The 56,042-nt window shown below is 62.6% G+C and carries 56 protein-coding genes; 14 read left to right on the forward strand and 42 right to left on the reverse strand.

The window, feature by feature from the left end; genetic code table 11:
- Positions 1-161: 161 nt before the first annotated feature.
- Genes ACX80E_RS07105 through ACX80E_RS07130 form a run of 6 tightly spaced genes read right to left on the reverse strand, consistent with a single transcriptional unit; the run spans position 162 to position 4,251 of the window.
- Positions 162-608 carry a hypothetical protein gene (locus tag ACX80E_RS07105; RefSeq protein WP_459301213.1) on the reverse strand — a complete coding sequence of 149 codons (447 nt, stop codon included), beginning with the start codon at positions 606-608 and terminating at the stop codon, positions 162-164.
- Between the two features lie 19 nt (positions 609-627).
- On the reverse strand, positions 628-1,386 hold the full coding sequence (gene dapB / locus ACX80E_RS07110; protein WP_459301214.1) for a 4-hydroxy-tetrahydrodipicolinate reductase: 759 nt from the start codon (positions 1,384-1,386) through the stop codon (positions 628-630).
- A gap of 10 nt (positions 1,387-1,396) precedes the next feature.
- The gene (locus ACX80E_RS07115) at positions 1,397-1,876 is read right to left on the reverse strand and encodes a molybdenum cofactor biosynthesis protein MoaE (RefSeq protein WP_459301215.1); all 480 of its coding nucleotides are present in this window, start codon (positions 1,874-1,876) and stop codon (positions 1,397-1,399) included.
- Positions 1,866-2,366 (reverse strand): MogA/MoaB family molybdenum cofactor biosynthesis protein, encoded by a 501-nt coding sequence (locus tag ACX80E_RS07120; RefSeq protein ID WP_459301216.1) that lies wholly within the window; start codon positions 2,364-2,366, stop codon positions 1,866-1,868. The genes ACX80E_RS07115 and ACX80E_RS07120 overlap by 11 nt, the downstream gene beginning before the upstream one ends.
- On the reverse strand, positions 2,363-2,920 hold the full coding sequence (moaC, locus tag ACX80E_RS07125) for a cyclic pyranopterin monophosphate synthase MoaC (RefSeq protein ID WP_459301217.1): 558 nt from the start codon (positions 2,918-2,920) through the stop codon (positions 2,363-2,365). The genes ACX80E_RS07120 and moaC overlap by 4 nt, the downstream gene beginning before the upstream one ends.
- A complete protein-coding gene (locus ACX80E_RS07130; RefSeq protein WP_459301219.1) occupies positions 2,908-4,251 on the reverse strand; it encodes a molybdopterin molybdotransferase MoeA in 1,344 nt (447 codons plus the stop codon). Before ACX80E_RS07130 ends, moaC begins: the two co-directional genes overlap by 13 nt.
- 347 nt (positions 4,252-4,598) lie before the next feature.
- Here ACX80E_RS07130 and moaA point away from each other — a divergent pair, with 347 nt between their 5' ends.
- Together moaA and ACX80E_RS07140 are read left to right on the forward strand one after the other, a co-directional pair.
- The gene (gene moaA, locus ACX80E_RS07135) at positions 4,599-5,687 is read left to right on the forward strand and encodes a GTP 3',8-cyclase MoaA (protein WP_459301311.1); all 1,089 of its coding nucleotides are present in this window, start codon (positions 4,599-4,601) and stop codon (positions 5,685-5,687) included.
- Positions 5,684-5,971 carry a MoaD/ThiS family protein gene (locus ACX80E_RS07140; RefSeq protein ID WP_459301220.1) on the forward strand — a complete coding sequence of 96 codons (288 nt, stop codon included), beginning with the start codon at positions 5,684-5,686 and terminating at the stop codon, positions 5,969-5,971. The genes moaA and ACX80E_RS07140 overlap by 4 nt, the downstream gene beginning before the upstream one ends.
- A gap of 275 nt (positions 5,972-6,246) precedes the next feature.
- Here the strand turns inward: ACX80E_RS07140 and ACX80E_RS07145 are convergent, their stop codons facing one another.
- The 8 genes from ACX80E_RS07145 to truB form a co-directional block, all read right to left on the reverse strand.
- Positions 6,247-7,605 carry a M16 family metallopeptidase gene (locus tag ACX80E_RS07145; RefSeq protein WP_459301221.1) on the reverse strand — a complete coding sequence of 453 codons (1,359 nt, stop codon included), beginning with the start codon at positions 7,603-7,605 and terminating at the stop codon, positions 6,247-6,249.
- 3 nt (positions 7,606-7,608) lie between these two features.
- Positions 7,609-9,849 carry a polyribonucleotide nucleotidyltransferase gene (locus ACX80E_RS07150; RefSeq protein ID WP_459301222.1) on the reverse strand — a complete coding sequence of 747 codons (2,241 nt, stop codon included), beginning with the start codon at positions 9,847-9,849 and terminating at the stop codon, positions 7,609-7,611.
- Positions 9,850-10,141: 292 nt separating this feature from the next.
- Positions 10,142-10,411 (reverse strand): 30S ribosomal protein S15, encoded by a 270-nt coding sequence (rpsO, locus tag ACX80E_RS07155; protein WP_459301223.1) that lies wholly within the window; start codon positions 10,409-10,411, stop codon positions 10,142-10,144.
- A 161-nt stretch (positions 10,412-10,572) separates the two neighbouring features.
- Complete coding sequence (locus ACX80E_RS07160) at positions 10,573-11,520, reverse strand: bifunctional riboflavin kinase/FAD synthetase (RefSeq protein WP_459301225.1); 948 nt, start codon at positions 11,518-11,520, stop codon at positions 10,573-10,575.
- A 71-nt stretch (positions 11,521-11,591) separates the two neighbouring features.
- Positions 11,592-12,812, reverse strand: coding sequence for a GNAT family N-acetyltransferase (locus ACX80E_RS07165; protein WP_459301227.1), 1,221 nt, complete (start codon positions 12,810-12,812; stop codon positions 11,592-11,594).
- Entirely contained in the window at positions 12,809-13,234 is a 426-nt protein-coding gene (locus ACX80E_RS07170; protein ID WP_459301228.1) for a hypothetical protein, read from the reverse strand. Before ACX80E_RS07170 ends, ACX80E_RS07165 begins: the two co-directional genes overlap by 4 nt.
- Entirely contained in the window at positions 13,231-13,647 is a 417-nt protein-coding gene (locus tag ACX80E_RS07175) for a hypothetical protein (RefSeq protein ID WP_459301229.1), read from the reverse strand. Before ACX80E_RS07175 ends, ACX80E_RS07170 begins: the two co-directional genes overlap by 4 nt.
- Entirely contained in the window at positions 13,644-14,645 is a 1,002-nt protein-coding gene (gene truB, locus ACX80E_RS07180; protein ID WP_459301230.1) for a tRNA pseudouridine(55) synthase TruB, read from the reverse strand. The genes ACX80E_RS07175 and truB overlap by 4 nt, the downstream gene beginning before the upstream one ends.
- A gap of 123 nt (positions 14,646-14,768) precedes the next feature.
- Between truB and ACX80E_RS07185 the strand changes: the two genes are divergently transcribed.
- The 4 genes from ACX80E_RS07185 to ACX80E_RS07200 all read left to right on the forward strand — a co-directional run bounded on the left by ACX80E_RS07185 (position 14,769) and on the right by ACX80E_RS07200 (position 17,771).
- Positions 14,769-15,539 (forward strand): hypothetical protein, encoded by a 771-nt coding sequence (locus tag ACX80E_RS07185; RefSeq protein WP_459301231.1) that lies wholly within the window; start codon positions 14,769-14,771, stop codon positions 15,537-15,539.
- Between the two features lie 70 nt (positions 15,540-15,609).
- Positions 15,610-16,029 (forward strand): WXG100 family type VII secretion target, encoded by a 420-nt coding sequence (locus tag ACX80E_RS07190; protein ID WP_459301233.1) that lies wholly within the window; start codon positions 15,610-15,612, stop codon positions 16,027-16,029.
- A 39-nt stretch (positions 16,030-16,068) separates the two neighbouring features.
- Entirely contained in the window at positions 16,069-17,109 is a 1,041-nt protein-coding gene (locus ACX80E_RS07195; protein WP_459301234.1) for a hypothetical protein, read from the forward strand.
- The gene (locus tag ACX80E_RS07200; protein WP_459301235.1) at positions 17,106-17,771 is read left to right on the forward strand and encodes a hypothetical protein; all 666 of its coding nucleotides are present in this window, start codon (positions 17,106-17,108) and stop codon (positions 17,769-17,771) included. The genes ACX80E_RS07195 and ACX80E_RS07200 overlap by 4 nt, the downstream gene beginning before the upstream one ends.
- 574 nt (positions 17,772-18,345) lie before the next feature.
- Here ACX80E_RS07200 and rbfA read toward each other — a convergent pair.
- The 5 genes from rbfA to ACX80E_RS07225 all read right to left on the reverse strand — a co-directional run bounded on the left by rbfA (position 18,346) and on the right by ACX80E_RS07225 (position 24,123).
- The gene (gene rbfA, locus ACX80E_RS07205) at positions 18,346-18,783 is read right to left on the reverse strand and encodes a 30S ribosome-binding factor RbfA (RefSeq protein WP_459301237.1); all 438 of its coding nucleotides are present in this window, start codon (positions 18,781-18,783) and stop codon (positions 18,346-18,348) included.
- 168 nt (positions 18,784-18,951) lie between these two features.
- Positions 18,952-21,921, reverse strand: coding sequence for a translation initiation factor IF-2 (infB, locus tag ACX80E_RS07210; protein WP_459301239.1), 2,970 nt, complete (start codon positions 21,919-21,921; stop codon positions 18,952-18,954).
- Positions 21,922-22,109: 188 nt separating this feature from the next.
- A complete protein-coding gene (locus ACX80E_RS07215) occupies positions 22,110-22,418 on the reverse strand; it encodes a YlxR family protein (RefSeq protein ID WP_459301312.1) in 309 nt (102 codons plus the stop codon).
- A gap of 101 nt (positions 22,419-22,519) precedes the next feature.
- The gene (gene nusA, locus ACX80E_RS07220) at positions 22,520-23,491 is read right to left on the reverse strand and encodes a transcription termination factor NusA (RefSeq protein WP_459301241.1); all 972 of its coding nucleotides are present in this window, start codon (positions 23,489-23,491) and stop codon (positions 22,520-22,522) included.
- A 2-nt stretch (positions 23,492-23,493) separates the two neighbouring features.
- Entirely contained in the window at positions 23,494-24,123 is a 630-nt protein-coding gene (locus ACX80E_RS07225) for a ribosome maturation factor RimP (RefSeq protein WP_459301243.1), read from the reverse strand.
- A 169-nt stretch (positions 24,124-24,292) separates the two neighbouring features.
- Between ACX80E_RS07225 and ACX80E_RS07230 the strand changes: the two genes are divergently transcribed.
- Both ACX80E_RS07230 and ACX80E_RS07235 read left to right on the forward strand, forming a co-directional pair.
- Positions 24,293-26,029, forward strand: a complete 1,737-nt coding sequence (locus ACX80E_RS07230; RefSeq protein WP_459301244.1) for a DUF4439 domain-containing protein — start codon at positions 24,293-24,295, stop codon at positions 26,027-26,029.
- 121 nt (positions 26,030-26,150) lie between these two features.
- A complete protein-coding gene (locus ACX80E_RS07235; protein WP_459301246.1) occupies positions 26,151-27,137 on the forward strand; it encodes an aminoglycoside phosphotransferase family protein in 987 nt (328 codons plus the stop codon).
- A gap of 9 nt (positions 27,138-27,146) precedes the next feature.
- Here the strand turns inward: ACX80E_RS07235 and ACX80E_RS07240 are convergent, their stop codons facing one another.
- Entirely contained in the window at positions 27,147-27,947 is an 801-nt protein-coding gene (locus tag ACX80E_RS07240; protein WP_459301247.1) for a sulfite exporter TauE/SafE family protein, read from the reverse strand.
- A 144-nt stretch (positions 27,948-28,091) separates the two neighbouring features.
- The gene (locus ACX80E_RS07245) at positions 28,092-29,885 is read right to left on the reverse strand and encodes a proline--tRNA ligase (RefSeq protein WP_459301248.1); all 1,794 of its coding nucleotides are present in this window, start codon (positions 29,883-29,885) and stop codon (positions 28,092-28,094) included.
- 224 nt (positions 29,886-30,109) lie between these two features.
- Between ACX80E_RS07245 and ACX80E_RS07250 the strand changes: the two genes are divergently transcribed.
- From ACX80E_RS07250 to ACX80E_RS07260, 3 genes are all read left to right on the forward strand, one after another.
- Entirely contained in the window at positions 30,110-30,907 is a 798-nt protein-coding gene (locus ACX80E_RS07250; RefSeq protein WP_459301249.1) for an ABC transporter ATP-binding protein, read from the forward strand.
- A complete protein-coding gene (locus ACX80E_RS07255) occupies positions 30,904-31,659 on the forward strand; it encodes an ABC transporter permease (RefSeq protein WP_459301250.1) in 756 nt (251 codons plus the stop codon). The genes ACX80E_RS07250 and ACX80E_RS07255 overlap by 4 nt, the downstream gene beginning before the upstream one ends.
- Positions 31,660-31,746: 87 nt before the next feature.
- Positions 31,747-32,019 (forward strand): hypothetical protein, encoded by a 273-nt coding sequence (locus ACX80E_RS07260; protein ID WP_459301251.1) that lies wholly within the window; start codon positions 31,747-31,749, stop codon positions 32,017-32,019.
- A 19-nt stretch (positions 32,020-32,038) separates the two neighbouring features.
- On the opposite strand, the gene ACX80E_RS07265 is transcribed toward ACX80E_RS07260, so the two are convergent.
- The 10 genes from ACX80E_RS07265 to ACX80E_RS07310 all read right to left on the reverse strand — a co-directional run bounded on the left by ACX80E_RS07265 (position 32,039) and on the right by ACX80E_RS07310 (position 41,772).
- The gene (locus ACX80E_RS07265) at positions 32,039-32,572 is read right to left on the reverse strand and encodes a PadR family transcriptional regulator (protein ID WP_459301252.1); all 534 of its coding nucleotides are present in this window, start codon (positions 32,570-32,572) and stop codon (positions 32,039-32,041) included.
- Between the two features lie 9 nt (positions 32,573-32,581).
- A complete protein-coding gene (locus tag ACX80E_RS07270) occupies positions 32,582-34,609 on the reverse strand; it encodes an oxidoreductase (RefSeq protein ID WP_459301253.1) in 2,028 nt (675 codons plus the stop codon).
- 207 nt (positions 34,610-34,816) lie between these two features.
- Positions 34,817-35,578 (reverse strand): GNAT family N-acetyltransferase, encoded by a 762-nt coding sequence (locus ACX80E_RS07275; RefSeq protein ID WP_459301254.1) that lies wholly within the window; start codon positions 35,576-35,578, stop codon positions 34,817-34,819.
- A gap of 88 nt (positions 35,579-35,666) precedes the next feature.
- Positions 35,667-36,833: a flavodoxin-dependent (E)-4-hydroxy-3-methylbut-2-enyl-diphosphate synthase gene (gene ispG / locus ACX80E_RS07280; protein WP_459301255.1), complete on the reverse strand. Its 1,167-nt coding sequence runs from the start codon at positions 36,831-36,833 to the stop codon at positions 35,667-35,669.
- A 128-nt stretch (positions 36,834-36,961) separates the two neighbouring features.
- On the reverse strand, positions 36,962-37,255 hold the full coding sequence (locus ACX80E_RS07285) for a YciI family protein (RefSeq protein WP_459301256.1): 294 nt from the start codon (positions 37,253-37,255) through the stop codon (positions 36,962-36,964).
- Between the two features lie 9 nt (positions 37,256-37,264).
- Positions 37,265-37,726 carry a hypothetical protein gene (locus tag ACX80E_RS07290; RefSeq protein ID WP_459301257.1) on the reverse strand — a complete coding sequence of 154 codons (462 nt, stop codon included), beginning with the start codon at positions 37,724-37,726 and terminating at the stop codon, positions 37,265-37,267.
- A 61-nt stretch (positions 37,727-37,787) separates the two neighbouring features.
- Positions 37,788-38,414 carry a MarR family transcriptional regulator gene (locus ACX80E_RS07295; protein ID WP_459301258.1) on the reverse strand — a complete coding sequence of 209 codons (627 nt, stop codon included), beginning with the start codon at positions 38,412-38,414 and terminating at the stop codon, positions 37,788-37,790.
- Positions 38,415-38,499: 85 nt separating this feature from the next.
- Entirely contained in the window at positions 38,500-39,831 is a 1,332-nt protein-coding gene (locus ACX80E_RS07300) for a M50 family metallopeptidase (protein WP_459301313.1), read from the reverse strand.
- A 23-nt stretch (positions 39,832-39,854) separates the two neighbouring features.
- Complete coding sequence (gene dxr, locus ACX80E_RS07305) at positions 39,855-41,069, reverse strand: 1-deoxy-D-xylulose-5-phosphate reductoisomerase (RefSeq protein WP_459301259.1); 1,215 nt, start codon at positions 41,067-41,069, stop codon at positions 39,855-39,857.
- A 193-nt stretch (positions 41,070-41,262) separates the two neighbouring features.
- Complete coding sequence (locus tag ACX80E_RS07310; protein WP_459301260.1) at positions 41,263-41,772, reverse strand: MarR family winged helix-turn-helix transcriptional regulator; 510 nt, start codon at positions 41,770-41,772, stop codon at positions 41,263-41,265.
- A 131-nt stretch (positions 41,773-41,903) separates the two neighbouring features.
- On the opposite strand from ACX80E_RS07310, the gene ACX80E_RS07315 reads away from it, so the two are divergent.
- A complete protein-coding gene (locus ACX80E_RS07315; protein ID WP_459301261.1) occupies positions 41,904-42,479 on the forward strand; it encodes an NADPH-dependent FMN reductase in 576 nt (191 codons plus the stop codon).
- Positions 42,480-42,622: 143 nt separating this feature from the next.
- On the opposite strand, the gene ACX80E_RS07320 is transcribed toward ACX80E_RS07315, so the two are convergent.
- Genes ACX80E_RS07320 through ACX80E_RS07350 form a run of 7 tightly spaced genes read right to left on the reverse strand, consistent with a single transcriptional unit; the run spans position 42,623 to position 50,341 of the window.
- Positions 42,623-43,432: an HpcH/HpaI aldolase/citrate lyase family protein gene (locus tag ACX80E_RS07320; RefSeq protein ID WP_459301314.1), complete on the reverse strand. Its 810-nt coding sequence runs from the start codon at positions 43,430-43,432 to the stop codon at positions 42,623-42,625.
- Between the two features lie 38 nt (positions 43,433-43,470).
- Positions 43,471-44,001, reverse strand: coding sequence for a MaoC family dehydratase (locus ACX80E_RS07325; protein WP_459301262.1), 531 nt, complete (start codon positions 43,999-44,001; stop codon positions 43,471-43,473).
- Positions 43,998-44,651 carry a CoA transferase subunit B gene (locus ACX80E_RS07330; protein ID WP_459301263.1) on the reverse strand — a complete coding sequence of 218 codons (654 nt, stop codon included), beginning with the start codon at positions 44,649-44,651 and terminating at the stop codon, positions 43,998-44,000. Before ACX80E_RS07330 ends, ACX80E_RS07325 begins: the two co-directional genes overlap by 4 nt.
- Positions 44,652-44,653: 2 nt before the next feature.
- Positions 44,654-45,427: a CoA transferase subunit A gene (locus ACX80E_RS07335; RefSeq protein ID WP_459301264.1), complete on the reverse strand. Its 774-nt coding sequence runs from the start codon at positions 45,425-45,427 to the stop codon at positions 44,654-44,656.
- A gap of 46 nt (positions 45,428-45,473) precedes the next feature.
- Positions 45,474-46,637, reverse strand: a complete 1,164-nt coding sequence (locus ACX80E_RS07340) for an acyl-CoA dehydrogenase family protein (protein ID WP_459301265.1) — start codon at positions 46,635-46,637, stop codon at positions 45,474-45,476.
- Position 46,638: 1 nt separating this feature from the next.
- Positions 46,639-48,726: an acetyl/propionyl/methylcrotonyl-CoA carboxylase subunit alpha gene (locus ACX80E_RS07345; protein WP_459301266.1), complete on the reverse strand. Its 2,088-nt coding sequence runs from the start codon at positions 48,724-48,726 to the stop codon at positions 46,639-46,641.
- 7 nt (positions 48,727-48,733) lie between these two features.
- Positions 48,734-50,341: a carboxyl transferase domain-containing protein gene (locus tag ACX80E_RS07350; protein WP_459301267.1), complete on the reverse strand. Its 1,608-nt coding sequence runs from the start codon at positions 50,339-50,341 to the stop codon at positions 48,734-48,736.
- A 93-nt stretch (positions 50,342-50,434) separates the two neighbouring features.
- Here ACX80E_RS07350 and ACX80E_RS07355 point away from each other — a divergent pair, with 93 nt between their 5' ends.
- A complete protein-coding gene (locus ACX80E_RS07355) occupies positions 50,435-51,043 on the forward strand; it encodes an SACE_7040 family transcriptional regulator (RefSeq protein WP_459301268.1) in 609 nt (202 codons plus the stop codon).
- Between the two features lie 243 nt (positions 51,044-51,286).
- On the opposite strand, the gene ACX80E_RS07360 is transcribed toward ACX80E_RS07355, so the two are convergent.
- The 4 genes from ACX80E_RS07360 to pdhA form a co-directional block, all read right to left on the reverse strand.
- Positions 51,287-51,655: an SPW repeat protein gene (locus ACX80E_RS07360; protein ID WP_459301269.1), complete on the reverse strand. Its 369-nt coding sequence runs from the start codon at positions 51,653-51,655 to the stop codon at positions 51,287-51,289.
- 107 nt (positions 51,656-51,762) lie between these two features.
- Positions 51,763-53,136, reverse strand: coding sequence for a dihydrolipoamide acetyltransferase family protein (locus ACX80E_RS07365; protein WP_459301270.1), 1,374 nt, complete (start codon positions 53,134-53,136; stop codon positions 51,763-51,765).
- A 2-nt stretch (positions 53,137-53,138) separates the two neighbouring features.
- Positions 53,139-54,149, reverse strand: a complete 1,011-nt coding sequence (locus ACX80E_RS07370) for an alpha-ketoacid dehydrogenase subunit beta (protein WP_459301271.1) — start codon at positions 54,147-54,149, stop codon at positions 53,139-53,141.
- On the reverse strand, positions 54,146-55,288 hold the full coding sequence (gene pdhA / locus ACX80E_RS07375) for a pyruvate dehydrogenase (acetyl-transferring) E1 component subunit alpha (protein ID WP_459301272.1): 1,143 nt from the start codon (positions 55,286-55,288) through the stop codon (positions 54,146-54,148). The genes ACX80E_RS07370 and pdhA overlap by 4 nt, the downstream gene beginning before the upstream one ends.
- Positions 55,289-55,476: 188 nt before the next feature.
- On the opposite strand from pdhA, the gene ACX80E_RS07380 reads away from it, so the two are divergent.
- Entirely contained in the window at positions 55,477-55,947 is a 471-nt protein-coding gene (locus tag ACX80E_RS07380; protein ID WP_459301273.1) for an Lrp/AsnC family transcriptional regulator, read from the forward strand.
- The last annotated feature ends 95 nt before the right edge of the window (positions 55,948-56,042 follow it).

Consider the following 56,042-nt stretch of genomic DNA (forward strand, 5'->3'; position numbering starts at 1 on the left):
TCTTCCGGCGATGACATTTTCTCTAAAAAAGCTTCATTAATTGATGAAGACTCCATCGGTATCGCAACTCCAAAAGGTATGGAGTGTTGCAACGATCCCTGTAACTCGCCGCAAAAACGCCCGGAAAGGCGCTTTCAGCGTCCAACAACTGCGACACAGATTTAGGGGCGCTGGCGGAACAGGACGATGGCATCACGCATGGCCCTGCGGGCGCGCTTCCTGTCCCCGGCGGCGTCGTAGGCGCAGGACAACCGGAACCAGGAACGCCAATCCTCCGGCGCGGCCTCCGCTTCGGCCTTGTACTTTTCAAACTCGATATCGGCAGCCTCGCGGACAATTCGACCGCCGGGGGTGCGTGGCAGGTTGTCCTCCGGCAGGCCACCCTCGCCTTCGAGGACGTTGGCCATCTGCTCGGTCGTGGCACCAAACCTGATTTCGCTGATCAGCGCCCAAGCCGCAACGAAGGGGATGACAAAGTAGGAGACGCCCAACAGTTTAGCTATCCAGTCAGGGTCGCCCAGGAGCAGGACAGCCCGTTGCATCATGATCACCAGGTAGAAGACCAGCAAAAGACAAATGAGGCCGACCCAGATTTTTGTTTTCGACACTTTCAGCGCAGCCACAGTCCTAGCCGTCCAAATCCAGGTAGCCGTCAAGGCCCACCGTCAGGCCCGGCCGCGTTCCCACGGTGCGCACGCCCAGCAGCACACCGGGCATGAAGGATTCATGGTTGAACGAGTCATGGCGAATGGTCAACGCTTCGCCGTGGCTGCCCAAAAGGACTTCCTGGTGGGCCACCAGGCCGGCCAGGCGCACGCTGTGCACGGGGATGCCGTCGATCGAGGCCCCGCGGGCGCCGTCGAGCTCGGTCTCTGTGGCATCCGGAGCGTCCGGGACGCCGGCAGCCGCCCGGGCCGCCGCCACGAGCTGGGCTGTGCGCAGGGCAGTTCCGGAGGGTGCATCCACCTTGCGGGGGTGGTGCAGCTCAACAATCTCCACGGAGTCGAAGTAGCGGGCAGCCTGGGCGGCGAAGCGCGTTGCCAGAACCGAGCCGATGGCAAAGTTGGGGGCAATCAACACACCAGTTTCGGGTTGTTTGGCGAGAATTGCCTCCAGCGCGGCCAGCCGGGCCGCGTCCCAGCCGGTGGTTCCCACCACAGCATGGATGCCGTGCTCCACGGCGAAGTGGACGTTGGCTTCGGTGGAGTCAGGGACTGTCAGGTCAACGACCACCTGTGCGCCGCGTTCCAGGAGCACCTCCAGGGAGTCGGCACGGCCCAGGGCCGCCACCAATTCCATGTCCGGCGCAGCACCGATGGCCGCCACGGCGGCCATTCCCATTCGTCCCTTGGCACCGAGCACGGCCACCTTCAGCATTTCACTCATGGGTTTAAGCCTACTGGTTTTCTGGCGGGCTCTGCTCCGGCACGTTTGCTGCCCCCACCCATTCCACCGAACCGTCGCTATAGAACTGTTCCTTCCAAATGGGCACCTCGGCCTTGATCCGCTCCACCAGCGCAGAACACAGCTCAAACGCCTCGGCCCGGTGCGATGAGGCAACGGCACACACCAGCGCCGGTTCACCGATTTCCAGTGCACCCACCCGGTGTGCCACCCAGATCCGCACGGGGTGCCCGTCGGGGTCCGCCGTGGACTGCGCCAGGGAGGTGACCACCCCGTTCAGCACGCCCAGGGCGAGCGGGTGGGCACTGTAGCTCAGGCGCACGACGTCCTTGCCGCCGTCGTGGTTGCGCACTACACCGCTGAAGCTGACCACAGCCCCTGCCGTGTCAGATTCCACGGCCGCGATGGCCGCGTCGACGGAGATGGCGTCGGCGCTCAGCAGGGCGGCAACGACCTCGACATTAGTGGCCATGGTGTCCGCTCACTTGTTCGCACAGGTGTTTGATGATGGGGTCCAGCACTGCTAGCCCGTCCATGACGCCGGCCGGCGAACCGGGCAGGTTCACGATCAGCACGGACCCGGCAAGCCCGGCATGGCCCCGGCTCAGGGCCGCCAGGGGTGTTTTGGCCCGTCCGGCGGCGCGGATGGCCTCCATGATCCCGGGAATCTCTCGATCCAGCAGCGGAAGCGTCATTTCAGGTGTTTGGTCGTCGTGGCTGAGCCCCGTGCCGCCGCTCGTCAGCACGACGGCGGGATGTTGCGTCAGCACGGCCCGCAGCGCGGCTCCCACGGGTGCGCCGTCGGGCACCACCACGGGCGCCGTGGCAGTAAAACCGTGCTCGCTCAACCAGTCGGCGATGATGGGCCCGGTTTGGTCGGGGTAGACGCCCAGAGCGGCCCGGGTCGAGGCGATGATGACCGCGGCTGTGCCCAAGGACGTGCCTGGTTCGCAGGCGCTCACGCGGTGTCCTGGCGCTCAGTTGTTGTGTTCGGGGCGGGATTGGCTGGCTGTTGGCTGGCTTGCTCCGTCACCCAGTCACCGCTCTTGCCGCCGCTTTTGGCCAGTACCTGGATGTTGGAGATGACAGCGTGCTTGTCCACCGCCTTGATCATGTCGTACACGCTCAAGGCGGCGACGGAGACGGCCGTCAGGGCCTCCATCTCCACACCTGTCACACCCCGGGTCTTGACGGTAGCCAGCACTGTCACCGTAGTTTCGCCGAGTTCAAAGTCCACCGTGACGTTGGAGATGGGTAGTGGGTGGCACAGAGGGATGAGCTCGGGCGTCTTTTTAGCTCCCATGATGCCCGCCACCCGGGCCACCGCCAGCGCGTCTCCCTTGGCGAGTTCGCCGGAGCCTAGCAGGCGCATCACCTCGGCCGTGGTGGTTACCGTGCCGGTGGCTGTGGCCTCGCGGGTGGTCACAGTCTTGGCGGACACATCCACCATGTGGGCTGTGCCGTCCTGGCGTAGATGAGTGAGGGCTGGCACGGGAGAATTAGTCACAACAGCCATACTTCCACCTTTGCCCCGGCTTGTAATTCCGTGACACCGGCCGGAATGTGAATCAAGGCGTCGGCCTGTGCCAGGGATCCCAACAAGTGTGAGGACTCACCCCCCACTTCACGCACCGACGGTGCCGACTCGAATTCCGGGCCGGAGTACACTCCACGCCGAATCTGGTGCTTTCCCGGCGGGGAACTGAGGGAGTGCTCAAGGGCGGCAACAACGCGTTGCCGCGGTGCCGGGGCACCCACCAACGTGAACAAGGCGGGGCGCAGGAACAGTTCAAAGGACACAAACGCGCTGACCGGGTTGCCCGGGAAGCCCAGGAACGGCACGCCCCTATACGTCCCCACCGCTTGGGGGCCGCCGGGTTGCAAACCCACCGAAACGAACTCCACGGCGCCGGGCGCGGCGCCGGACTCGGGGCCGGCCTCGGGGCCGGCCTCGGCGCTAGGTGCGGCCGGTCCGCCCAACGCCTGCCGCACCACTTCAAAGGCGCCGGCACTAATCCCGCCCACCGAAATGACCAGGTCGTAGCGCGGGCCCCGCGTCTGATCGCCACCGACGTGGGCGTCCAACAACCGTAGGAGCGCCTGCGGGTCATCCCTGACAATGACGGCTTTGACCACCTCCACGGAGGCTTCGCCCAGACTGGCCCGCAGGAGTGTTTCATTGGCATCAAAGATCATGCCCGGAGGCAGTGCCTCGGGGTTGCCTGTGGGCGCCACAATTTCGTCCCCGGTGGTCAGCAACAGAATTTTCACCCGGCGTTTCAGTGGCAGGGCGGTGAACCCCAAGGCGGCCGCCAAGCCCAAATGCGCCGCGTTCAGCAAGGTGCCCGCAGGTATGACGACGCTGCCTCGGCGAACATCGCTGCCCCGGGCCCTGACAAAAGTGCCGACAGCCGGGACGGGCACGGCCACCTCCTGGCCTTCGGCCATGAACACGGCTGGCACGGCCTTTTCCACCGGCACTACAGCGTTGGCACCGTCGGGCAGCATGGCCCCTGTCATGATGGGGGCTGCCGCACCAGCCGCCAGCGCCGTCGGGACAACGCCGGCCGGGATGGTGGCAGCTACATGAAACGTGGTTGATTCGGCCGAATCAGCCACTACCGGTTGACTAGCGTCCACCCGGATGGCGTATCCATCCATCTGTGAATTGGCAAAAGGTGGCAGGTCCACGGGAGCCACCAGATCAATGGCGAGCACACGCCCCAGCCCCGCCAACAACGGTTCCTGGGAACCGCCGTCGTCCATCACCGAGCCAGGCACATCAGCCCACCCCCGGCGCAACGTCTCCACGACGACCCTCTGGTGTTCGGCGACTGGTCTGCGCATTATTTCCTCCCGGGAGGCACCGTGCGGCGCCCGTTTTCCTCAATCCTAGGTGATCACCGACCACGAAACTGAAGGCCCGGGCGGGGAGGCATCCTGCCGGCGGCCCGACACCAACAGCCCACGATGAACAAGCACCGGCCGGACCGCTTGCGGCATTCACGGCCTCAGGCCTGGCCGTCCGCTGGCACCGACATCGGGAAGTGACTCGATGAAGCCCGCCGCGGCCGCCCCGCACGGTTCGTGGAGCAGAATCGGGACAATGCGGGCCTTCGCCGGGCCGTTCGGGGTCCATGGAGCCAATAATGGCGTAGCGTTGAGTCATGGACACAGAACGCGTTGCACTGGGCATGCCAGAGGTCCGCCCGACCCCCACGGGCTCGGGCCAACCGCGTCCGGGCAGTGCGGCAACGGCCCTGCTGGATCAATTCGGCCGCGTCGCCACGGACATGCGCTTGTCGCTGACCGACAAATGCAACCTCCGCTGCACCTACTGCATGCCCGAAGCCGGTTTGGCATGGCTGAAGAAGGAGAAGCTACTCACCGCGGCGGAGATCGTGCGGCTGGTGGGTCTTGGTGTCAACCGCCTGGGTGTGCGCGAGCTGCGGCTGACCGGAGGCGAGCCGCTGGTGCGTGCCGATCTGGTGGAGATTATCGCCGCCCTGCGGGTGAACCATCCGGAGCTGCCCATTTCCCTGACCACCAATGGCGTGGGGTTGGCGAAAAAAGCACAGGCCCTGGCCGACGCCGGGCTGACCCGGCTCAACGTTTCCATGGACACCCTGCACCACGACGCATTCCTGCAACTAACCCGCAGGCCCTTCCTGGATCAGGTGTTGGCCGGGATTGCGGCGGCCGCCGCGGCCGGCCTGGCCCCCGTCAAAATCAACGCTGTCCTGCTGCGCGGCATCAATGACGGCCACGCCGGGGAACTCTTGCAGTGGAGCCTTGAGGGTGGCTACGAGCTCCGTTTCATTGAACAAATGCCGCTCGACGCCGATCACGGCTGGACTCGCGACGGCATGATCACCGCCGCCGAGATTCGTGAGCTCCTAGCCGGCAGCTTTGACCTCTCCCCGGACCGGCGCTCTCGCGACGGCGCACCCGCCGAACGCTTCGAGGTCAGGCACCGCGGCTCCGCGAAACTGTTGGGCACTGTGGGTATCATCGCCTCCGTCACCGAACCGTTTTGCGCCGACTGCCGCCGCACCCGCATCACCGCCGAAGGCAAGGTCATGAGCTGTTTGTTCTCCCGTACGGAGGTGGACTTGCTGGACTTGTTGCGGGCCGGGGATTCCGCGTCCGACGACGACGCCGTCGCCGCCCGCTGGCAGGACGCCATGTGGGCCAAACCCAAGGCGCACGGCATGGGCCACCCCGGATTGGGTGACGCAGACTTTGTCCAGCCCGACCGCAGCATGAGCGCCATTGGAGGATGAGTTTGAACGTACGCTTTTTTGCCGCAGCCGCGGCCGCCACGGGGGTCGAGGAGCAAGAGGTTGACCTGGCCGCACCGGCCGGCTCGAAACCCATTACGTTAGCCGATTTGTCGGAGCTGCTGGTGTCGAGCTTCCCTGTGTCAGCCTCGGGGAGCACTCCCCCACTGGCGGAACTGTTGACCCGGTGCAGCTATCTCCTCAACGAGGTAGCCACCGGTGACTTGGGCACGGAACTGTCCGCCAACGATGTGGTGGATGTACTCCCGCCGTTCGCCGGAGGCTAGTCCCTACCCACAACTCATACGCCAATAGGGTGAGCGCGTTTCCTGAGCAGCCCGTAGCCATCTGGGGTGGGCTGGGCTTCGTTGTGGAGACCTGCGGGATGGGTGGCAGCTTATGTCCAGCGTGGCGCCAGCGGCCAAGCTGCGCGTCTCCGGCTGCCTGCGGCGCGCACAAGCCCCGGCGCCTGGCTCCCATACGCATCTGACCCGCAGAAAACGCCGAAAATCCTCGATTTCGAGGACATTTTCGGCGTTTTCTGCGGGTCAGCTGGAAAGGACTACAGGCCGAAGGTCTCAGTTTCCTCGAACGGGCCAACCACTGTGATGGTGCGCGGAGCGGCAGCCAGTTCGCGGGCCAAGTCCTGGACTTCGGCGGCCGTGACCTTGCGGATGCGGTCAAGGGACTCATCGATGTCCATGAATTCGCCCGTGACAATTTCGGCGCGGCCCAGGCGGGACATGCGTGATCCGCTGTCCTCCAGGGCAAGCACGATGCCGCCGGAGAGTTGCCCCAGGGCCTTCTTCAGCTCGGCGTCGCTCACGCCGTCGGCAGCCAGCTTCTCCAGCTCGGCGCTCAGCAGGCCAATTACCTGGCCCACCTTGGCCGGCGAGCAGCCCGCGTACATGCCAAAGTAGCCGGTGTCAGCATAGGAAGAGGCGAAGGAATAGGTGGAGTACACCAGTCCACGCTTCTCGCGGATTTCCTGGAACAGGCGCGAGGACATGCCGCCGCCCAGAACAGAATTGAGCACGCTCATCACATAACGGCGTGAATCGGTGGCCCGCAGCGACGGGCAACCCAAAATGATGTTGGCCTGTTCCACCGCCCGGTTGACCACGTGCAGTCCGGCAGTGCCGGAAACGGCCACCACATCGCTGGAACGGCGAGGGGCCGGGGCAACACCTTCATCCAAGGACCAACCAGCTGTGCGCAGCGCGTCCAGGACCTGGGCGCAGACGCTCTCATGGTCAAGACCGCCGGCTGCAGTAATGACAAGAGTCTCCGGGCGGTAATGCTTTTGGTAGTGCTCCCACACGGATTCCCGCGGGACTGCCTTAATGGCTTCAGGGGTACCGCCGATGGGGCGTCCGAGGGCGTGGCCGCCCAGGACAGCTGCCACAAATTGTTCGTGCGCAACGTCTGTGGGGTCATCGCCATCCATGGCGATTTCCTCCAAAATGACGTCGCGTTCCTGCTCCAACTCGGCCGGATCGATCACGGCTGAGGTGACCATGTCTGCGATCACGTCGATGGCCATGGGCAGGTCGGAGTCAAGCACTCGTGCGTAGTAGCAGGTGCTTTCCTTGGCCGTGGCCGCGTTGGATTCGCCGCCCACCTCATCAAAGGCGGAAGCAATTTCCAGCGCTGTCCGGCGCTTGGTTCCCTTGAACAGTAAATGTTCCAAGAAATGGGTTGAGCCGTGTTGGCCCTCGGATTCATCCCGAGAGCCAACACCAACCCAGAACCCGATTGTCGCACTACGCTGCCCGGGCATGGCCTCGGTCAGTACCCGCACACCACCGGGCAGGACGGAACGGCGCACTACTGCGCCTCCTGCGGTGCCCGAGATCAGTGTGGATTCCTCGGAGGCCAGGCCATCGGCTGCGCTTGTTAGCGGCAAAAGGGTTATTGTCATGAATTACTCAGCAGCGCCTTCAGTAACGGCCTCTTCGGAAGCGTTCTCTTCATCGGCAACAACCGGTGAGAGTGACAGCTTTCCGCGGTCGTCGATCTTGGTGATTTCAACCTGGATCTTCTGACCCACGGCAACAACATCATCAACGTTGTCCACGCGCTTGCCACTGGCCAGCTTGCGGAGCTCGGAGATGTGCAGCAGACCGTCCTTGCCCGGCGTGAGCGAAATGAACGCGCCAAACGTGGTGGTCTTAACAACTGTGCCCAGGTAACGCTCGCCAATCTCAGGAATCTGAGGGTTGGCAATGGCGTTGATCGCTGAACGAGCGGCGTCAGCTGACGGACCGTTCGTTGCACCGATGTAAACCGTGCCGTCATCTTCAATGGAGATGTCAGCGCCGGTGTCTTCCTGGATCTGGTTGATCATCTTGCCCTTCGGGCCAATGACCTCACCGATCTTATCCACGGGGATCTTCACGGCGATGACGCGGGGTGCGAACTCGGAGAGCTCATCCGGCACGTCAATGGCGCTGGTCAGAACGCTGAGGATGTGCAGGCGGGCTTCGCGGGCCTGCTTCAGTGCGGCAGCCAATACGGAGGCCGGGATGCCGTCAAGCTTGGTGTCCAGCTGGATGGCTGTGACGAACTCTGCGGTACCGGCAACCTTGAAGTCCATGTCGCCGAAGGCATCTTCGGCGCCGAGGATGTCAGTCAGGGCAGCGTAACGGGTCTGGCCGTCAACCTGGTCGGAGACCAAGCCCATGGCGATACCTGCAACGGGAGCCTTCAACGGCACGCCAGCGTTGAGCAGCGACAGGGTCGATGCACAAACGGAGCCCATGGAGGTGGAGCCGTTGGAGCTCAGTGCCTCGGAGACCTGGCGGATGGCGTAGGGGAATTCCTCACGCGTCGGCAGAACGGGCACGAGTGCACGCTCAGCCAAGGCACCGTGACCGATTTCGCGGCGCTTGGGCGAACCCACGCGGCCGGTTTCACCGGTGGAGTACGGTGGGAAGTTGTAGTTGTGCATGTAGCGCTTGCGCGTTACCGGGCTTAACGAGTCAATCTGCTGTTCCATCTTCAACATGTTCAGCGTGGTGACACCCAGGATCTGGGTCTCGCCGCGTTCGAAGATGGCCGAACCGTGCACGCGGGGCAGAACTTCAACCTCGGCTGTGAGCTGGCGGATGTCCGTCAGGCCACGGCCGTCGATGCGGATCTGCTCGGTGAGGATGCGCTGGCGGATGACGTGCTTGGTCACGGAACGGAAAGCTGCTGAGAGCTCCTTTTCGCGGCCTGCAAAGTCGGACGCCAAGGCGGCAACAGTCTCATCCTTCAAAGCGTCGGAGGCGTTGTCGCGCTCCTGCTTGTCGGAGATGGAGAACACGGCTGCCAGCTTGGTGGCTGCAGCGGATTCGACGGCGGCGTAGGCGTCATCCTGGTAGTCAAGGAAGACCGGGAATTCAACTGTGGGCTTGGCTGCGCGTGCGGCCAAGTCTGCCTGAGCGTCACAGAGTGCCTTGATGAACGGCTTTGCAGCCTCCAAGCCCTCGGAAACAACCTCTTCGGTGGGGGCCTGGTGGCCCTGTTCCTTGATGAGCTTCCAGGAGTTGTCGGTCGCTTCGGCTTCAACCATCATGATGGCAACGTCGTCGCCAGCAACCTTGCCGGCAACAACCATGTTGAACACGGCGTTTTCCAGTTCGGAGTGCTTCGGGAAAGCAACCCACTGGGGTCCCTTGCCGTCATCGATCAAGGCAACACGAACGCCACCGATGGGGCCGGAGAACGGCAGACCGGAGAGCTGTGTTGACATGGAGGAAGCGTTGATGGCTACCACGTCGTAGAGAACGTCCGGGTTGATGGCCAGAACCGTGACAACGATCTGAACTTCGTTGCGCAGACCCTTCACGAAGGCCGGGCGCAGCGGGCGGTCCATCAAACGACAAGCCAGGATGGCTTCGGTTGAGGGGCGGCCTTCGCGGCGGAAGAAGCTGCCCGGGATGCGGCCGGCGGCGTACATGCGCTCTTCCACATCAACTGTCAGCGGGAAGAAGTCGAAGCCTTCACGGGGGTGCTTGCCAGCCGTGGTGGCGGACAGCATCACTGTGTCTTCGTCAATGTAAACCATTGCTGCGCCGGCGGCTTGCTGGGCAAGGCGTCCGGTTTCGAAGCGGATAACGCGCTTGCCGTAACGGCCGTTGTCAATAACGGCTTCTGCGTACTGAATCTCGGGACCCTCCATAGAGAGTCACCTCCATTTCTGTGTAGGTGTTGTAAACACTTACGCCAAGAAACCAACCGGTACCATCCCAGACACTCCACCGGGTAAAGCTGTGAAGGGCTGTACAACACCCGGTCTTCGATCGAGGCCCACGGGCGTGCAGCCAATAGTTGCTGCGTCCCGGAGGCCACTACCGAGGACCGCGAATGCGCGGCGTCCGGTTGGTAACTTGTGTAAGTTTTGTGCAACCGCGGTCACGGTCAACACTGTGATAGGCGGCCTCCCAGTGCGGGAGGCCGCCTATCAGCTCATGCTAGCGACGCAGGCCGAGGCGCTCAATGAGCGTACGGTAGCGGGCGATGTCGGTGTCCTTGAGGTAACCCAGCAGGCGACGACGACGACCAACCAGGCCCATGAGGCCGCGGCGGGTGTGGTGATCGTGCTTGTGCATCTTCAGGTGCTCGGTCAGGTCGGAGATGCGTCGTGAGAGCATCGCTACCTGAACTTCGGGCGAACCGGTGTCGCCTTCGCTTGTTGCGAAAGCCTGCATGATTTCTTGCTTTACAGCGGCGTCTAATGCCACAAGTAACTCCTTGAATGTGCCGTGAACATGTTGATCTGTGCCGTAGCCAAATTTCTTCGCCAAACACAGTTGAATCCAGCCACCACGGACTGCAGCCGGACTCTATGCCTTAGTTTAGTGCAGAAGTCACAGTTAGTCGAAGCGAAGTGAGCAATGGCTCTTTAGTGTTCTCGGAGGATTTCCCGGCTGTCCAGCACATCCTGATGCATCTGCTCGATCAGTGCTTCAGGACCCGTGTAGGCCACCATGCCGCGAAGGCGCCGCACGAATTCCACCACCACATGCTGGCCGTAAAGGTCAAAGGCTTCAACAGGTTCCTGTGGCCGGTCCAGGACGTAGGCTTCGACCTGCCGGCTGACACCTGCAAAGGTGGGGTTGGAGCCAACAGAGATCGCCGCCGGCCAGCGGTGCTTCGCGGCGTCGATCAACCACCCGGCGTAGACGCCGTCGGCGGGGATGATCCCGCAGGCATCCGGTGACAGGTTTGCGGTGGGGAAACCCAACTCGCGCCCGCGCGCAGCCCCGTGCACCACTTCCCCGCTCATGGTGTGGCGGCGGCCCAGCACGTGTGCGGCCGTATCAACGGCACCCTTGCTCAATGCCTCGCGCACCCAGGTGGAGGACCAGCGGCGGTCGTGGCCTTCGTCATTGACCACCACGACGTCGAACCCCAGTTCGGCGCCAAGGCTCACCATGGTGCTCAGGTCCCCGGTGTTGCCCCGGCCGAAGCGGACATCATGGCCCACCACCACCGCACAAGCCCCCAAGGCGTCAACAAACACGCTCTTGACGAACTCCTCCGGGCTCTGCTGGGCGAATTCCAGGCTGTAGGGCATGACCAAGACCCCGTCAAGGCCCAGCACCACCATGGCAGCCATTTTGTCGGCCAGGCCCATGATCTGTGCTGGTGCCGATTCGGGCCGGTGGATCAGGGCCGGATGAGGGTCAAAGGTCAGCGCGACTGAACGGGCGTTGCGTGCGGCAGCCTCGGCACGGACCTGCGCCAGGACCTCCTGATGCCCGCGGTGCAGCCCATCAAAGTTCCCCAGGGTGACCACGCAGGGGCCAAAGTCCCGGGGAACCTCATGTAATGAGTTCCAAATCTGCACTACTTTTCCTCATCCACTAAGTTCTTGATCAAGCTGATGCTCATGTTCACAGTCCTCATACCGTTTCAAGATTACCTGCTGCCAGGCTCAGGACCGGTCCAGGGATGTACGGGTGTTCGGGGATCGTTGGCGGCCAGCGAAAGCACCCAACGGTCAGCGGGCGTGCCGCGGTCGTTGTAATCCCCGCGAATCTCGCCCTCAAAGGTGAACCCAAGTTTCCAGGCCAGTTTCCGGCTGCCCCAGTTGGGTGCCAAGGCGTGCCAGTGCACGTAGCTGAGGTTGAGCTGGTTAAACGCGTAGTCCAGCAGCACCCGCACGGCCGCTTCGGCAGCGCCGGTGCCGCGGGCGTGGGGGCCAAAGTTAATGCCAACGCTGGCCGCGCCCGGGTTTTTGCACTGCAAATCTACGACGCCAAGGAGGCGGTCGGTGGCCGGCTCCGCCACGGCGAAGGTCAAGGTCTCCCCTGTGTGCCAGCCCCGGCGGGTGAGGGTTTTGATGTAGTACTCGGCGTGCTCCAGGGTGTAGTCCAGCGGAACTGTGGTCCACCGGACAGCCTCGTCGTTGATGCAGTTTTCTACCAACTGTTGCGCGTCACTCATGGTCAGCGCGCGCAGCACCACAGCATTGTCGCGCAGCGTGGGCACCACCTCCGCGACGTCCAATCCTGCCTGCCCTAGCGCCCCTTGGTCCCGGGTCAGGAATTGCTCACGGCGCTGGCTAAAAATCAAACCATCAGCGACCTGCGCGTCTTTGTGCCCATAGCCTGGAATCTCGGCGACCAGCCCGAATCCGCAACGCTTCGCTAGGGAAATACTTGCCGCATTGCCGTCCGTGGTGCGCCAATGCAGAATCTCCAACCCCACGTTGCCGAAGGCGTAGCCGCACAGCAACTCCATGGCGCGGTGGGCGCTGCCCGTCCCCCGGCCGGCCGGGAGCATTTTGATGCCCACGCTGGCGGAGCCGCCGCCTGCGGTTGAAAAAATACCCTGCAAGCTCAGGGTGCCAACAATTTCAGCAGCACCTTGCCGGCCCTGCACCTGGGCGTCCCGGGCCGTGTCCACAATGGCAAAGCGGAGATCACTGCCCGTGTCCCAGCCTTCAGCGATGGGACCGGCGATGAGCTCCTCGGCGCGCGCCGGGCTCATAGCGGCATCGGAGCCGGCCCAGGTCACATTCAGGGCGTCATGCTGGATTGCGGCAAAGACGGCGGCGTCCTCCACCGTGAACCGGCGCAGAGTTGTGCGGCCGTCACTCAGGGCCGGGGTGGGCGCGGAACGGACCACACTGCTCATTGATCGTCCCGGTGGCGGTACAGCCAGATCAAACCAATAATGGGCAGCAACAGAGGAATGTAGCCGTAGCCCTTCCCAAAAGCGCTCCACACGGTTGCGTGCGGGAACGCTGCCGGGTCCAGCAGACTCAGCGTGCCAATGACCAGCACACCGACTAGTTCGATGCAGATGGCAACGGTGGCGATCATGGCCCACGTGGGGCCGGGCTTGGCCAGGGACACCGTGGCCACAATGTACACGACGGCGGCAAACGCCGAGAGCAGGTAGGCCACAGGTGCGTCGGCAAAATGTGTTGCTATCTGGTAGCCGGCCCGGGCAGTGGCGGAGATGGCGAAAACCGCGTAGACGGTGATCAGCAGCCGGCCAGCACCTGAGGTGCGCCCGGGCAAGGGGCTCGGCTTGGCCGTGTCTGGGGCGCTCATAATCCAATTCCTAACGGCAGTTGTTGCATGGCTGGCAGCGCTTGTGCGCCGGTGCCATACCAAATCTGGGCCATGCGGGCCAGCATGACGACCACTGTGACACCCACCGCGCTCATGACGTAGTTGGACCAAAACGTTCTTTCCATCATGGCCCAGTAAAACCCGGCGATGGGCAGTGCGGCAGCTGTGAGCATATAGCCCCAGAACTCCCACGTCTCCCCCACCAAGGATTCCCCGTTGCTCAACCTGACCAGGGAGGCCACAGCGTAAGTCACAATGAAAAGTTCGACGGCGATCAGGGCCAGCAGGGTGACGTCGTTGGGTTTCTTTTTCAGCACCGCAGCAACGACGCAAATGGTGGTGGAGGCTAGTCCCACCACGGCTCCGGCAAGGAACCAACCATCCAGCGTCATTGAGCCGGCTCCGCGCTGGCATCGGGTGTTTCATGAGAGTGGGCAACGGTTGCCTTGACAACCGGCACCGGGTCGGGCGGGAACACCAAGACAGGTTTGGCATGTTTTCCGGCGTCCGCCAGCAGCGCAATCAAGGTTCCGTCCGGGGCGAACGCCGCAGCTGGCGCCTCAACGGTGTGGATGCCCTCTGCGCTGGCCGGGATGCGCCGGCCAAAGGAAAGCTCCACAGCCTCCTGCGCCGTGAGTTCACGCACGGGCATCAAGGCGCGGGCCGCGTCAGCAATATCAAGGATGCGAAGATCATCAGCCAGTTCCTCAAGGGTGCGGGCTTGCTCCAGAGTGTAGGGCCCCACACTGCTGCGGCGCAGCGCAGTCAGGTGCCCACCAACACCCAAGCCAGCCCCCAGGTCGCGGGCCAGCGCCCGGATGTACGTGCCGGAGGAACAGCGCACGCGCACGTCCACGTCAACGTAACTCACGCCGTCGTCCAACAAGCCCTCAGTCGCCTGCTCCGGCGGCAGAGTGCCGCGACGAATTCCCAAGATCTCAAAGGAGTGAATCGTCACGGGGCGGGCTGCGAGTTTCACATCCTCACCCGAGCGCACCCGGGCGTAGGCGCGTTCGCCGTTGACCTTGATGGCGCTAACACTGCTGGGCACCTGCAAAATGGGCCCGCGCAGGGCGGCAATGCCGGTTTCGATGGCCTCATCGCCCACACCGTCGGTGGACTCCACCTGCGTGACATCACCCTCGGCGTCGTCTGTGACAGTCGTGGCGCCCAGACGAATGGTGGCCTCATACGTTTTGGAGGTCCCCACAATATAGGTCAGGAGCCGGGTGGCCTTGTTGATGCCCACCACCAAAACGCCCGTGGCCATGGGGTCCAAGGTGCCGGCGTGACCCACTTTTCGGGTCCCCGCCAGCCTTCGCATCCGACTCACCACATCGTGGCTGGTCCATCCCTGCGGTTTGTCTACAATTACCAGTCCAGAAAGCACGCTTTGAAGTATATCCGCACCCGGCGGCCCACCATGGTGACTTGTCCCCATCGCCGATGCGGCCCGCGCTGGTTACGCTACTAGAAGTAGTAATTATGTGGACACCCTTTGAGACGGAGAATCATGAAGACCCCAGCTTCTTATGCCTACAAGCGATCGTTGACGGCACTCGGTGCCGGAGCAGCGGTGCTGATCGCCTTGACCGGCTGCCTGCCCGGTGCCGGCGCACCCAAGGAAGCCCCGCAATCAGCCGCAGCCCAGAGCGAACAGCCTGCTGCCAGCGAGTCCGCAACGCCGGGCGATCGTGGCGGGGCTGAGGAAACCACGCCGTCCACGCCGGAATCAAAGGCGGCCCCGGCGGCTGCGGGGAAGCTAACGGCGCCCGGCACCAAGCTCAAGTTTGGCCAGGTTGCCAGCACACATAGCAACAGCGGGGAAAAGGACACCCCCAAGTACACGGAATCCACGCACGAGACAAAGGTCACTAAAATTGTTGCCGGCAGCGGCGCCGATCTTGCCAAATTTAAGGACGCCGCCAAGTTTGCCGGTCAGGTGCCCTACTACGTTTACACAGACGTCAAACTAACCACCTTGACCGCCCCGTCGGCCGGTATTGGCGATCCCCGGATCAGCGCCCAGCTCAAGGACGGCACGGACGCGCAAAAGCTCATCGTTTTCGGCGATATGGGCGATTGCAAGAGCGGCAGTTTTGAAACTACCGGCGAGGACGACGCCTTCACCTATGTGGTGGGCTCGACCAAGACCATGTGCACAGTGTTCTTGGCCCCCAAGGGCGACACCGTAACGACGGCCAGCTACGACGACTCGAACTACAACTATGTCGAGTACGGCGACAACCCCTACCGCGACAACCCGATCACCTGGGGCAAGTAAGTCATTTAGTTCCCCGTGCGTCCCACCCTCGCTGCGGGAGGGACGCACGGCACGAGCCTCAACCCTGTAGATGGAACTTTTGTCCGGTACTTTTTATGGCGCTGACGTGGCGGAGCTGCGCGCTTTTGCCCGGGACCTCTCGTCCTGCGCGAAGCGACTGACGACGATTTCCTTCTCCCTGGGCAACACGCTGAGCGCCGTGCAGTGGCACGGGCCGGACAGTGAGCGGTTTCGCCGGGAGTGGAACATCTCGCACCGGCGGAACATTCGCAGTGTTTGTGCCGAGCTGGAAACAGCGGCCCAGGAACTGTTGCGCAACGCCAAGGAGCAGGATGCTGCCAGCTCGGCCGCGTCCCTGGACGTTGGCGGCGGCTCCATGACTGCCGCCACTGGCAGGCCGGGCGCAGACCTTGAGCTCAAGATCTCCGGCATGGACCAGGACCAGGACCAGCTCGAGACGTACCTGCAGTCCGGGGAGTTTCAGGCGTGAGTACGTGAGAGCCAGGCCAATGCTGACGCCGCGAAGTCCGTGCTGGACAAGCTCGCGGACGGCGGCGACCTTGCCGTCCTCGGTCCAGGCGGCAAAACCAATGGCTACGGTGCATTCCTGGAGCAGTATTGGGCGGAATCGGCCATGCGTGCAACTGGCATTGATCCCAATCACTGGGACCCCGCCCTGGGGGTCGACCACAATCGCGAGGACATCTACAAGGTCTACGCCTTCTACGCGGAACTCTACAAAAACGATCCACGCATGGAATGGATCGGCATGGCCAACCAGGTGGGTCCCACCTTCATTGCCGGCTTTGAAGACCTTGCCGTCCTGCACAAGATGGCCGCGGCAGGGGAAGACGCCAGCGAATTCCTGTCCGCCATGGATCCCCTGCGCTACGCGGCGCTGCAGGGATTGATGAACCTCGGCGAAGCGGATTTGGCCTACTACGAGACAACATTCCTGTCGATGCAGCAACAGGTCTTCACGGACATTGGCTCACAACACGTTGCTTTTCAACAGGGCGGCATGACCGAAATTGAAAGAATGCGGGCGGCCGGCCTTGTCACCGAACGGATGGATCAAGCGTGGCGCAACATTGATTCGGTGCCCCACTACTCAAATCCACAGGACTATCACGGGCTGACAACAACTCAGCAGCAACTCCTGCACGAAACGTCCTACAACATTGCGGACCGGGAGCAGAACTTTGTCATCGCCGACGACTACGACACCATCAGAAACCGGCCCTCGGGAACCATTTTCACCGAGTCCATGACTGTTCTGGGCGAGCCAAGCATTGATGGCGCAAAGTCCTACTATGAACAGTTCCCGGCGGTGGACCCTTACCTTGATGTACGCCGGTTTCCGCCTGTTGGCGTGGATGTTCACCACGGAAACATCTCCGTACGCGAAGACCGCTGGGCCTTGATTGATCAAGATACCCTGGGCGCCTACGAGAATTGGCTGCACAGCCAGGACAACCCCTATGGTGAGATGATGAAGCCCATGCCCGAAAGAGTTGACGAGTACCGCATGGTACCCGAACCAGTTCGTGACCTTGTCGGGGCGCCATGAAGCGAAGACTAGCTGCAGTGATCCTCTCAGTGGCCCTTGTGGCCGGCTGTTCCCTGCCCCCAACCTCACCCGCATCCAAGGAGCCCTCCGTCGTGGTCAATGGCAATTCACAGTTCACCCCCGAGGGGATCACGGACATCAAGAGCAGCCGGCAGGCCAGCTTCGATGTCTCCGAACGCCCGCTGGCAATGTCCGACCTGGGTTTTGGCGAGGGTTCCGATGGCATGCTGATCGCCACGGATTCGGAGAATTTGATCGACGTCAGCATCACGACACCCCAGGGCGTGGTCGCCATGGCCACCGACACCATCAGGGTCCGCCCGGGGGTTCCAACAGACAATGTCAGCCACATCGACATCTTCTACAACTTCCCAGATGCCCAGGATGCCAATGCGGAGATTGAGCGGGCCGCAACAGAGCTGGGGTTCCGGGCACTGGACGACTTCCCACCCATCGGGGCCGAGTTCAAGGACGGCTCCGGCAAATCAAGCTGGAACCCTGGCCTGGGCAACAGCACAGGGACAGTGTTTTCGGTTGAGGCCATTGAAAACCACACCACCGGCAGCCTGACCTGGATTTACTCGATCCAACTGGGCGACAGGTACTACACGCCGGAGGCTGAGGCAGGCATTGCAGAAACCGGAAACTTCGACGGCAATTGAGTAAGTTCTGACCGATTCATCCGGGCAGCTTTAGGCTGCTTAGCCCCACAATCAACGCCTCAGCTGTTGGCGCGCGTGGGTGCTACCGATGGACGGTGCTGGGGGCAAACCCACGTCGCTTGAACAGGCAGGGCCCCAAGTCCCTCCTGTCGTGGCGTTGGTGTTCATAGTTCCACCACCCCGTCACTACCGGGCCCTCCCCTTTGGGGAACAACTATGAGGTCACGAATTTCGGCTACTGCAGACGCGTGCGTTTTTGCCATGATCATGACAGGCGGGCCAGCTTTGGCTCACAACGCAGAGTGCAAAAACGGTTTACGGGGTCAGAAATGCCCCACCCGCGGCGGTGTCTACGTTGCAGACGCGGGAGCAAACAACATCAAGTTTGTTGCCAATTCCGGAAGAATGAAACTGGTCCGCCAGCTTCCGGCAGAACCCTTGCGGCGCTGACCAATGTCCTGGCCGGCACTGGCGGCAGTCTTGTCACCAGGCGTACGAGGTAGACGCAGGGGACGACGGCGGCCCGCCCCCCTCGCTGGGGGGGGGGAGGGTCGCCGTCGTAAGGAGAAAAGGCTTACGCCTCGTCAGCCTCTTCTTCGTCCTTCTTGTACGGGTCTGCGTCGCCGGCAAACTCGGCGTTCGCGGAGAGTTCAGCCAGCTTGGCGTCCCGCTCCTTCGCTACCCGCAGGAGAGCCTCAAGGTTGGAGGCGTTCTCCGGGATGACGTCCGCAACGAACTCCAGGGTCGGTGTCAGGCGCACTGTGATGTTCTTGCCAACCTCGGCCCGCAGAACACCCTTGGCACGCTCCAAACCGATCTTGGCTTCCGACTGGGCAGTCTCGTCACCAAGAACTGTGTAGTAGACGGTGGCGTGCTGCAGGTCGTTGGTGACGCGGGCGTCGGTGATGGTGAGACCTTCAACGCGCGGGTCCTTGACCCGGCGGCGGAGCGCCTCAGCCACCACTACTTTGATGCGCTGGGCCAATTTGGCGGCGCGGGCTGAATCAGCCATGAAAAACTCCTAAAGAATGAAAGGGGCCGTCGACGGGGCCGCAGCCAATACTGTCTTCGATCCGGTGTCTTACCAAGCACCTAAGGCGAGTCTACGTCGCCCCGGCCACCAAGCGGGCGGGGCCCCCATCCGCGTAGCAGACGGGGGCCCCACTCGGTCGAGCTGGTGTTAGTCGCGCGGCTTCTCGCGCATTTCGAACGTCTCGATGATGTCCTCGGCCTGCAGGTCGTTGAACGAGCCCAAACCAATACCACACTCGAAGTCCGTACGGACTTCAGTGGCGTCATCCTTGAAACGCTTGAGCGAGTCAACGGTGAGGTTCTCACCAATGACCTTGCCGCCACGGAGTACCCGTGCCTTGGAATTACGGCGGATGGTTCCGGAGCGAACAATGGAACCAGCAATGTTGCCGTGCTTGGAGGAGCGGAATACTTCACGGATTTCCGCTGTACCCAGCTGAACTTCCTCGTACTCAGGCTTGAGCATGCCCTTGAGAGCCAGCTCAATGTCATCAATGGCGCCGTAGATGACCGAGTAGAAGCGCATGTCAACACCCTCGCGGTCAGCCAGTTCGGCAACCCGCTCGGCCGGCTTGACGTTGAAGCCGATGATGATCGCGTTGTCCACTGTGGCCAAGTTGACGTCGTTCTGCGTGATGGCACCAACACCGCGGTGAATAACGCGCAACTGCACGCCTTCGCCAACATCGATCTTGAGCAAGGAGTCTTCCAGGGCCTCAACAGCACCGGAAACGTCACCCTTGAGGATGAGGTTAAGTGTGTCAACCTTGCCGTCAGCAACTGCCTGATCGAAGTCTTCCAGGCTGATGCGCTTGCGGCGTTTGGCCAGTGCCGCGTTACGGTCAGCTGCCTCACGCTTTTCAGCGATCTGGCGGGCTGTACGCTCGTCACCGGTAACGAAGAACGTGTCACCTGCACGGGGAACGTTGGACAGACCCAGTACCTGAACCGGACGCGAGGGACCAGCCTCGGAGATGACGTCACCGTTCTCGTCAAACATGGCACGAACACGGCCATGGGCGGTACCTGCAACGATGGTGTCCCCAACGTGCAAGGTACCTGACTGCACCAGAACTGTGGCCACGGAACCGCGGCCCTTGTCCAGGTTGGCTTCAATGGCAATACCGCGGGCATCCTTGTTCGGGTTGGCGCGCATGTCCAAGGCAGCATCGGCAGTCAGCAACACAGCTTCGAGGAGTTCCTCAATGTTGATGTCGTTGCGTGCTGAAACGTCCACGAACATGGTGTCGCCACCGTATTCTTCGGGAACCAGACCGTATTCGGTCAGCTGGCCGCGGATCTTCTCCGGGTTAGCGCCGTCCTTGTCGATCTTGTTCACTGCAACCACGATCGGCACGTTAGCTGCCTGGGCGTGGTTGAGCGCCTCAATGGTCTGCGGCATGACGCCATCATCAGCGGCGACCACCAAGATGGCGATGTCGGTGACCTTGGCACCACGAGCACGCATGGCGGTGAACGCCTCGTGACCGGGTGTGTCAATGAAGGTGATGCGACGCTCTGTGCCTTCGTGCTCGTGCACGATCTGGTAGGCACCGATGTGCTGGGTGATGCCACCGTGCTCATCAGCCACAACATCGGACTTCCGGATGGCGTCCAACAGGCGAGTCTTACCATGGTCAACGTGACCCATGACGGTGACAACGGGGGGACGAACCTCAAGGTCCTCGTCACCCTCTGCCTCAAGCTCGGCATCAAAGTCGATGTCGAAGCTGCTCAGCAGCTCACGCTCTTCATCTTCGGGGGAAACAACAAGAACCTTGTAGCCCAGCTCGGTACCCAACAGCGCGAACGTGTCTTCATCCAAGGACTGTGTGGCCGTAGCCATTTCACCCAAGTGGAAGAGCACAGTCACCAATGCGGCGGGGTTCGCCTCAATCTTGTCGGCGAAGTCCGTGATGGACGCACCACGACGCAAGCGGATGACTGTGGTGCCGTCACCGCGGGGAACGCTCACGCCACCCAGTGACGGAGCACTCATCTGCTCGAGTTCTTGGCGCTTGGCACGCTTCGACTTGCGCTGCTTGCCACGGCCTGCACCGCCCTTACCGAAGGCACCCTGGGTGCCACCGCGACCGCGGCCACCCTTGCCGAAACCGCCACCGGCGGGAGCGCCGCCCGGAGCTGCACCGGGGGTAGCGCCGGGAGCACCCGGACGACCGCGGCCCGGAGCACCGGGACGGTCAGTACCGCGACCGGGCGCAGCAGGGCGCTCGGTGCGGTTGGGCATCATGCCGGGAGTGGGACGGGCACCGCCGGGACGCGGAGCGCCACCAGCGGGACGGGGTCCACCGGCGCCGGGAGCGCCGGCCGGACGGGGAGCACCCGGACGCGGAGCACCAGCTGCGGGACGGGGACCACCGGGACGGGGTCCGCCAGTGCCGGCGTCGGCGCTGCGCGGGGTACCCGGACGGGGCATGCCCTGGGAAGGTGCGAACGGGTTGTTACCCGGACGGGGGGCGCCAGCACCAGCGGGGCGCGGGGCACGGTTGTCGCCGCCGCGGCTTTCGCCACGGCTTTCGTTGCGGTTCTCCGTACGCTCCGGGCGGTTACCCGAACGGGGCATGCCCTGAGACGTGGCGAAGGGGTTGTTGCCGGGGCGAGGAGCACCCGGTGCCTGAGCCTTCTGAGCCGGCGTAGCCGCTGCCGCGGGGGCCGCCGGAGCTGCCTCCGCTACTGCTGCGGGGGCAGGTGCCGGTGCCGCAGGAGCGGCCGGGGCTGCCGGGGCTGCCGGGGCAGGCTTCAGACCGGGCTTGGCGCCCGGGGTAGCCGCCTTGGGGCCAGGCACAACAGCGCTGGGAGCAGCCGGTGCGGCTGCTGCCTTAGCTGCGGGCGCGCTCGGAGCCTTGGCTGCCGGTGCTGCCGGTGCTGCAACCTTGGACTCGGCAGCCTTGGCTGCCGGAGCTGCGGGTGCTGCAACCTTGGACTCGGCAGCCTTGGCTGCCGGAGGGAATGCGTCGCGAAGTTTCTTCACAACGGGGGCCTCAATGGTGGAAGATGCTGAACGAACGAATTCGCCCAATTCCTGCAGTTTACTTACTGCCTCTTTTGAGGTGATACCGAGCTCTTTTGCAAGCTCGTGGACGCGGGCCTTGGCCACATTTCTCCTGTCTCGGCCCGCACCGGACAGGTACGAGCCGCTTAATTCTTACTGCACCATTCCATGCCGGAATGGGCGGCGTGAGAGCACGTGAAATTGCTCATTGTTGGGCACTCATCACTGGGTACTCATCGGGTTTCCATCGGTTTTCTGACCCGCTTTCACATAGGGACAATGAGGTTCGAAATTTAGCTTGGCTTGCCTTGTTCAAAACTGTTTTGCGCAAAACTCTCAACCTCGCCAAGGGCTGTAACCCCCGGAAGGGCCCTGCCAATGGCGCGGCGTTTGATAGCCAGCGTCCAACAGTCCGGGCTGGGGTGCAGCCACGCTCCCCTGCCAGGCATACGACGTCGTACATCAACCAACGCTGCCAGCTCGCCGGAGCTGTTAGTTGATCGCACCACCCGTATTAGTTCCAACCGGTCTGCTTTTTTCCTGCACCCAATACATGTCCGTGCGGCTCGGTTGGCGTCAGCAGTGTCAAGCTGTGCTGTCACTGCGTTCTTAGCCAACCGTGCGCTACCTTCAAGTATTTTTGGGCATCAGGGCATTTTCAGGCCCGGTTCATCTTATTCTACCGCGCCGTTTGGCCGCAGACCTAAACAGCCGCGGCGTCGGAGACGATGTCAATGCGCCAGCCGGTGAGCTTGGCGGCAAGACGAGCGTTCTGCCCTTCCTTACCAATGGCCAAAGATAGCTGATAATCAGGGACCACAACCCGCGCCGAGCGCAGGCCCTCATCAATGATGGTGACCGAAATCACCTTCGAGGGGGACAGTGCGTTGGCAATGAAAGTCGCCGGGTCTTCGCTGAAATCAACAATGTCAATCTTTTCATCGTTGAGTTCTGTCATGACGGCCCGAACGCGCGAGCCCATCTCGCCAATGCAGGACCCTTTGGCGTTGACGCCAAGCTTGTTGGCCTGGACGGCCAGCTTGCTGCGGTGGCCAGCTTCCCGGGCCAAGGCCACGATTTCCACCGTGCCGTCGGCGATCTCCGGAACTTCCATTTCGAAAAGCTTCCGTACCAGACCCGGGTGTGAGCGTGACAGCGTGATGGAGGGGCCCTTCAATCCGCGGTGAACATCCACCACGAACGCACGGATGCGAGTGCCGTGCCGGTAGTCCTCACCGGGCACCTGCTCGTTGGGCGGCAGGACACCTTCGACAGCACCCAAATGGACCTGGATCATATTGGGGTTGTTGCCCTGCTGAATCTGGCCGGCGACAAGTTCGCCTTCCTTGCCACGGAACTCACCCAAAACGGCGTCATCTTCGACATCGCGCAGTCGCTGCAAGATGATCTGACGAGCTGTGCTGGCAGCAATGCGACCAAAGCCCTTGGGGGTGTCGTCAAACTCGCCAATCGGTGCGTCGTCGTCGTCGAGCTCGGCGGCCCAGATGGTGACGTGGCCGCTCTTGCGGTCAAGCTCCGCGCGGGCCAGCTCGTGGCAGCCCGGAGACTTGTGGTAGGCCATCAGCAGTGCCTGCTCAATGGTGGGGATGAGCAAATCCAAGGGGATTTCTCGTTGACGCTCCAACTCGCGAAGTGCGCTCATATCTATGTCCATGGTCAGCTTCCCTCTCCATCGACTGCGTTGCCGCCAGTCGGTTCAAATTCCAAATCGAGCTCGGCCTCATCCAGGCGAGCAAATTCCAGCTCAACAACACCACGGCGAATGGCCGTAAACAAGACTTTTTCGACTTCGCCCTGTTTGGCCTTCATACCCTTTTTTACCGGCAGTTCGGGCTTGAAAAGCACGCCGTCGTCCTCCACAGCCAGGACCCGGCCCATAAAGTTTTCCCGCTCCACCGCATTGACCTTCACCATGCGGCCCAGGGCTCGCCGCCAGTGCCGTGGTTCGGTCAAGGGGCGGGTGGCCCCGGGAGAGGAGATTTCCAGGTCGTAGGCGCGTCCGTCGTCGTAGGGATCTGCATCCATCACGTCGGAGAGTTCGCGGGAAATGGCTGAAATTGCGTCCAGTCCAACACCGCCGGAGCCGTCCTCGGCCAGATCAACAACCACCGACACCGTGCGGTGGGCGCCGGATAAGTGAACTTTTACGTCTTCCAAGTAAAGATTCGCTGCCGTCACCGTGGGGGCTAAGAGTTCGTGAAGTCTTAGCGCCTCAGCCACAGTGTCTAGGGCTGGGTGTGAGTGCTCTGAGCGTGCGGCCGATTTGGGCCTATCTGGCTTGGCCATTGGACGCCCGCCTCCCTATTGATGATGTTGTAGATATATAGACTACCGAGTTTCCGGGCCTGCCGCTGAACGGAATGAGTGTGAGTATGAACGCACTACTGCACAACTTTACCGGCACGGCCCCCGTCAGTGCGCGATTCCCGGAGCAATCATGAGATGATCAGCAGTTGTGACCAATCCACGTTCTGCAGCCAACTCCACGGCCGAAACCCCCGCTGTGGCGGCTCCCGATGCCCCCGTTGCCGCGGCGAAGTCCCCCCGCAATGGTCCGCGCCGGGCCACGGCTCCGGCCGGTGCTCCCGCCAAGACGAGTGTTGGCGCACCGGCTCTGCTGGTCATCGACGCCGACGGCATGATTGTGCCGACGCCCGCCCCCATTTCTTCAACCACTACAGCCCCTGCTCCAGGGGCTGCGTCGCCGACGTTGCCGGCCCCGGACGCCACCGACGCCGAACCCACCGGCGTTGCCTCGGTGGACGCTGATTCGCCGCAGGACGTAGCCGCTGAGACCGCCCCGGTCACCACTGACGAGACTTCTGGAGACGTGTCGGCCGACGCCGAAACTGACGCCGAAGCCGACGCCCCTGCAACAGTGCATGTGGCGGAAGCAGCCCCCGCCGCGGAGCTTGTGGCGGAACCAGCTTTCCCACTGTCCCGGCGCGAACGGCGTCTGGCCGAGCAAAACGGGTCACCCGGCGCCGCCGTTGCACCGCCCGTGTCCGTCGAGGCAGCAGCAACCCCGTCAGCTGCGGTGGCTGATGTGAGCTCAGACGCCGCTGCGCCCTCTGACAGGAAACAAACTCCGGATAGGCCCGGCAAGCGCAGAAACAAGTACTTCTCCTTCGCCCGTGGATTGTTCTTTCTGCTCGTCATCTCCACCTTGGTGGTGGGGCTGGGTACGGTGCTCGCCGATCGGGACGAACTAGCTGTTGGCCCGTCCCAAACGGAGGCAAACCGTCAGGCGGCCTGGGAAAAGACAACACTGATCTTGGCTCAAACCACCCAATTGGGTAGTTCAGCGAGCGGTGCGAAAGTGCAGGAACTTCTCACCGCAACGGCCAAGGAGCTGGCTGTGCAAGTAGCCGCCCTGAGCGACGGTTTGCCGGCCAACACGGCCACGACCACGACAACAGCACCCGCGCCCACCACACTTACCCAGCTCGGTGCGGCCCTGCATGCCAACGGCGAAGAGTTGCTGAGTAACGCGGTGAACGCCGAGCACGCCATGGGGCGAGTTTTTGCTGCCGTGGGGACCAGCCAACTGTTGCGGAGCCGAAACCTCAGCACTGTTGTCGGGACGGCCCAGCAGCCAACAACGTTCCTGCCGGCGCGCATCGACTTCCCCGCGCCAGCGGGGCCGGCGTGCAAATCCACCTTGGAGCCACGGCCAGGCTTAACCATTGATGCGGCGCTCCGCGCTGCAGCCCTGGGTGAGCAGAAGGCTGTTTACGCTTACCAAGTGGCCACCACCCGGTTTGCGGAACCGGAATTTAGCGCTTCGGAGCAGTTGCTGGCCCGGCACCAGCAAAAACTGCAGGTACTCAATGACGAGCTGGCACTTCGGTGCCTGCCGCTGGCCACACCTGTGGCAGGGTTCGCCCTGGCGGCAACGTTCACGACCGCGCCCGTGAAGGCCCTGGCCGGGTTGGAGTCCGAGCTGGGCGCCATTTACGGTGATCTCGCCGCACTCAGCACCGCCCAGGATGACTCAGCAGCCACCCCGGCATCGGCCACTACCGCCACCACCGTGCCCAGCCAGGAGCCCTCGAACGCCAGCATGCTGCGCGAAATCTCGGTCACCTGGTTGTTGGATTCGGCGCAGGCCCAGTCCACGTGGGGTGGAACCATCGGCGCATTGCCTGGGCTGGCCGAGGCTTCCCCGCCCACCACCACCGCAGCGCCGTAGCACCCATGGGACCAGACGCCCCGCGGCTTGCGTGGTTCCGGTGAACTTCCCGGGCCGATTCATGCGCGGCAGACGCCGGAGGGCTATCCCAGCTGCCAGCGGCTAAACTCGGGGTGTGTCCATGAGCGTACAGATTCCTGAAGCCCTGCAACAGCGTCACCGCGGCACCCACGAAGGGCGCTTGTGGTTGGGCGATCTGCCCGGGTTCATTGCCCAGGCCCTGACACAATGGCGGCTTCGTGTTGACTTGCCCCCTGGCGCCTTGCCGTGGCACGGGCACACGGGTGTTGTTGTTCCCGTGCTGACACAGTCAGGGGCAACAGCCGCGTTGAAGATCGCCTTCCCTTACGAGGAGGCGTTGTTGGAGCCTGTTGCGCTGAAACTTTGGGACGGTCACGGAACCGTGCACGTTTTGGCGAGCGATGAATCATTGGGCGCCATGCTCCTTGAGAGGCTGGATGACAGCCGTTCGCTGCTGGAATTGCCCATGGATGAGGCCGTGGCCCGGTGGGGTGAGCTGGTGAAAGCCCTGAGCATTCGCCCCGACAATCGCCAGTCATGGGCGGCTATCCCCCAGATCGCTGCCACCGCCGAACGATACTGCGACGAATTGCCTCAGCGGTGGGCCGAGCTCGATGAACCGTTTCCGCGGTGGCTCCTGGAAGCTGCCTTGGAGGTTTGCCAGACCCGTGGTGCTGTCGCCCGCCGCAGCAGTAACGACGTCCTTGTCCACACGGACTTGCATTACAAGAATGCTCTGGCCCGGCTGGACGGCGCTGAGTACCTGGCCATTGATCCGCAGGCGCAGCTTGGCGATGCCGAATTTGCCGTCGCACCGTGTCTGTGGAACCGTCTCCGGGACCTGCCGCCACGCAACACCGAGGCCGCGCTCCGGCGTCGAGCGTCCGCATTGGCCACCGCGGCGGGACTGGATCCGGACCTGGCTGTGCAGTGGTCAGTGGTGCGGGAAGTGGAGAATGCCCTGTGCTACCTGGAAGAGCCGGGAAGCAGGGGTGACGCCCTGCGGTCTTTGTGGGTGGCCAGCACCATGACGGGCAAAACCCTCCCCGGTCTTCCTGAGGCGCAACAGCTCAAGGTGCTGTACTGAGCGCAGTCTCTAACTGTTGACGACGTTTTCGTTCCAGACATCCACACCCAGTTTGAGGATCAACGCGCTCACCACCACCAGGAACACTATCCGGATGAACTTGCTGCCTTGTTTGACTGCTGTGCGGGCGCCAAGATAGCCACCTGCCATATTGGCAAAGCCCAGGACCAGGCCCACTCCCCACAGCAGTGATCCATGCGGCAGGAAGAACAAGAGGGCTCCTGCGTTGGTTGCCAGGTTGACGATTTTGGCCTTGGCGCTGGCCTCCAGGAAGGCATAACCCATGAGGCTGACCATGGCTATGACCAGGAACGATCCGGTGCCTGGCCCAATGAGGCCGTCGTAAAAGCCGATCAGGCCGCCGATGCAGACAGCCACAACGTAGTGTTTGCTGCCCGAGTGGCGCAGGGCTGTCAGCTCGCCAATGTTGGGTTTGAAGACTGTGAACAACAGCACCACCACGAGGGCCACCACAATGATGGGTTTGAAGACTGAGCCTGGCAGGCTGGCCGCCACCACGGCCCCGCCGAGACTGCCCAACAGCGCCACACCGGCCATGGGCAGGGCCGTGCGCATGTCAGGTTTAACGCGACTGTAGTACGTCACCGAACTGGTGGCCGTGCCGAAGATGGAGCCCATCTTGTTGGTGGCCAGCGCTTGGACGGGGGTGATGCCCGGGATCATCAGCAGCACGGGAAGCTGCAACAGCCCGCCCCCGCCCACCACGGCGTCGATCCAGCCGGCCGCAAATCCGGCCACAATGATCAACAGAATCGTGGCGGTGGTGATGTCCTCAAATCCGGAAATCATACAATTCCCCTCTCCGTGTCAAATGACTAACCCTCCGCGGGATCTCCCAAAGGTGAACCCCTCGGCAAACTGACCCGCAGAAAACGCCGAAAAGTCACGGTTTTACCGTGATTTTCGGCGTTTTCTGCGGGTCAGTTCCCGAGGTTAGCGGTTGTCGAGGATGTACTGCACGGCCTTGGCTACTGCCACATTCTCGGCTTCGCCTGTGGCGCGGTTCTTGATTTCCACAACGCCATCGGCCAGTCCGCGGCCCACGGCCAGGATGGTGGGGACGCCCAACAGTTCTGCGTCGGCGAACTTCACGCCGGGGGAAACCTTGGGACGGTCATCGTAGATGACTTCAAGTCCGGCTGCTTCCAAATCCACGCTCAGCTGCGCTGCAGTGTCATAGATTTCCTCGCCACGACCTACCGCCACCACGTGGACGTGAGCGGGGGCCACATTGGCCGGCCAGATCAGGCCCTTGTCGTCGTGGTTGGATTCGGCCAGGGCGGCCACCGCACGGGTGACACCGATCCCGTAGGAGCCCATGGTGACGACTGCCAGCTTGCCGTTCTTGTCCAGGACCTTCAGGTCCATGGCTTGGCTGTACTTGCGGCCCAGGGCGAAAATGTGGCCCATTTCGATGCCGCGAGCAGTTTCCAAGGGACCGGAGCCGTCGGGGGCAGGATCGCCTGCACGGACCTGTGCCGCCTCGATGGTGCCATCCCACACGAAGTCGCGTCCGGCAACCAGGCCGAAAACGTGCTTGCCGTCTTCGTTGGCGCCGGTGATCCAGGTGGTGCCGGAAACAACGCGCGGATCAACAAGGAACAAAAGCTTCGTGGCGCCTTCGGTGCCCAGAACGGCTGCGTCAAGGCTCAAGCCCGGGCCGATGTAGCCCTTGAAGAGTCCCGGGTGCTTCTTCAAGTCGCCCTCGTTGGCGGCTTCAACAACCACTTCACCACCGACTGACAGGTGGGTGCCAATGTTGGCTTCGATGCGCTTGAGGTCCACGTCGCGGTCGCCCGGCAGGGCCACAACAACAATCTGGCGACCGCCTGCGGGCAGGTTAACGGCCAGAACCACGTTCTTCAGGGTGTCTGCTGCCGTCCAAGCACCTGCGGCACGCGGTGCCAGCTGGTTCGCAGCCGCCACCAACGTCTCAATGGTGGGTGTGTCGGGGGTGTCCCGCACCACGGCTGCCGGTGCGTTGCTGAAATCAATCTCCGCCGGCACAACCGTGGTGACTGCCTCAACGTTGGCTGCATAGCCGCCGGCCGAACGCACAAAGGTGTCTTCACCGATGGCCATGGGGTGCAGGAACTCTTCGCTCTTGGAGCCACCCATCGCCCCGGCCGTGGCCGCCACCGGGATGACTGCCAGGCCCAGGCGCGCAAAAATACGCAAGTAGGCACCGCGGTGAGCCATGTAACTGGCGTCCAGTCCGGCGTCGTCAATGTCAAAGGAGTAGGAATCCTTCATGATGAACTCGCGGCCACGCAGCAGCCCGGCACGGGGACGGGCTTCGTCGCGGTACTTGTTCTGGATCTGGTACAGGCTCAGCGGCAGGTCCTTGTACGAGGAGTACAGGTCCTTGACCAGCAGCGTGAACATTTCCTCGTGCGTGGGGGCCAGCAGGTAGTCAGCACCCTTGCGGTCCTGGAGGCGGAAGATGCCGTCACCGTATTCCTGCCAGCGGTTGGTCTGCTCGTAAGGCTCCTTGGGCAGCAGGGCCGGGAAGTGAACTTCCTGGGCACCAATCGCGTCCATCTCTTCGCGCACAATGGCCTCAACCTTGCGCAGCACGCGCAGGCCCAAGGGGAGCCAGGTGTAAATGCCCGGCGCTGCACGGCGGATGTAGCCGGCGCGCAGCAGCAGTTTGTGGCTGTCGACTTCGGCGTCGACGGGATCTTCACGCAGGGTACGTAAAAAGAGTGTGGAAAGGCGAAGTGCCACGGGCAGATTTTCCGTTTCTTGAAGTTGGTAGGTGCTGTCGTGGATACAGACGCACAGGTACTAATCTACCGGTTCAGGCAATGCTCTGGCACACGCGCCGCAGCGGTCCAGCGCGCAGCTTCAGGCAATCACCGGTTTTTCGGACGGTTCTTGCTTTTCTGGACAGCTGTTCCCGGCGGGTCTAGTTTGTGTGAATAGGTTCATGCACCGGCAATCTTGGAGAGATGATGTCTCACAAAGCAGCGTCGCCCGCCCCAGCTCCCGTCCCTGCCAACCTCTCGGGCACGAACGGCCCCATCAGTGTCAGCGTTGAGGGTCTGCGGGTTCGTCGCGGCCAGGCCACTGTGCTGGCAAACATTTCCTGCAATATCCAGCACGGGCGCATCACGGGGCTGCTGGGTCCCTCGGGCAGTGGGAAAACTACCCTGATGCGGGCCCTGGTGGGTGTTCAAAAGGTGTCCGCCGGCACCGTGAGCGTGCTGGGCCGTCCGGCAGGTGATCCGCAGAACAGGAACGACGTCGGCTATGTCACCCAGGCGGCCAGCGTGTATAAGGACCTCAGCGTGCTGGACAATGTGCGGTACTTTGCCGCCGTGCATGGCCGCGGCAAAGAGGACGCGCACGCCGTGTTGGCGGCTGTGGGGTTGGCCGACTTTGCCAAACGCAAGGCCCGGGATTTGTCTGGCGGGCAGTTCAGCCGCGCCTCCTTGGCCTGCGCCTTGGTGGGCAGGCCACAACTTCTGGTGTTGGATGAACCCACCGTGGGCTTGGATCCGGTGCTGCGGGCGGATCTGTGGAAACAGTTTTCACAGATGGCCGCCGAGGGCACCACACTCATCATTTCCAGCCATGTCATGGAAGAAGCAGGGCATTGTGATTCCCTGCTGCTCCTGCGTGAGGGCATGCTCTTGGCCCAGCTGACGCCGGCACAACTGCGCATCCAGGGCGAGACCGACGATCTGGAGCTGGCCTTCCTGCGGCTGATCCAGGCTGCGGAATCCGCCGCAGAGGCCGCGTCATGAATCTCTCCCTGATGTGGGCCACCTGTGTTCGTGTCCTGCGCCAGCTCAAGGGCGATCCGCGCAGCATTGGCATGATCTTGGCGGTTCCGGCCGTATTGTTGGCCTTGGTGTATTGGTTGTATCAAAACGAAACGCTTGCGCCGGGGCAGCCGCGCACCTTTGACCGGGTGGGCCTGATGATGCTCGGTATCTTCCCGTTTGTGGTGATGTTTCTGGTCACCTCCATCACCATGTTGCGCGAGCGGACCTCGGGAACCCTTGAACGGCTGTTGACAACCCCCATTCACAAAGCTGATCTGTTGTTTGGCTATGCCTTGGCGTTCTCCATCATGGCGGGCCTGCAAGCCTTGGTGGCCACGGCCACCGCCTACTGGATTTTTGGGCTGGCGATCGCTGGGAATGCTGGTTGGGTGGTGTTGATATCTGTGCTGACGGCTGTTCTGGGCGTGGCGTTGGGGTTGTTGTGTTCGGCCTTTGCCACCACCGAATTCCAGGCCGTCCAGTTCATGCCGGTGGTCGTTGTTCCACAAATCCTGCTGTGCGGGCTCTTTGTGGCGCGGGAGAACATGAACAGTGTTTTAGAGGCAATCTCCAACGTTCTGCCACTGAGCTATGCCGTGGATGGCCTACAGGAAGTGGCCGCCCACGCCAGTCCAAGCTCCGCCCTGGTGAGCGATCTTGTGGTGGTGGCGGCTTTTGTGGTGGCCGGGTTATTGCTGGCGTCCTTGACGTTGCGGCGCCGGACTGCGTGAGGCCATGGGTAGCTCTGCCCATCGCCTGGCGCTGGCACAACCGTTTAGAGTTGAGGTTCAACGAATTGGGAATGTGCGGGAGAATCAATGAGCACTGGCTTGCACGGCGCAGACCCGGAGGACTTGCGGCAATTCGCCGTTGAACTGGAGCACGCCACCAGTGTTTTGCTGACCGTTAAGAACGATTTAAGCGCCAAAATTAACAACAGTCTGCGCTGGGAAGGCCCCGACGCCTTCGTGTTCCGGCATGCCTGGCAGTCGTCATACGCCCCTGTCATCGGGCAGACGGCGGCGCTGTTTGAATCGACAGCCCAGATGGTCAAGGCCCACGCGGCCGAACAGGAATCCGCCAGCGGCTAGTGTGCACGCGGCCCCGGTGCTAGCGAGCAGAAACGTCCACAAGCGTCTGCTCACACCATCGCAGCCACGACCGTTCATACTCAATGCCGGCCCGCAAAACAGCCAACTGCAGCTCATCGGAGGCAGACAGCTGTGCCCCGGAGGGAAAGTCGTGCGCCCCGATGGCTAGGTAGCGGCCCAAAGTTTGCGCATGCAAGTCCTGGTGGCGCAGCAGCTCAGGCTTCACATCAACATTTCCCAACACGGCTGCCGCCCGCAAGCGCACCAACAGTTCATCCCGGATGGGGCGTGGCTCCCCCGGCACGGCACACCAAGATTCCAGCGCAGCCCGCCCCGGCGCCAGAACCTCAAAGTGCCGTTGTTGCCCGCGCGTTGCCGCCAGCCCGTGGGCTTGTACCCAACCACTGTGCTCTAGCTTGCCCAGCTCCTTGTAAATCTGCTGGTGCGTGGCCTGCCAAAAATGACCCAGCGACTTATCAAAGCGCCGCGCCAATTCCGCCCCTGTGCAGGGCTTTTCCAGGAGCGAGGTCAAGATTGCTTGTGCCAATGACATGGACGCCCCTTAGATCCTTGCGGCGAGGCGGGTGCCCTGGTCAATGGCCCGCTTGGCATCGAGTTCGGCCGCAACATCGGCTCCCCCAATGACATGGACGACGGCGCCGGCGGCTTCCAGCCCTGCCAGGAGTTCGCGTTGGGGTTCTTGCCCCGTGCACAGAATCACTGTGTCGACGGCAAGGATTGTGTCGGCACCGTTCACGCGCAGGTGGAGTCCGGCGTCGTCAATCTTTTGATACTCCACACCCGGCACCATCTGCACCCCCTTAGCTTTCAGGGTTGCGCGGTGGATCCAGCCGGTGGTTTTGCCTAGGCCGGCCCCCACCTTGGTTTCCTTGCGCTGGAATAGGGCCACCTGGCGGTCCGGGCGTTGCGGCTGGGGCGCCGTGATGCCGCCGGCACCTGTGTAGTGCGTGTCGATGCCCCACTCGAGGTAGAATTTTTCCGGGACAAGGGTGGCGCTGGTGCCGTGCGCCGTAATGTATTCGGCCACGTCAAAACCAATGCCGCCCGCGCCCAGGATCGCCACCTTTGCACCCACCTGCTTCTTGTCCCGGAGCACGTCAAGGTAGCTCACGACGCTGGGGTGAGCAACGCCGTCGACCTCGGGAATGCGCGGGGTGACACCTGTCGCCAACACCACCTCATCAAAGGTTTCGGCGGCAATGGATTCGGCCGTGGCCCGGGTATTCAAGCGCAGCTCGATGCCGCGCAGCTGGATCTGGCGGGCAAAGTACCGGATGGTTTCATGGAATTCCTCCTTGCCCGGGATCTGCTTGGCCAGGTTGAATTGGCCGCCAATCTCGGCGGCGGAGTCAAAGAGCGTCACCCGGTGTCCGCGCTCGGCGGCCGTGATGGCGAACGCCAACCCCGCCGGACCGGCACCCACCACCGCCAGTTTCTTGGGCTCCACCGTGGGCGCTATGACGATCTCTGTTTCGTGGCAGGCACGCGGATTGACCAGGCACGACGACGTTTTGCCCACGAAGGTGTGGTCAAGGCAGGCCTGGTTGCAGGCGATGCAGCTGTTGATCTCATCGCTGCGACCCTGCTGGGCTTTCCGCATGAAGAATGCGTCCGCCAGGAACGGCCGCGCCATGGAAACCATGTCGGCTGTGCCGTCTGCCAGGAGCTGCTCGGCCACCTGAGGGGTGTTGATGCGGTTGGTGGTGATCAGCGGAATGCCGACAGCACCCATGACTTTTTTGGTGACCCAGGCATAGCCTGCCCGCGGGACGGAGGTGGCGATGGTGGGAATGCGCGCCTCGTGCCAGCCGATGCCTGTGTTGATGATGGTGGCACCGACCCCCTCAACCGCCTGCGCCAAGGCGATGACTTCTTCCAGGGTGGAGCCGTCCTCCACCAGATCCAGCATGGAGAGCCGGTAGATGATGATGAAGTTCTCCCCCACACGCTCACGGGTGCGGCGGACGATTTCCACCGGGAACCGTATCCGGTTCTCATAGGAACCACCCCATTCATCGCTGCGGTGGTTGGTGCGCCGTGCCACAAACTCGTTGATCAGGTACCCTTCGGACCCCATGATTTCCACGCCGTCGTAGCCTGCCGACTGGGCCAGCTGGGCGGCGTGGACAAAGTCCTCAATGGTTTGCTCCACTTCTGCCCCGCTGAGGGGTTGGGGAGTGAGCGGGCTGATGGGCGCCTGGACGGCACTGGGTGCCACCAGATCCGGGTGGGACGCGTAGCGGCCAAAGTGGAGCAGCTGCAGGGCGATCCTGCCACCTTCTGCATGCACTGCCGCCGTGACCACCTTGTGGTGCTCTGCTTCTTCGGCGGTGCTGAGTTTCGCGCCACCCTTCATGGGGCGGCCCGCGTCGTTGGGTGAAATACCCCCCGTCACCATCAGGGCAACGCCGCCTCGGGCGCGCTCGGCGTAGAAGGCGGCCATGCGCTCAAAGCCGCCGGGGCGTTCCTCCAAACCCACGTGCATGGATCCCATCAACACCCGGTTGGGCAAGGTGGTGAAGCCCAGATCAAGCGGGGCGAACAAGTGGGGGTACTGGCCAGCGTTCATCAATGCACTCCTTTGCGCAACAAGTTGCATAATCGTAGCGCGGATTCGGTGATATGAGTTACAGCCCCGTCTTGGGTGCGGAAAATCGGGGCGAGCCAGGTGTTAGAAACTGGGTCCTGCCGCGCCGAACTTCTGACTGGACAGATAATGCCGCTTTGGTGCGGGCAAAACGGCATTATCTGTCCAGTCAGCGCAGAAGGTTGGCGATCAGAACAAAACAGTGGCGAAGGTGCCGACTTGTATAAACCCCACGCGCTCATAGCTTGCCCGCGCGCGGGTGTTGTAGTCGTTGACATAGAGGCTGGTGATTGGCGCGTGGGCCTGGGCCAGAACCACAACGGCCGCCATGTACCCGGCACTGAGGCCTGTCCCCCGGTACTGCGGGTTCAGCCACACCCCTTGCACCTGTGTGGCGTGCCGGGTGACTGCACCGAGATCGGCCTTGAAGATGATCTCGCCATGGGGTTCATCATGGCTGAAGGAATATCCGTGGCTGATGAGCCAGGCAACGCGGCGACGGTAGCTTTCGGCACCGCCAAGAAACGGCGAGTAACCTACTTCTTCCTCAAACATGGCGGCGGCAGCGGCCAGGATCTCGCTGAACTGCCCGCTCCTACTCACGGTAAGGGCCGGGTTCGGCTCCACCAGTGGAGCCCCGGAAATGGTCAACAGGGGCTGATTGGCGCGGATTTCCTGGGCCGAAATTCCCGCCTTGTGCAACACATCCATCAAGGCAAGTGTGGCCTCGGCCGGCCCAAAAATGGAGGCATGCGGCTGCCAGTGGTCAACAATCCACTGGCCAAAATACGTGGCGTGCTCGGCCGTTGCTTCGACGGGCACCACATTGGAACCTACCCAACAAGCGGCGGCCAGGCTTACGCCGTCGTCCTTAAAGATGCCCAACATGACGGCCCCCGGAAAGGCGGGCACGGCACTGTTGCTTTGCTCGATGAGCGAATCGACAAACACGTTTGCCACTCGATCTCGTGCTATCAAGCGCCGGAGCGCGTCCGTGTCCGTGTGGACCAGGACGCGCACCGGCAGCTGGGGCGGCGCCTTAGGAAACGCTAACCACGGGGCCACCTTGGAGAGTCGCGTCATCGGCATCGGACTCCATCTGTTCGGCTAGTTTCATGGCTTCTTCAATGAGTGTCTCAACAATTTGGTCTTCGGGAACAGTCTTGATGACTTGTCCCTTCACAAAGATCTGTCCCTTGCCGTTTCCGGAGGCCACGCCAAGGTCTGCTTCGCGGGCTTCGCCAGGTCCGTTGACCACGCAACCCATAACGGCGACGCGCAAGGGAACTTCCATCCCCTCAAGGCCGGTGGTGACTTCTTCGGCCAGTTTGTACACATCCACTTGGGCGCGGCCACAGGAGGGACAGGAAACAATTTCAAGCTTGCGGGGGCGCAGATTCAGCGACTGCAGGATCTGATTGCCAACCTTGATTTCCTCCACCGGCGGGGCGGACAGTGACACACGAATGGTGTCACCAATGCCCTTGGAGAGCAGGGCACCAAAAGCAACGGCCGACTTGATGGTGCCCTGGAAGGCTGGGCCCGCTTCTGTGACGCCCAGGTGCAAGGGCCAGTCGCCCTGCTCGGCGAGCATTTCATACGCTGCCACCATGATGACGGGGTCATTGTGCTTGACGGAGATTTTGAAGTCGTGGAAGCCGTGCTCCTCAAACAAGGACGCCTCCCACACGGCGGACTCCACCAATGCCTCAGGTGTTGCCTTGCCGTACTTTTTCATGATGCCCGGCTCCAAGGAACCAGCGTTGATGCCGATGCGGATTGACGTTCCGTGGTCCTTGGCGGCCCGGGCGATCTCCTTGATCTGGTCATCAAACTTGCGAATGTTCCCGGGGTTCACGCGCACCGCTGCACAGCCAGCTTCAATGGCCGCAAAAACATACTTGGGCTGGAAGTGGATGTCGGCAATGACAGGAATCTGTGACTTGCGGGCAATGATGGGCAACGCGTCGGCATCATCCTGCGACGGGCAGGCCACACGCACAATGTCACAACCGGACGCAGTTAATTCAGCAATCTGCTGCAACGTTGCGTTGATGTCAGTGGTGGGAGTGGTGGTCATAGACTGCACGCTGATGGGCGAGTCAGAGCCAACACCTACCGGGCCGACCTTGATCTGCCGGGTTTTACGTCGGGGGGTAAGCACCGGCGGGGGCAGTGGCGGCATTCCGAGACTGACGGAGGTCAAAATAGGCTCCTTGGAGTTCATTTTCAAGTATTGCGGCACGGGCACCGGTGGTTGGCGCCGCTAAGGAATCTCGCAGTATCTACCATTGATTGTAGGCTTGATCCCCGCTTTTTGCGGACGAATGAGGTCTAGGCCACGTAGCCGCTGAGCTGGCCGATGGCAGGGTTCCAGGCAGAAATCTTCATGCCGGTGACGCCCCCGCCCGAGCACATTGGATCTTGTGCCAAAAGTTCACGCATGGCGGCTTCATCTGCTGCACGGAAAATCAGCAAGGCACCAGCACCGTCAAGATAGGGGCCCGAGGCGAGAACTACGTCAGCCTCAGCTTGACCAGCCAGCCACTGGCGGTGCGCGGGGCGGTGCTCCACGCGGGCAGCTTCAGCTTCAGGACCGTATACGTACTCAACAGCAAAAATAGACATGGATTCACCCTATAGCAGCAGAGCCTTTGTGACCGCAGCAACGCTGGCCGCCCACAACATTGAGGCCAGGGTGCCAATGATGAACCGTTCGCTGGCGGCAGGGGTGTCCTTGAGTTCCGGATACCTGCCCAGGCCCTTGATGGCCACCACGTAGGCGATAGCTACCGGCTGCCCGGAGAAGATTGCTACGGCCACGGCCGCGCGTTCCAAGAAACCTATGAGCAATCCGCCACGCAAAACGTCACCGCGCGGAACCTGAGCCGGCGTTTCCGGCACTGGAGTTTCCGGCACTGGAGTTTCCGGCACTGCGTTTTCCTGCGCCGGCGTTTCCGCTACACCGTCCGTACCGGATTCTGCGTCATCCACCGCCCGGATGGTTTTTGATTGGGCGGATTTGAGCAGCCCGGCTGTCACTGGCCACCCGCCGAGCACCGCAACAACAAGTGCCACGCCTATCCAAATTGCTTCCATGGGACCTCCCTGCACCAACGAATTCCCACGGCTGGGCGCTGGTACGACTGTGCTCTCTAAACTAGCCGGTGGCACTGACATTAAGGGCTTGTTGCGCCTGACTCAAAAGGAGAGACGCGGCCTCCCGCCCATTGTTTACCTCTTGGCGAGCAGAGCGCAGAATGGCCTTGCTGACGGCTTGCGGGCTGATACCCAGCTGCCGGGCCACGTCTTTCTGGGCAACACCGGGCGCGGCTGCCAGCGCGTCCAGTACCCGCCATTCGGCCGCAGACCTGCGCCTGACCACATCCCCTGCCAGAACGAGGACAGCCTCGGCGGCATCGAGCCATTTCGCGACCGACGCATATGGCGTCTTCGTGCACAGCGGCACGCGGTCACCCATTTTTTTTGCTGCGTCCACCGCTTCCCGGGCTGCCACAAAGGCGTCCCCGGACGCTTCACGAGAATTCTCCGGCAGGGGCAGGTCCACTGAACCGAGACCAATACCTATGTACCAGTCGCGTTCCCGAAGAACCCGCACCACCGCTTCAACAACGGCGCCAGGGTCCCCCATGACACCTTGAATTTCATCGCCCACTGAGCGCTCGAAAGGTAGCACGGTCTCAAGGTCAACCAGCAGACTCAGCAGCCGCGGAACTTTGTCGCCATGGCTGCGGCTGCCCCGCTGGTCAATAGTCAACACAAACATGAATAAACCATAATTGATTGTTTGTTAACTATCAACCATTTTGGGGTGTTGATTTGTGTGACTATCCCACGCGCGATGGGATCGGCTACCCGAAGAGGTTGACCGGTTTGACGATGTCTGCGTAGATCAGCAACGCACCCATGGCCATGAGCAGGATTGCCGCCGCGTACGTCACGGGCAACAGTTTGGCAATGTCGAAGGGCCCGGGATCCTTGCGCTTGAACACCTTGGCAACAGTGCGCCGCGCACCTTCATACAGCGCCCCGGCGACGTGTCCGCCGTCGAGCGGGAGCAGCGGAATCAAGTTGAAGACGAACAGGGCAAGGTTGACACCGGCCAAGAGACCAATCAAGGTCGCCGCTCGGGAGCTCAGCGGAATCTCTTCCATGGCGGCCACTTCACCAGCCACGCGCCCCACACCCACCACAGAGATGGGGCCGTTGGGATCCCGCGGCTCGGAGCTAAACGCCGCCTGGGCCACGCCGACGAGCTTTTGCGGAAGCTGGAAAACGACTCCGCCAATCTGGGTAATGTTGTGCCCCACGGCCGGGAGAACGGCCGACGCCGGTTCTCGCACCATGGCTGTGCTGGGGCCAATACCCAAGAACCCGGCCTGCACGGTGACTGTGGTGCCGTCGGCATCCACCTTGGCCATGCCGTTGGCGTCAATGACGGGCCGCGCAGTCAGTACGGGGGTGATGGTGGTGGTGATGGTTTCCCCGCCACGGACGTAGACCAGGGGAACAGTCTTACCGGCCGACGCGCGGACCGAGTCCGTGAACGCGGTCCAATCGGTTATTTCCTTGCCGTCGAAGGACGTGACCGTGTCTCCCGGCCGCAACCCCGCGGCAGCGGCGGGAGTCTTGGTGCAGTTTTTTAGGTCCGTGGGTGCCGGTTCACCAAAAGCCACCTGGCAAGCGTTGACCTCCGCCAAGGTGGTGGTGGCCTGGGCGGTGCCAAAGCCCATCAACAACACGCCCATGAGCACCACCCCAATGAGCAGGTTCATGAAGGGTCCACCGAGCATGATGGTGATCTTTTTCCACACGGGAAGCTTGTAGAACACCCTATTCGCGTCCTCCGGCCCCACTTCCTCGTGCGCAGAACTGCGCGCCTCGCTGGCGATGGTCTGGAACATGCCCGTACTGGACGGACGGACACTGCCGTCGGTCGGGTTCGGCGGGTACATTCCGACCATGGCAATATAGCCGCCGGCCGGAATGGCCTTGACGCCGTACTCCGTTTCGCCCTTTTTCTTGGACCACAGCGTGGGCCCAAACCCGATCATGTACCGGGTGACGCGGACGTTGAACAGCTTCGCGGGCAGCAGATGGCCCACCTCGTGCAAGGCGATGGAGAGGGCGATCCCAACGGCCACGAAGACCACTCCGCCAATGAAAAGCAATACAGTCACAATTTACTTTCTTCTACCGATGGTTCTCAGCCCTTAGTGGCCAGCACCTGATGGGTCCGCGCGCGCGCCCACACTTCAGCTTCCAACACGGATTCGAGCGTCAGCTGCGAACTGGGTGTGTGTTCACTGAGAACTTGCGCAATCGTGTCCACAATATCCAAAAAGCCTATCTCGCCGGCATGGAATGCATGGACAGCTTCCTCATTGGCCGCGTTGTAGACGGCCGGGCAGGTACTCCCCCGCCGCGCAGCCTCCTTGGCAAGTTCGACGGCGGGAAACGCCACGTTGTCCAGTGGCTCAAACGTCCAGGAAGTTGCCTTGCTCCAGTCACACGGCGCAGTAGCCCCGGGAACCCGTTCGGGCCAACCCAACCCCAAAGCTATGGGCAGGCGCATATCCGGAGGCGAAGCCTGGGCCATGGTGGAACCGTCGGTGAATTGCACCATGGAGTGCACCACAGACTGCGGATGCACCACTGCCTCAATGCGGTCAAGGGGAACATCGAAGAGCAGGTGCGCCTCGATGACTTCCAAACCCTTGTTGACCAGTGTGGCCGAGTTGGTGGTGACCATCAGGCCCATGTCCCAGGTGGGGTGTTTGAGCGCCTGGGCCGGTGTCACATCGGCCAACTCCTCGCGGCTGCGGCCACGGAACGGCCCCCCGGAGGCCGTCACAATCAATTTGTCCACCTCGGCGGCAGTGCCTGATCGCAACGCCTGGGCCAAGGCGGAATGCTCGGAATCCACGGGCACCAACTGCCCAGGTGACGCAGCGTCTTTTACCAAGGCGCCGCCCACAATGAGAGATTCCTTGTTGGCCAGCGCCACTATGGCGCTGGTGCCCAAGGCGGCCAACGTAGGGGCCAAACCAATGGAGCCGGTAATGCCATTGAGCACAACGTCGGCGGCCTCGGCGGTTCCCGCACCCCATGCGGCGATCTCAGTGGACGCGTCCGGGCCGGTGACAATCGTCGGCGCGAAGCCTGCCAAGCCAGCAGCAGCGGCAGAAGAGTCGATCAGGGCACGCAAGGTCCCGGCGTCGTCCGTGGCAGTTCCCACGGCGAGCACCTTCAGCTGGACTGCCTGCTGCGCCAGTAGCTCCAAGTTGCCGCCACCGGCGCTCAGGGCAGTCACGCTGAAGCGCGGACTGCCCGCTGCAAGGGTTGCGTGTTCGATCACGTCAATCGCCTGAGTGCCGATTGAACCTGTTGAGCCGAGGATGATCACTTTACGATGCGCCATGGCTACCAGTATTCCGCACTTGGGACGCACCAGCGGCTTTATCGTGGGAAGAACTGGATGGGCCCCGGTTCCGAGGGTCCCAGGATCAAGACGCGCCAGCGGCTTTATCATGGGAGGAGCCGGATGGGCCCCCGGTTCCGAGGGCCCCAGGATCAAGACGCGCCAGCGGCTTTGTCTCGGGAGGAGCCGGGGACTACCAGAGTCCGCGCCCGGTGACAGCGTGGCGAATACTGCGAATCGCCACAAGAAGCTGCTCTTGCTGCTCCACGGTCAAGGGGTCAAAAATTGTCTCGCGCACCATGGTTACGTGCCCCGGGGCAGCACTGCGGACCTTTGCCCAGCCGGCTTCCGTCAAGGAAATTTCCTGACCACGACCATCGGAACTGGCGGCGCAACGGCCCACGAGCCCTCTGGCCTCCATGCGCCGGAGCAAGTGTGAAACCCTTGAACGCTCCCACGCCAGTATCGCCGCCAAGTCGCTTGACCGCACACCTTCCGGCGGCGCCTCCGAAACGGCTGCAAGGATGGCGAACTCCCCGCCCGAAACACTCGAGTCTTGACTGAGCTGGCGGTCGATGGCGCGGGGAAGGCCAATGGTGAACTCCCGCAGCTCCAGCCACAGCTCCCGTTCGTGCGCGCTAAGCCAGCGTGGCTCGACGGCGGCTTCTGCGGTGGCGTCTGCCGTGGTTTCTGGTGTACCCATGACGTCCCTCAATAGTTGTTAGGCAGTAGTTGACATATCAAGTATGTCTGGTTCGCGCTAGAAACATCAAGTTTTAGTTGACGCGTCACCTATCTGAGGTGGCGGATTATCAATGTCAAGGAGAAATGCGCATGCCCAAGATCGCCATCGTCACCGGTTCCACCCGCCCCGGCCGCAACAACACAGGCGTTGCGGAGTGGGTTTTGGCCCAAGCCCAGCTCCGTGAAGATGCTGACTACGAATTGGTCGACATTGCCGATTTCAACCTGCCTATCCTAGATGAGGCCTACCCGGCCGCATACCAGAACTACCAGAACGACCACACCAAGGTCTGGGCTGCCAAGATGAACGAGTTCGACGGGTACATTTTCATCACCGGCGAATACAATCACTCGGTTCAGCCCGCGCTGGCCAACGCCATCTCTTACTTGAACGTTGAGTTCAACAACAAGGCTGCCAGCATGGTCGGCTACGGCTCAGCTTACGGTGCCCGAGCCATCGAGCACCTGCGCGGCATGCTCTCCGAGCTCCAGGTTGCCCACGTTCAGAAGACGGGCATGTTCTCCTTATTCACCGACTTTGAGAACTTCTCCACTTTCAAGCCCACAGAACTCCAGGCCGCCTCCGTTGCCCCCATGTTCGACCAGCTGGTTTCTTGGACGCACGCCATGAAGGCTGTCCGCGAGGGCGCCCTGGCAACTGTCTAAGCTGCCGCCCCGACGCTCTCGCAGCAATGGTGTAGTTTTGCCGAACGCTCTCGCACTTGCTGCGAGAGCGTTCAGCAATTAATGACCATTGCTGCGAGAGCGTCACGAAAAAATTGACCACTACTGCGAGAGCGTCTGAAGGGTTAAAGGCCGGCGCGGCGCAGGGTCTGCTGGGCGTGCAACAAAATCGGGCCGTCGACCATCTGGCCCTTGAAGGCAAAAACACCTGTTCCGGCGGAGTCGGCGGCAGCCAGAAGTTCCGCCGCGGCTGCCACGTCTTCGGCGCTGGGTCGGTAGGCGTCGCGGATCACAGCAACCTGGGACGGATGGATGCAAGCCTTGGCCCCAAAGCCGCTGGCAACTGCGTCCTCAGACTCAGCGACCAGCCCGTCAAGGTCGGCAAAGTCCGCGTAGATGGAGTCGATGGCCACCTTCCCGGCCGCGCCCGCCGCCAGCAGCAGCTGCGAGCGCGCATGGGTTGCCACTGCCCGGTATTTGCCGGCAGCGGGACCGGCGGCGAAGCGGCTGGAGGTCCCGCCCAAGGATGCCACCAGGTCTTCGGCCCCCCACATCAGGGCAACAACATTGGGCAGTTGCGCCAGGGCTGGCGCCGCCAGGATGCCTGCGGCCGTTTCACACAGGGCCACCACGTTGTATTTTGCGAGCGCCGCGATGGCGTGGGGATCGGCCGCTTTGGCCACCATGATGGTGTTGACGTTGCTCAGGGCCAAGGATGCCAAGTCCAGACGGCTGTCCTCTGTGCCTAAGGCGTTGATGCGCACGATGGTGGTTGCCGGATCCAGCGCACTGGTGGCTATATTCTCGCGCGCTCTGGCCTTGGCCCCTGGCGCTACGGCGTCTTCCAAGTCCAGAATGACGGCGTCGGCCCGGTCAGCGGCCTTGCCGAATCGTTCAGGCCTGTCGGCCGGGGCGAAGAGCAGCGCCGGTCCCATGGTGAAATTTTTGCGCACGGAAATGGTGGGCTCCTTCTCTAAGCTGTCACGGGGGCTGGCTCGCTGGTGGGCAGGAGCAAAAACAGTGCTGTCCTGCTCGCTTTTCCAACCACGACGCCGGATTGGTTGCGTCCGGTGTGTTCCATGGTCACGATACCTTGACCGGGGCGTGAGGCGGACAGCCGTTTTTCACTCACCACCGTGTCGGTGTACAGGGTGTCGCCGTGAAACAGCGGGTGCGGGAAGGAAATGTCAGTCATGCCCAGCTGCGCCACGATGGTGCCCTGGGTCAGTTGCGCCACCGACTGGCCCACCATGGTGGCCAGGGTGAACATGGAATTCATGAGGCGCTGGCCAAAGGGCTGCTCGGCACTCCACGCCGCGTCCAGGTGCAGGGCCTGGGTGTTCATGGTCATGGTGGTGAACAGGACGTTGTCCGTTTCTGTCATGGTGCGCCCGGGCCTGTGTTGGTACACGGCGCCCAGCTGGAGCTCCTCAAAGAACAGTCCGCGCTGGGTGACTACTATGGGCGCCTGCGCTCTCGGGAATCCTGCGTGACCCTCATTCATACGTTGTCCACATCATGCATCTCCACATTCAGTGGCGCGCCCGTGGCCGCCACAATCTCTGCCACGCTGACCTCTGGCGCCAATTCCTTCAGCACCAGCCCCTCCGGTGTCACCTCAATGACGGCCAGATCGGTAACTATGAGGTCAACGCAGCGTTTCCCTGTCAACGGCAGCGTACACGCCCGCACAATTTTGGGGTTGCCATCCCTGTCCAGGTGTTCCATCATGACGATGAGCTTCTTGGCACCAAACACCAGGTCCATGGCACCGCCCATGCCCTTGACCATCTTGCCCGGAATCATCCAGTTCGCCAGGTCGCCGTTCTCGGCAACCTGCATGGCCCCCAGCACTGCCACGTCGACGTGGCCCCCGCGCACCATGCCAAAGGACAGGGCCGAGTCGAAGAACGCGGCCCCCTTGTTCACCGTCACTGTTTCCTTGCCGGCATTGATCAGGTCGGGGTCGACGTCGGCCTCTGCAGGGTAGGGGCCTGTGCCCAGTATCCCGTTCTCCGAGTGCAACACCACCTCCACCCCGGCGGGGATGAAGTTCGGTATCAAGGTGGGCATGCCAATCCCCAGGTTCACGTACTGCCCGTTGTGTAGTTCCTGTGCCACCCGAGCGGCGAGCTCATTGCGTGTCAGTGCCATTCTCATGCCTCCTGTGCTGTTGCAACGGTCCGCTTTTCGATGCGCTTTTCGCTGCCCGGTGTGCCGGCCGGGACGTGAACGACGCGTTGGACGAAGATCCCGGGGACATGCACGTGTTCGGGGTCCAGCTCGCCTAGTTCGACGAGTTCTTCCACCTCGGCAATGGTGATGCGTCCCGCCATGGCGCAGAGCGGGTTGAAGTTCATTGCCGTGGCATGGAAGACCAGGTTGCCGTGGCGGTCACCCTTCCACGCGTGCACCAGCGCAAAATCCGGGGTGAGGGATTCCTCCAGCACAAACTCCGCGTCCCGGAACGTGCGCACCTCCTTGGCGGGCGAGGCGATGGCGACTCCCCCAGCGCCGTCGTACTTGCGCGGCAGGCCACCCTCACTGACCTGGGTGCCCACGCCGGCGGCCGTGTAGAACGCCGGGATGCCGGCCCCTCCAGCCCGCAACTTTTCGGCGAGCGTGCCTTGCGGGGTGAGTTCAACTTCCAGTTCCCCGGCCAGGAATTGCCGGGCGAATTCCTTGTTCTCCCCCACGTAGGAGGAGACGGTGCGCCGGATGCGGCCATCCCGGAGCAGGATGCCCAAGCCCCAGTCGTCCACGCCGCAATTGTTGGAGATGGTTTCCAGCTCTGAGGTCCCGGCACTGTGCAGGGCCGCGATGAGCGCCACGGGGATGCCGCACAACCCAAACCCGCCCACGGCCAGGGACGCTCCGTGGTGGATGTCGTGGATGGCTGCGGCCGGGGATGCGACTACTTTGTTGATCATGGCGGATTACCTTTCACTTTGGTGATCACGTGGACCAGCAGCGGGCTTAGAGGCCCAGTTCCCTGGCTATGAGCATCAGCTGGACTTCCGTGGTGCCTTCTCCGATCTCCAGGATCTTCGAATCCCGGTAATGGCGGGCCACGGGGAATTCGTTGATGAACCCGTAACCGCCAAAGACTTGAGTGGCGTCCCGGGCGTTGTCCATGGCCGCCTCACTTGCTGTCATCTTAGCTATGGCCGCCTCAGTCTTGAAGGGCTTGCCGGCAAGCATGCGTGCGGCGGCGTCGTAGTAGGCCAGACGGGCCAGGTGGGCGCGGGCCTGCATGCGGGCAATCTTGAACGAGATGCCTTGGTAGTGGCCAATATTGTGGCCGAACGCGCTGCGTTCCTTGGCGTAGCGGGTGGCCTCGTCGACACATCCCTGGGCGCTTCCGGTGGCGAGGGCAGCGATGGCGATCCTACCCTCATCCAAAATGGACAGGAAGTTCGCGTAGCCGCGGCCACGCTCCCCCAACAAGTTTTCTTCCGGCACCCGGGCATTGACGAACGTCAAGGGGTGCGTGTCGGAGGCGTTCCAGCCCACCTTGTTGTAGGGCTTCTCCACAGTGAAGCCCGGTGTCCCGTTGGGCACCAGGATGGTGGAGATTTCCTTCTTCACGGATCCGTTGGCCCGTTCGGAGGTGCCCGTCACGGCGGTGACAGTGACGAATTGGGTGATGTCCGTGCCCGAGTTGGTGATGAACTGCTTGTTGCCGTCAATCACCCATTCACCATTCTCCAGGCGCCCCTTGGTGGTCGTGCCCCCGGCGTCCGATCCGGCGTCGGGCTCGGTCAGGCCAAAACCGGCCAACGCCTGGCCCGAGGTCAGCGACGGCAGCCACTGCTCCTTTTGCGCCTGCGTGCCGAAGCGGTGCACGGGCATGGCGCCGAGCGAAACACCCGCCTCGAGGGTGATGGCCACCGACTGATCCACCCGGCCCAACTGTTCCAGGGCCAGGGCCAGGGCAAAGTAGTCGCCGCCCATGCCGCCAAACTCCTCCGGGAAAGGCAGACCAAAGAGGCCCAACTCCCCCATCTTCGCCACCACCTCGTAGGGGAAGGAGTGCTCCTGGTCGTGTTTGGCAGCCACGGGGGCCACCTCGTTGTCGGCAAAGTCCCTGACCATGTCGCTGAGGTCCTGGTACTCGTCATTGAGTTCAAAATTTGGCACGTTATTCCCCTTCAGGGCTGTGTGTAGTTGCAACAGATTCATCGGGCACCACTGTGGCCACCACTTGATCGGCCTTGACCAGCGACCCCACAGCCACACTGATGTGGGCTGTGCCGGCAATGGCGGCCACCAGCTGGTGTTCCATCTTCATGGCCTCCACGCCGAGAAGCACCGTGCCGGCCGCCACCTTGTCGCCCGTACTGACATTGAGCACTGTGACGGTGCCGGGCATGGGGCTGCGCACGTGCGGGTCCGCCGACGCTCCCTCACGTTCCAGGCCGGCCAGCATGCGCGCCAGGGCCTCGTCGCGGTGCAGCAGCTCCACCGAGGCGCCCCACCCGGCGCTGCCCAGAAACACAGTGCTTCCATGAACCGCTGTCCGGTAGTGGCGTGGTTCGCCGTCCCACAGCATCTCGAGTCGACCATCCTTGGCGGCAACGAGCACGGCCTGATGATCCCGGGTTTCGCCGCTGACCTGGACGACGCCGGTCCCCTCAGTACCGCTGACCGTCACCACCGCCGCCCGGTCGGGGCCAGCCCACGTGCTGCGCCACGGCGCTGGATCGCCCAGCCGCCAACCGTCAGTTCTCAGCCAGGGTGACGCCGGAGCCTGCGCCGGGCCACACCGTGCCATGAGGGCCGCTGCGGCATAGTCGCCAGCATCCAGCGCCCGGAACGAAAGTTCCGGCAGTTTCCGCTCGATCAAGGTGGTGTCCAGCCGGCCGGCCTGCACGTCGGGGTCGGCCAGGAGCAGGCGCAGGTACTCCACATTGGTGGAAACCCCCAGCACCACATAGTCGCTCAGCGCCTCATCCAAGCGGGCAAGGGCCTGAGCCCTGTCGGCGCCCCAGGCGATGACCTTTGAAAGCATGGGGTCGTAGTTTGAGGAGATGTCCAGCCCGTCCAGCAGGGAGCTGTCAACCCGAATCCCCTCCCGCAAAGCCACCGATTCGTCCAGACCAGCCACGGTCCCTGCCGATGGCAGGAAGCCGTGGGCGGGGTTTTCGGCGTAAACCCGGGCCTCCGCTGCATGGCCCTCAAGGGTCACGGCCGGCTGGGCGAAGGTGAGCGACTCCCCGGCAGCTATGCGCACCTGCCACTGCACCAAATCCAGCGGCTCCCCGTCCACCCGGGCCACCATTTCCGTGACGGGGTGTTCCACCTGCAGGCGGGTGTTCATCTCCATGAAGAAGAACTCTTCGGGACGGTCGTTGGAGACCAGGAACTCCACCGTGCCGGCGCCTGTGTAGTTCACACTGGCCGCCGCGGCGCAGGCTGCGGCCCCGATGCGTTCCCGGGTGGCGCCGTTGTCGGCCAGGGATTCCAGCAGCGGCGACGGCGCTTCCTCAATGACCTTCTGGTGGCGCCGCTGCAAGGAGCATTCCCGCTCGCCTAGGTGAACCACGTTGCCGTAATTGTCGGCGAGAATCTGCACCTCAATGTGGCGGGGGTTGGCCACCAGCCGCTCCAAGAACAAGGTGTCATCACCAAAGGCACTGGCCGCTACTCGGCGGGCAGTGGCCAAGGCTGCAGGTAGTTCTTCGGCGGAGAACACGCTGTGCATGCCCTTGCCGCCACCGCCGGCCGAGGGCTTGATGAGCAGCGGAAACCCAATCTCCCTCGCCGCAGCCACCAGATCCGTATCGCTGAGACCCGGCCGGGAAATGCCCGGCACCACGGGGACCCCGGCCGTTGACACGTGGTTTTTGGAGCGAATCTTGTCGCCCATGATGTTCAGTGCCTCAACGTTGGGGCCCATGAACGTGATGCCCTCCGCCGCGAGCGCCCGCGCAAACTCAAGGTTCTCGGCGAGGAATCCGTAGCCGGGGTGGACGGCCTGGGCACCAGATGCGCGGCAGGCAGCCACAATGGCCGCAATGTTAAGGTAACTTTCACTCGCCGCTGCGGGCCCGACGCACAGCGCCTGGTCGGCCTCACGCACGTGGCGGGCCCCGGCGTCGGGCTCGGAATAGATGGCGACGGAACGGATGCCCAGGCCCTTGAGGGTGCGGATCACGCGGCACGCAATCTCGCCGCGGTTGGCCACCAGGACTGTGGTGAACAAGGGGGCGCCAGAATCGGGTTTCATGCGTGGCTCACATTCTGAACAGGCCGAAGGAGGTCTCCGGCAGTGGGGTCCGGGCGCAGACGTCCAGGGCCAGGCCCAGGACCGTGCGCGTGCTGGCCGGGTCAATGACGCCGTCGTCCCACAGGCGGGCGGTGGAATAGTAGGGGCTGCCCTGATCGTCATATTGGGCCAGGATGGGGGCCTTGAACGTCTTTTCAGCTTCGGCCGGCCATTCCTGCCCGCGCTGTTCGTGCTGCTCACGTTTCACCGTGGCCAGCACCGACGCGGCCTGGTTGCCGCCCATTACGGAGATCCGCGCGGCCGGCCACATCCACAGAAACCGCGGGCTATAGGCCCGCCCGCACATGGAGTAGTTGCCCGCACCAAACGAGCCGCCCACGATCACCGTCAGCTTGGGCACCCGGGCGGTGGCGACGGCGGTGACCATTTTTGCGCCGTGCTTGGCGATCCCGCCGTGCTCGTAGTCCTTGCCCACCATGAAGCCGTTGAGGTTTTGCAGAAAGATCAACGGGATGCCGCGCTGATCGCACAGTTCAATGAAGTGGGCGCCCTTCAGCGCCGATTCGCTGAACAGCACACCGTTGTTCGCCACGATGCCCACGGGGTGGCCGTGCAGGGTGGCGAATCCCGTGACAAGCGTGGTGCCGTAGTTCTTCTTGAACTCATGGAATTTGCTACCGTCCACCAGACGGGCAATCACCTCGCGAATGTCATAGGGGGTGTTCAGGTCGGTGGGGACTGCCCCATACAACTCCTCCGGGTCCGCCGCCGGGACGCTGGATTCCGCCACCGCCCAGGCCGGGGCGGGGTTCGGCGGGAGCGTGGCCACAATGTCGCGAACAATGGCCAGCGCGTGCTCGTCGTTCTCTGCCAAATGGTCAACAACGCCGGAGATGCCCGCATGGACCTCACCGCCGCCCAGTTCCTCGGCCGTGACAATCTCACCAATGGCGGCCTTCACCAACGGCGGCCCGCCCAGGAAGATGGTGCCTTGGTTGCGCACAATGACAGTTTCATCGCTCATGGCCGGCATATAGGCCCCGCCTGCCGTGCAGGAACCGAGAACCGCTGCGATCTGCGGAATTTTCCGTGCAGACAGTTGTGCCTGATTGAAGAAGATCCGGCCAAAGTGCTCCTTGTCCGGGAACACCTCATCCTGTTTGGGCAGAAAGGCGCCGCCGGAATCCACCAGGTATATGCATGGCAGCCGGTTTTCTAGGGCAATCTCCTGGGCGCGCAAGTGTTTTTTCACGGTGAGCGGGTAGTAGGTGCCGCCCTTGACGGTGGCGTCGTTGCACACGATCATGACGTGGCGTCCCTGCACCAGCCCGATGCCCGCGATCACACCTGCCCCGGGGGACGCGCCGTCGTACAGGCCGTGCGCGGCAAGCGGGGCAACCTCCAGGAAGGGGCTGCCATCATCTAGCAGGCGGTCCACCCGCTCCCGAGGCAACAATTTGCCGCGTGCCACATGGCGCTCGCGTGACTTTTCGGGGCCCCCGCGCGCGGTTTCACGCAGCACGTCCCGCAGTTGGGCCACCAGCTCACGCTGCTGGGCATCGTTGCGGGCATAGGCCTCTCCCGCTGGCTCCACCCGGCTCTGCAAAGTCTCCATCGACCCCTCATCCGCTACACTTAGTTAATAGTCACTAACTGAGTTTCAGGTTAGTCTGTCAATTCTGTGATGTCCAGCACAGGGGAAGATTCGATGCAGCACATAACCACGACCCGCACCCAGGCCAAGGCCAACCGCCGCTCGGTGCTGCTCAACTCTGCCGCCACCTTGTTTGCCCAGCGTGGCTTCAGCGGCGTGTCCATTGAGGATCTGGGGGCCGCAGCTGGAGTGAGCGGGCCGGCCGTGTACAGGCATTTCAGCGGTAAACAAGCGCTGCTCGGTGCCCTGCTGGTCGGCGTGAGTGAGGATTTGCTGGCAGGTGGGCGCGCCGTACTTGTCTCCGCGCCCGACGTCGATGCCTCCCTGCGCGCCCTTGTCGCCTTCCACGTCGATTTTGCCCTGAGCAAACCGGACATCATTCGAGTCCAGGATCGGGATCTGGATTCGCTCAGCGCGCAAGACAGGGCCGCCGTGCGGTCCCTGCAGCGCGCCTATGTTGAGCTGTGGGTGGATGCCCTGGGCAAACTGCACCCGGAACGAGATCACGCAGTGCGCCGGTTGCAGGCCCAAGCCGTTTTTGGCTTGATCAACTCCACACCGCACAGCCTGCGCGTCAACGGACGCAGTGCGGACGCGGCAACGGCCAGGGCCGTGCTAGAAGCCATGGCGTGGGCCGGGCTGAGCGTTTCCCCGGCCATCTAGGCGGCGTTTGTCATGCCTGGCTAGTCACGTGGCTGCGGGTGCGCTTCACTGGCAGTCGATGATGCGCAGCTCTGTCACTGGCGCCACGTCCGCTATGAACGGTGCGCACAAACAAAGGGGACGGCTCGAATCTCGCCGCGCACCGCACCGGGCTTGCTCTGTTCGTCGTGTTGTCCGTGCCCGGCACAAAACACAAGCGCCGGGAGTCCCGGCGCTTGTGTGTTTGATGAGTTGGACAGGGAACTAGTGCGCTGCCATGCCTCCGTGATGGCCTTCAGCGTGCTCATGCATGCTCGGCTGCAGTGCCATGACTCCGGCAATCACCGCCACACCTCCAGCGATCCATGAAGTCCATGTCGCGGCCGAATGTGCTGTGTAGCCGGCCAGCCATGGGGAGACAAACAGCAGTGCGCCAAGGGCTATCTGAACCCATTCAGCCACCGGCTGCCCGGGGTTCATCAGATTCCAAACGCCCGTGACCATCAGCAGTACGCCGCACCCAATCATCATGACCATGGAACTACCTTGCTGCGTTGTCCACAGTGTAGACAATGCGGCGAAAAGACCTGCCGCCACAGCAACAAAGTCTTGCCAGCGATTCCACCTCTTCATTGATACCAGCCTCCTTATGAGTTGGCTCCCAACGTGGGGGTCACTACTAAATATACGTCTGTCCCGGCGTCGTATCCATAGCAATCATGTTGCAGTGGTGTCCCATTTCAGCCCAACACCAGCCCCATCGCAGGATCGGCCATCATGGCACCCACCTCGGCCAGGAAGCGTGAGCCTTGTTCGCCGTCGACCAGCCGGTGGTCAAAGGACAGGCTCAGTGTCATGACCTGGCGCAAAGCAACCTCGCCCTGGTATTCCCACGGTGTCCGGCGCACGGCTCCCAGCGCCAAAATGCCCGCCTCACCCGGATTCAGGATCGGTGTCCCGGCGTCGATGCCAAACACGCCAATGTTGGTGATGGAGAAGGTGCCACCGGCCAAGTCACCGGGCGAAGTCTTCCCAGCCCGCGCAGTTTCCGCCAGCTCACCCAAGGCCACGGCCAGCCCGCGCAAGCCCAGTTGCTGCGCGTCCTTGATGTTGGGCACCAGCAACCCCCGCGGCGTGGCTGCGGCGATGCCAAGGTTGAGGTAGTTGTAGGCCACCACTTCCTGCTGCGCCGCATCCCAACGCGTATTCAGGGCCGGGTGCCGGGCCACCGCCAGGCTCACCGCCTTCGCCGCGAGCGTCAAGGGGGTGAGTTTGAGACCGGCAAATTCCTTCATGCCGCGCAGCTTCGCCAGAAAGTCCATGCCGGCCGTAACGTCCACTGTCAGGAACTCGGTGACGTGCGGTGCCGTGAAGGCGCTCTCCACCATGGCCGCCGCCATGAACTTCCGCACCCCCTTGATGGGCGTGCGCACCTCCCGGGCCCCTGTATGTGCCACGTTTGAGGCGGCCGACGGCGGTTCCTGCACAGCTGTCGCGGAACCGTTCGCGTGGTCCCCTGCAAAGGAGAGGACATCTTCACGAGTGATCAACCCCCGCTCCCCCGAACCCACCAGGGTTGAAAGCTCAATCCCTTTATCCCGTGCCAGCTTCCGTACTGGCGGAGTAGACCGTGGCCGCTCCCCTTGAATAAGTCCGCTGGCGTTCCCCAACGTGGCAGTAGCGGCGGGGGCAGTAGTGACCGGGGCCGGGGCGGCAGCGGCAGCGGCAGCGGCGGCAGTAGGGGCAGCGGCAGAGGCGGCGAATACCCGTGCCCGGCGGGTGGGTCGTTTGGACGACTCCGGATCGGCCCCATACCCAACAAGCGTAGGAACCCGCTTTGGCGCGGGGTCGGTGTCGGGCGCGTCGGTTGCTGTCCCCGCCACGTCGAAGGCGATGATCACCTCGCCCACGTCGACCATGGTGCCGGGGGCATGGGTGATGGCCGTGACAACACCGGCATAGGGTGAGGGCAGTTCCACCACGGCCTTGGCTGTTTCCACTTCACCGAGGACCTGGTTCAGCGTCACTGTGTCGCCAACTGCCACGTGCCAGCTGACGATCTCGGACTCGGTGAGGCCCTCGCCCAGGTCGGGGAGCTTAAATTCTGCAATCATGGTCATCCTTCCAGCCCCGTGAGGGAGTTGGGGCGGCCCAAGGCGCGGTCCACGCCGTCGAGCATGCGGTCAAGATCGGGTAAGTGGTGCTTCTCAAGCTTGGAGGGCGGGTATGGAATATCGAACCCTGTGACGCGCACCGGCGCCGCCTCAAGGTAGTTGAAACAGCGTTCGGTCATGGCAGCGGCAATTTCGGCGCCCAGGCCCAGCGTTTCGGAGGCCTCGTGCGTGATGACAAGGCGCCCCGTCCGGCGCACGGATTCCTCCAACGGGCCGTAGTCGATGGGTGAGAGCGACCGCAGATCGATCACCTCGATGGAGATACCGTCCGCGTCGGCGGCACGGGCGGCGTCCAGGGCAGTTGCCACCAGCGGGCCGTAGCTCACCAGGGTGACGTCGGTGCCGGGGGCTACCACGCGGGCGGCCCCCATGGCCGGGGCCAAAGCCAGGTCGGCGTCAAGATCCACCTCGCCCTTGCTGTGATAGCGGCGCTTGGGTTCAAAGAAGAGCACGGGGTCGTCACAGGCGATGGCTTGACGCAGCAGCGTGTACGCGTCCTGCGGGTTGGCGGCGCTGACAACCCGCAGCCCGGAGGTGTGCACAAAATATGCTTCGGGTGACTCGGAGTGGTGTTCCGGGGAACCTATGCCGCCACCAAAGGGGACCCTGATGGTCAAGGGCATGCGCACCTGCCCGTGGGTGCGCATGTGCAACTTGGCCACCTGGGAGACGATCTGGTCAAAGCCGGGGTAGATGAAACCGTCAAACTGTATTTCACAGACGGGCCGGAAGCCACGGTAGGCCAGCCCCACGGCCGTGCCGATGATGGCCGATTCCGCCAGCGGGGTGTCGATGACGCGGTGGGAGCCAAAGTCCTTCAGCAACCCGTCGGTCACCCTGAATACGCCGCCGAGCGTGCCAATGTCCTCGCCCAGCAGCACCACCTTGGGGTCCTCGTCCATGGCCCTGCGCAGCCCGGCGTTGATGGCTTGGGTCAGTGTCAGAGTGCTCATGCGAGGTTTCCTTCCGCAACGGTGGTTCCGGCAGTGGCCCCGGCAAAGCCTGCCAGATACCGTTGGTAGTGATCGCGCTGCCGGTCCAGGATGGGGTGCTCGCTCGTGTACACGTTGTCAAAGATTGTCATCGGCTCGGGGTCCGGCATGCCTATGCACCCTGCCCTCAGCTCGGAAGCCACGGCGTCAGCCTTCGCCGCGATTCGCGCCTCCGCACCGGCGTCGAGTGTTCCGCTGCCCATCAGGAGTGCCCGTATCCGGGCGATGGGATCCTTGGCACGCCATTCCTCAAGCTCGGCCCCTTCCCGGTAGCGGGTGGGATCATCGGCCGTGGTGTGTGGCCCCATACGGTAGGTGACGGCCTCGATGAAGCTGGGGCCACCGCCGCTGCGGGCCCTTGCCGCAGCCCACCGCGTTGCGGCAAGGACGGCCAGGACATCGTTGCCGTCAATGCGCAGGCTGGGGATGCCGTAGCCCGGCGCACGGCCGGCGATGGGAACGTGGGCTTGCAAACCCACGGGTTCGGAGATGGCCCAATGGTTGTTCTGGCAGAAGAAGACCACTGGCGCCTGGAAACTTGCGGCAAAGACCATGGCTTCGTGGACATCGCCCTGGCTGGTGGCACCGTCGCCCAGATAGGCGATGGAGAGCGACTCCTTGCCATCGATGGTCAAGCCCATGGCGTACCCGGTGGCGTGCAGGGTTTGAGCACCAATAATGATTTGCGGGGTGGCCATGTTGATCTCATGCGGGTCCCAGCCGGTGTTGGCGCTGCCCCGCCATGTGCTCATGATCCCGGTGAGATTGGCGCCGCGGCAGTAGGCAACACCGTTTTCGCGGTAGGTGGGGAACACAAAGTCCGCCGCTTCCAACGCCCGGATGGACCCAATCTGGGCCGCTTCCTGCCCCAGCATGGGTGGCCACAGAGCCAGCTGCCCTTGGCGTTGAAGTGCCGTCGCCTCAAAGTCGATGCGCCTGATGACCACCATGTCTTCGTACAAGCTGAGCAATTGCTCATCGTCGACGTCGGCCACGAACGGGGTGAGTTCCGTGTCCTGAACCCGCACGCCGTCGGCGGTGATGAGTTGGTGAATCACTGATTCTGTTGGTGATCCAAATTTGGCCGAAGTATCCAGCACGATGGTTCGCCTCCTTAGCGTTTTGCAGGCTCACAAACCGTCTACAAAATTGTTCGCGCACGGTGGGGCAGCGCCGTTGCCACCCTCCCTGTGACCCTACTCACAGCTGGCAGGTGGCGCAATATCCTTTTCGAAAACTGATCATTATGCTCTATTTTAAGCCGAGCAATAGTGCTAACCTGCGCATTATGCATACTTTAGACGGAACAGACGCCCGCATCCTTTTGGCCATGGTTGCGGACCCGCGCCAGACAGTGGTGGCCATGGCCACCACTCTTGGCCTCTCTCGCAATACGGTCCAGGCCCGGCTGGCGTCCCTGGAGAAGCGGAACGCCTTTCTCAACTTTGACCACAGGGTCAGCACGCCAGCCTTGGGATATCCGTTGACTGCTTTCATTTCGGTGCATGTGCAGCAACAAAAGCTTGCGGATCTTGCCACGTCGCTGGCCGCCATTCCCGAGGTGGTGGAGGTCCACGGGCTCAGCGGGCGGGAAGATTTGTTGGTGCGCGTGGTTGCCAAAGCCGCCGAGGACCTGTTCCGGATCAACGGCAAAATCTTGGCGTGCGACGGCGTGGAGCGAACCGAAACGTCGTTGGCCATGAACGAGCTGGTCCCGTTCCGGCTCACTCCCCTGCTGCAAAGGGAACTGACGAAATAGTTCCGCCAGCGCCCAATCCAAAGTCCGGCGCACTCCGAATCACTGTTGAGGGTTCGTGTTGAACCCTCTCGGGACAAGACGAAGAAAACTTCTTC

This window comes from Arthrobacter sp. TMN-49 (assembly GCF_054511095.1).

Coding starts and splice junctions, on each gene's coding strand:
- dapB (WP_459301214.1), bottom strand. CDS start 1,386: ATGAGTGAAATGCTGAAGGTGGCCGTGCTCGGTGCCAAGGGACGAATG.
- ACX80E_RS07115 (WP_459301215.1), bottom strand. CDS start 1,876: ATGGCCACTAATGTCGAGGTCGTTGCCGCCCTGCTGAGCGCCGACGCC.
- moaC (WP_459301217.1), bottom strand. CDS start 2,920: ATGGCTGTTGTGACTAATTCTCCCGTGCCAGCCCTCACTCATCTACGC.
- ACX80E_RS07130 (WP_459301219.1), bottom strand. CDS start 4,251: ATGCGCAGACCAGTCGCCGAACACCAGAGGGTCGTCGTGGAGACGTTG.
- moaA (WP_459301311.1), top strand. CDS start 4,599: ATGCCAGAGGTCCGCCCGACCCCCACGGGCTCGGGCCAACCGCGTCCG.
- ACX80E_RS07140 (WP_459301220.1), top strand. CDS start 5,684: ATGAGTTTGAACGTACGCTTTTTTGCCGCAGCCGCGGCCGCCACGGGG.
- ACX80E_RS07145 (WP_459301221.1), bottom strand. CDS start 7,605: ATGACAATAACCCTTTTGCCGCTAACAAGCGCAGCCGATGGCCTGGCC.
- ACX80E_RS07150 (WP_459301222.1), bottom strand. CDS start 9,849: ATGGAGGGTCCCGAGATTCAGTACGCAGAAGCCGTTATTGACAACGGC.
- ACX80E_RS07165 (WP_459301227.1), bottom strand. CDS start 12,812: ATGAGCAGTGTGGTCCGTTCCGCGCCCACCCCGGCCCTGAGTGACGGC.
- ACX80E_RS07170 (WP_459301228.1), bottom strand. CDS start 13,234: ATGAGCGCCCCAGACACGGCCAAGCCGAGCCCCTTGCCCGGGCGCACC.
- ACX80E_RS07175 (WP_459301229.1), bottom strand. CDS start 13,647: ATGACGCTGGATGGTTGGTTCCTTGCCGGAGCCGTGGTGGGACTAGCC.
- ACX80E_RS07185 (WP_459301231.1), top strand. CDS start 14,769: ATGAAGACCCCAGCTTCTTATGCCTACAAGCGATCGTTGACGGCACTC.
- ACX80E_RS07190 (WP_459301233.1), top strand. CDS start 15,610: ATGGAACTTTTGTCCGGTACTTTTTATGGCGCTGACGTGGCGGAGCTG.
- ACX80E_RS07200 (WP_459301235.1), top strand. CDS start 17,106: ATGAAGCGAAGACTAGCTGCAGTGATCCTCTCAGTGGCCCTTGTGGCC.
- rbfA (WP_459301237.1), bottom strand. CDS start 18,783: ATGGCTGATTCAGCCCGCGCCGCCAAATTGGCCCAGCGCATCAAAGTA.
- nusA (WP_459301241.1), bottom strand. CDS start 23,491: ATGGACATAGATATGAGCGCACTTCGCGAGTTGGAGCGTCAACGAGAA.
- ACX80E_RS07225 (WP_459301243.1), bottom strand. CDS start 24,123: ATGGCCAAGCCAGATAGGCCCAAATCGGCCGCACGCTCAGAGCACTCA.
- ACX80E_RS07235 (WP_459301246.1), top strand. CDS start 26,151: ATGAGCGTACAGATTCCTGAAGCCCTGCAACAGCGTCACCGCGGCACC.
- ACX80E_RS07240 (WP_459301247.1), bottom strand. CDS start 27,947: ATGATTTCCGGATTTGAGGACATCACCACCGCCACGATTCTGTTGATC.
- ACX80E_RS07250 (WP_459301249.1), top strand. CDS start 30,110: ATGATGTCTCACAAAGCAGCGTCGCCCGCCCCAGCTCCCGTCCCTGCC.
- ACX80E_RS07255 (WP_459301250.1), top strand. CDS start 30,904: ATGAATCTCTCCCTGATGTGGGCCACCTGTGTTCGTGTCCTGCGCCAG.
- ACX80E_RS07260 (WP_459301251.1), top strand. CDS start 31,747: ATGAGCACTGGCTTGCACGGCGCAGACCCGGAGGACTTGCGGCAATTC.
- ACX80E_RS07265 (WP_459301252.1), bottom strand. CDS start 32,572: ATGTCATTGGCACAAGCAATCTTGACCTCGCTCCTGGAAAAGCCCTGC.
- ACX80E_RS07270 (WP_459301253.1), bottom strand. CDS start 34,609: ATGAACGCTGGCCAGTACCCCCACTTGTTCGCCCCGCTTGATCTGGGC.
- ACX80E_RS07285 (WP_459301256.1), bottom strand. CDS start 37,255: ATGTCTATTTTTGCTGTTGAGTACGTATACGGTCCTGAAGCTGAAGCT.
- ACX80E_RS07290 (WP_459301257.1), bottom strand. CDS start 37,726: ATGGAAGCAATTTGGATAGGCGTGGCACTTGTTGTTGCGGTGCTCGGC.
- ACX80E_RS07295 (WP_459301258.1), bottom strand. CDS start 38,414: ATGTTTGTGTTGACTATTGACCAGCGGGGCAGCCGCAGCCATGGCGAC.
- dxr (WP_459301259.1), bottom strand. CDS start 41,069: ATGGCGCATCGTAAAGTGATCATCCTCGGCTCAACAGGTTCAATCGGC.
- ACX80E_RS07310 (WP_459301260.1), bottom strand. CDS start 41,772: ATGGGTACACCAGAAACCACGGCAGACGCCACCGCAGAAGCCGCCGTC.
- ACX80E_RS07315 (WP_459301261.1), top strand. CDS start 41,904: ATGCCCAAGATCGCCATCGTCACCGGTTCCACCCGCCCCGGCCGCAAC.
- ACX80E_RS07320 (WP_459301314.1), bottom strand. CDS start 43,432: ATGGGACCGGCGCTGCTCTTCGCCCCGGCCGACAGGCCTGAACGATTC.
- ACX80E_RS07325 (WP_459301262.1), bottom strand. CDS start 44,001: ATGAATGAGGGTCACGCAGGATTCCCGAGAGCGCAGGCGCCCATAGTA.
- ACX80E_RS07330 (WP_459301263.1), bottom strand. CDS start 44,651: ATGGCACTGACACGCAATGAGCTCGCCGCTCGGGTGGCACAGGAACTA.
- ACX80E_RS07335 (WP_459301264.1), bottom strand. CDS start 45,427: ATGATCAACAAAGTAGTCGCATCCCCGGCCGCAGCCATCCACGACATC.
- ACX80E_RS07345 (WP_459301266.1), bottom strand. CDS start 48,726: ATGAAACCCGATTCTGGCGCCCCCTTGTTCACCACAGTCCTGGTGGCC.
- ACX80E_RS07350 (WP_459301267.1), bottom strand. CDS start 50,341: ATGGAGACTTTGCAGAGCCGGGTGGAGCCAGCGGGAGAGGCCTATGCC.
- ACX80E_RS07355 (WP_459301268.1), top strand. CDS start 50,435: ATGCAGCACATAACCACGACCCGCACCCAGGCCAAGGCCAACCGCCGC.
- ACX80E_RS07360 (WP_459301269.1), bottom strand. CDS start 51,655: ATGAAGAGGTGGAATCGCTGGCAAGACTTTGTTGCTGTGGCGGCAGGT.
- ACX80E_RS07365 (WP_459301270.1), bottom strand. CDS start 53,136: ATGATTGCAGAATTTAAGCTCCCCGACCTGGGCGAGGGCCTCACCGAG.
- ACX80E_RS07370 (WP_459301271.1), bottom strand. CDS start 54,149: ATGAGCACTCTGACACTGACCCAAGCCATCAACGCCGGGCTGCGCAGG.
- ACX80E_RS07380 (WP_459301273.1), top strand. CDS start 55,477: ATGCATACTTTAGACGGAACAGACGCCCGCATCCTTTTGGCCATGGTT.